44 protein-coding genes (2 of these 44 cut by a window edge) are annotated in these 57,671 nt (G+C 49.9%); 28 read left to right on the plus strand and 16 right to left on the minus strand.

Features of this window, described 5'->3' with window-relative positions:
• The 5 genes from treZ to H6F90_RS15920 all read left to right on the plus strand — a co-directional run.
• A protein-coding gene (treZ, locus tag H6F90_RS15900) for a malto-oligosyltrehalose trehalohydrolase (RefSeq protein WP_190553370.1) crosses the window boundary here: on the plus strand, window positions 1-7 show its final stretch. The gene continues 1,811 nt to the left of window position 1, outside the view; 7 of the gene's 1,818 nt are visible here — the last part of the coding sequence; the start codon falls outside the window, past its left edge; it ends in the stop codon at window positions 5-7.
• A 94-nt stretch (window positions 8-101) separates the two neighbouring features.
• On the plus strand, window positions 102-2,891 hold the full coding sequence (treY, locus tag H6F90_RS15905; protein ID WP_190553371.1) for a malto-oligosyltrehalose synthase: 2,790 nt from the start codon (window positions 102-104) through the stop codon (window positions 2,889-2,891).
• Between the two features lie 465 nt (window positions 2,892-3,356).
• Window positions 3,357-4,100, plus strand: a complete 744-nt coding sequence (locus H6F90_RS15910) for a heme oxygenase (biliverdin-producing) (RefSeq protein ID WP_190553372.1) — start codon at window positions 3,357-3,359, stop codon at window positions 4,098-4,100.
• Between the two features lie 258 nt (window positions 4,101-4,358).
• Window positions 4,359-5,429, plus strand: a complete 1,071-nt coding sequence (gene cobW, locus H6F90_RS15915; RefSeq protein WP_190440948.1) for a cobalamin biosynthesis protein CobW — start codon at window positions 4,359-4,361, stop codon at window positions 5,427-5,429.
• 72 nt (window positions 5,430-5,501) lie between these two features.
• Complete coding sequence (locus tag H6F90_RS15920) at window positions 5,502-6,674, plus strand: hypothetical protein (RefSeq protein ID WP_370588027.1); 1,173 nt, start codon at window positions 5,502-5,504, stop codon at window positions 6,672-6,674.
• A gap of 45 nt (window positions 6,675-6,719) precedes the next feature.
• Here H6F90_RS15920 and H6F90_RS15925 read toward each other — a convergent pair whose 3' ends face one another.
• The gene (locus H6F90_RS15925; protein ID WP_190553373.1) at window positions 6,720-7,061 is read right to left on the minus strand and encodes a Mo-dependent nitrogenase C-terminal domain-containing protein; all 342 of its coding nucleotides are present in this window, start codon (window positions 7,059-7,061) and stop codon (window positions 6,720-6,722) included.
• Window positions 7,062-7,391: 330 nt separating this feature from the next.
• Here H6F90_RS15925 and H6F90_RS15930 point away from each other — a divergent pair, with 330 nt between their 5' ends.
• Window positions 7,392-7,916, plus strand: a complete 525-nt coding sequence (locus H6F90_RS15930) for a hypothetical protein (RefSeq protein ID WP_190553374.1) — start codon at window positions 7,392-7,394, stop codon at window positions 7,914-7,916.
• Window positions 7,917-8,137: 221 nt separating this feature from the next.
• Here the strand turns inward: H6F90_RS15930 and mfd are convergent, their stop codons facing one another.
• The gene (gene mfd / locus H6F90_RS15935) at window positions 8,138-11,674 is read right to left on the minus strand and encodes a transcription-repair coupling factor (RefSeq protein WP_190553375.1); all 3,537 of its coding nucleotides are present in this window, start codon (window positions 11,672-11,674) and stop codon (window positions 8,138-8,140) included.
• 216 nt (window positions 11,675-11,890) lie between these two features.
• Between mfd and H6F90_RS15940 the strand changes: the two genes are divergently transcribed.
• Together H6F90_RS15940 and H6F90_RS15945 are read left to right on the plus strand one after the other, a co-directional pair.
• Complete coding sequence (locus H6F90_RS15940) at window positions 11,891-13,021, plus strand: glycine zipper domain-containing protein (protein ID WP_242024498.1); 1,131 nt, start codon at window positions 11,891-11,893, stop codon at window positions 13,019-13,021.
• 355 nt (window positions 13,022-13,376) lie between these two features.
• Window positions 13,377-14,729: a hemolysin family protein gene (locus H6F90_RS15945; RefSeq protein WP_190553376.1), complete on the plus strand. Its 1,353-nt coding sequence runs from the start codon at window positions 13,377-13,379 to the stop codon at window positions 14,727-14,729.
• A gap of 6 nt (window positions 14,730-14,735) precedes the next feature.
• On the opposite strand, the gene H6F90_RS15950 is transcribed toward H6F90_RS15945, so the two are convergent.
• Complete coding sequence (locus H6F90_RS15950) at window positions 14,736-15,509, minus strand: HAD family hydrolase (RefSeq protein ID WP_190553377.1); 774 nt, start codon at window positions 15,507-15,509, stop codon at window positions 14,736-14,738.
• A 46-nt stretch (window positions 15,510-15,555) separates the two neighbouring features.
• Here H6F90_RS15950 and H6F90_RS15955 point away from each other — a divergent pair, with 46 nt between their 5' ends.
• A complete protein-coding gene (locus H6F90_RS15955; protein ID WP_190553378.1) occupies window positions 15,556-17,223 on the plus strand; it encodes a D-Ala-D-Ala carboxypeptidase family metallohydrolase in 1,668 nt (555 codons plus the stop codon).
• A gap of 98 nt (window positions 17,224-17,321) precedes the next feature.
• Window positions 17,322-18,140: a hypothetical protein gene (locus H6F90_RS15960; protein ID WP_190553379.1), complete on the plus strand. Its 819-nt coding sequence runs from the start codon at window positions 17,322-17,324 to the stop codon at window positions 18,138-18,140.
• A 286-nt stretch (window positions 18,141-18,426) separates the two neighbouring features.
• Here the strand turns inward: H6F90_RS15960 and H6F90_RS15965 are convergent, their stop codons facing one another.
• Window positions 18,427-18,972, minus strand: coding sequence for a hypothetical protein (locus tag H6F90_RS15965; RefSeq protein WP_199295960.1), 546 nt, complete (start codon window positions 18,970-18,972; stop codon window positions 18,427-18,429).
• Between the two features lie 26 nt (window positions 18,973-18,998).
• Window positions 18,999-19,733: a phycocyanobilin:ferredoxin oxidoreductase gene (locus H6F90_RS15970; RefSeq protein ID WP_190553380.1), complete on the minus strand. Its 735-nt coding sequence runs from the start codon at window positions 19,731-19,733 to the stop codon at window positions 18,999-19,001.
• A gap of 112 nt (window positions 19,734-19,845) precedes the next feature.
• On the opposite strand from H6F90_RS15970, the gene H6F90_RS15975 reads away from it, so the two are divergent.
• Window positions 19,846-21,021 (plus strand): serine/threonine-protein kinase, encoded by a 1,176-nt coding sequence (locus H6F90_RS15975; protein WP_190553381.1) that lies wholly within the window; start codon window positions 19,846-19,848, stop codon window positions 21,019-21,021.
• Window positions 21,022-21,112: 91 nt separating this feature from the next.
• Window positions 21,113-21,289 carry a twin-arginine translocase TatA/TatE family subunit gene (tatA, locus tag H6F90_RS15980; RefSeq protein WP_190440918.1) on the plus strand — a complete coding sequence of 59 codons (177 nt, stop codon included), beginning with the start codon at window positions 21,113-21,115 and terminating at the stop codon, window positions 21,287-21,289.
• A 106-nt stretch (window positions 21,290-21,395) separates the two neighbouring features.
• On the opposite strand, the gene cphA is transcribed toward tatA, so the two are convergent.
• Both cphA and H6F90_RS15990 read right to left on the minus strand, forming a co-directional pair.
• Entirely contained in the window at window positions 21,396-24,152 is a 2,757-nt protein-coding gene (gene cphA / locus H6F90_RS15985; protein ID WP_190553382.1) for a cyanophycin synthetase, read from the minus strand.
• A 593-nt stretch (window positions 24,153-24,745) separates the two neighbouring features.
• Window positions 24,746-25,597 (minus strand): cyanophycinase, encoded by an 852-nt coding sequence (locus H6F90_RS15990; RefSeq protein WP_190441210.1) that lies wholly within the window; start codon window positions 25,595-25,597, stop codon window positions 24,746-24,748.
• 316 nt (window positions 25,598-25,913) lie between these two features.
• Here H6F90_RS15990 and trmD point away from each other — a divergent pair, with 316 nt between their 5' ends.
• The 3 genes from trmD (at window position 25,914) to H6F90_RS16005 (ending at window position 28,923) form a co-directional block, all read left to right on the plus strand.
• Window positions 25,914-26,609: a tRNA (guanosine(37)-N1)-methyltransferase TrmD gene (gene trmD, locus H6F90_RS15995; RefSeq protein WP_190553383.1), complete on the plus strand. Its 696-nt coding sequence runs from the start codon at window positions 25,914-25,916 to the stop codon at window positions 26,607-26,609.
• Window positions 26,610-26,768: 159 nt separating this feature from the next.
• Entirely contained in the window at window positions 26,769-28,073 is a 1,305-nt protein-coding gene (locus tag H6F90_RS16000) for a branched-chain amino acid ABC transporter permease (RefSeq protein ID WP_190553384.1), read from the plus strand.
• Window positions 28,063-28,923 (plus strand): ABC transporter ATP-binding protein, encoded by an 861-nt coding sequence (locus H6F90_RS16005; RefSeq protein WP_370588028.1) that lies wholly within the window; start codon window positions 28,063-28,065, stop codon window positions 28,921-28,923. The genes H6F90_RS16000 and H6F90_RS16005 overlap by 11 nt, the downstream gene beginning before the upstream one ends.
• A 149-nt stretch (window positions 28,924-29,072) precedes the next feature.
• On the opposite strand, the gene H6F90_RS16010 is transcribed toward H6F90_RS16005, so the two are convergent.
• Window positions 29,073-29,417 (minus strand): hypothetical protein, encoded by a 345-nt coding sequence (locus H6F90_RS16010; protein WP_190553385.1) that lies wholly within the window; start codon window positions 29,415-29,417, stop codon window positions 29,073-29,075.
• Window positions 29,418-29,568: 151 nt separating this feature from the next.
• A complete protein-coding gene (locus H6F90_RS16015) occupies window positions 29,569-31,440 on the minus strand; it encodes a tetratricopeptide repeat protein (protein WP_190553386.1) in 1,872 nt (623 codons plus the stop codon).
• Window positions 31,441-31,756: 316 nt separating this feature from the next.
• Here H6F90_RS16015 and H6F90_RS16020 point away from each other — a divergent pair, with 316 nt between their 5' ends.
• From H6F90_RS16020 to H6F90_RS16040, 5 genes are all read left to right on the plus strand, one after another.
• Window positions 31,757-33,406: an FkbM family methyltransferase gene (locus H6F90_RS16020; protein ID WP_190553387.1), complete on the plus strand. Its 1,650-nt coding sequence runs from the start codon at window positions 31,757-31,759 to the stop codon at window positions 33,404-33,406.
• Between the two features lie 20 nt (window positions 33,407-33,426).
• Window positions 33,427-33,978: a gluconokinase gene (locus H6F90_RS16025; protein ID WP_242024499.1), complete on the plus strand. Its 552-nt coding sequence runs from the start codon at window positions 33,427-33,429 to the stop codon at window positions 33,976-33,978.
• A gap of 132 nt (window positions 33,979-34,110) precedes the next feature.
• Complete coding sequence (locus H6F90_RS16030) at window positions 34,111-35,529, plus strand: serine/threonine-protein kinase (protein ID WP_190553388.1); 1,419 nt, start codon at window positions 34,111-34,113, stop codon at window positions 35,527-35,529.
• Window positions 35,530-36,054: 525 nt separating this feature from the next.
• Window positions 36,055-36,495, plus strand: a complete 441-nt coding sequence (locus H6F90_RS16035) for a GNAT family N-acetyltransferase (protein WP_190553389.1) — start codon at window positions 36,055-36,057, stop codon at window positions 36,493-36,495.
• Between the two features lie 516 nt (window positions 36,496-37,011).
• Window positions 37,012-37,302 carry a hypothetical protein gene (locus H6F90_RS16040; RefSeq protein ID WP_190553390.1) on the plus strand — a complete coding sequence of 97 codons (291 nt, stop codon included), beginning with the start codon at window positions 37,012-37,014 and terminating at the stop codon, window positions 37,300-37,302.
• Window positions 37,303-37,462: 160 nt separating this feature from the next.
• Here H6F90_RS16040 and H6F90_RS16045 read toward each other — a convergent pair whose 3' ends face one another.
• The 4 genes from H6F90_RS16045 to glpX form a co-directional block, all read right to left on the minus strand.
• The gene (locus tag H6F90_RS16045; RefSeq protein ID WP_190553391.1) at window positions 37,463-42,997 is read right to left on the minus strand and encodes a tetratricopeptide repeat protein; all 5,535 of its coding nucleotides are present in this window, start codon (window positions 42,995-42,997) and stop codon (window positions 37,463-37,465) included.
• A gap of 21 nt (window positions 42,998-43,018) precedes the next feature.
• Window positions 43,019-46,102, minus strand: coding sequence for a UPF0182 family protein (locus H6F90_RS16050; RefSeq protein ID WP_190553392.1), 3,084 nt, complete (start codon window positions 46,100-46,102; stop codon window positions 43,019-43,021).
• A 103-nt stretch (window positions 46,103-46,205) separates the two neighbouring features.
• Entirely contained in the window at window positions 46,206-47,501 is a 1,296-nt protein-coding gene (locus tag H6F90_RS16055; protein WP_190553393.1) for a glutamyl-tRNA reductase, read from the minus strand.
• 340 nt (window positions 47,502-47,841) lie between these two features.
• Entirely contained in the window at window positions 47,842-48,885 is a 1,044-nt protein-coding gene (gene glpX, locus H6F90_RS16060) for a class II fructose-bisphosphatase (RefSeq protein WP_190440897.1), read from the minus strand.
• Between the two features lie 310 nt (window positions 48,886-49,195).
• Between glpX and H6F90_RS16065 the strand changes: the two genes are divergently transcribed.
• The 4 genes from H6F90_RS16065 (at window position 49,196) to H6F90_RS16080 (ending at window position 51,560) form a co-directional block, all read left to right on the plus strand.
• Window positions 49,196-49,447, plus strand: a complete 252-nt coding sequence (locus H6F90_RS16065; RefSeq protein ID WP_190553394.1) for a hypothetical protein — start codon at window positions 49,196-49,198, stop codon at window positions 49,445-49,447.
• 115 nt (window positions 49,448-49,562) lie between these two features.
• Window positions 49,563-49,883, plus strand: a complete 321-nt coding sequence (grxC, locus tag H6F90_RS16070; RefSeq protein ID WP_190553395.1) for a glutaredoxin 3 — start codon at window positions 49,563-49,565, stop codon at window positions 49,881-49,883.
• Window positions 49,884-50,085: 202 nt separating this feature from the next.
• Entirely contained in the window at window positions 50,086-50,610 is a 525-nt protein-coding gene (tadA, locus tag H6F90_RS16075) for a tRNA adenosine(34) deaminase TadA (protein ID WP_255525007.1), read from the plus strand.
• Between the two features lie 113 nt (window positions 50,611-50,723).
• Entirely contained in the window at window positions 50,724-51,560 is an 837-nt protein-coding gene (locus H6F90_RS16080; RefSeq protein WP_242024500.1) for a 1-acyl-sn-glycerol-3-phosphate acyltransferase, read from the plus strand.
• Here H6F90_RS16080 and H6F90_RS16085 read toward each other — a convergent pair.
• Entirely contained in the window at window positions 51,543-53,657 is a 2,115-nt protein-coding gene (locus H6F90_RS16085) for a S8 family serine peptidase (protein ID WP_190553396.1), read from the minus strand. The two genes, H6F90_RS16080 and H6F90_RS16085, sit on opposite strands and share 18 nt — an antisense overlap.
• 342 nt (window positions 53,658-53,999) lie before the next feature.
• Here H6F90_RS16085 and H6F90_RS16090 point away from each other — a divergent pair, with 342 nt between their 5' ends.
• The 3 genes from H6F90_RS16090 to grxD all read left to right on the plus strand — a co-directional run bounded on the left by H6F90_RS16090 (window position 54,000) and on the right by grxD (window position 55,614).
• Window positions 54,000-54,689 (plus strand): hypothetical protein, encoded by a 690-nt coding sequence (locus tag H6F90_RS16090; RefSeq protein WP_242017066.1) that lies wholly within the window; start codon window positions 54,000-54,002, stop codon window positions 54,687-54,689.
• A 192-nt stretch (window positions 54,690-54,881) separates the two neighbouring features.
• Window positions 54,882-55,142, plus strand: a complete 261-nt coding sequence (locus tag H6F90_RS16095; RefSeq protein ID WP_190553397.1) for a BolA family protein — start codon at window positions 54,882-54,884, stop codon at window positions 55,140-55,142.
• A 148-nt stretch (window positions 55,143-55,290) separates the two neighbouring features.
• Window positions 55,291-55,614 carry a Grx4 family monothiol glutaredoxin gene (gene grxD / locus H6F90_RS16100; RefSeq protein ID WP_190553398.1) on the plus strand — a complete coding sequence of 108 codons (324 nt, stop codon included), beginning with the start codon at window positions 55,291-55,293 and terminating at the stop codon, window positions 55,612-55,614.
• Window positions 55,615-55,816: 202 nt separating this feature from the next.
• Here the strand turns inward: grxD and H6F90_RS16105 are convergent, their stop codons facing one another.
• Window positions 55,817-56,059: a DUF6761 family protein gene (locus H6F90_RS16105; protein WP_190553399.1), complete on the minus strand. Its 243-nt coding sequence runs from the start codon at window positions 56,057-56,059 to the stop codon at window positions 55,817-55,819.
• Between the two features lie 390 nt (window positions 56,060-56,449).
• Here H6F90_RS16105 and H6F90_RS16110 point away from each other — a divergent pair, with 390 nt between their 5' ends.
• A complete protein-coding gene (locus tag H6F90_RS16110; protein ID WP_190440877.1) occupies window positions 56,450-57,241 on the plus strand; it encodes a response regulator in 792 nt (263 codons plus the stop codon).
• Between the two features lie 53 nt (window positions 57,242-57,294).
• Here H6F90_RS16110 and H6F90_RS16115 read toward each other — a convergent pair whose 3' ends face one another.
• A protein-coding gene (locus tag H6F90_RS16115; RefSeq protein ID WP_190553400.1) for an ATP-binding cassette domain-containing protein crosses the window boundary here: on the minus strand, window positions 57,295-57,671 show its 3' portion. It continues 373 nt past the right edge of the window; only the last 377 of its 750 coding nucleotides appear in the window; its start codon lies beyond the right edge, outside the window; it ends in the stop codon at window positions 57,295-57,297.

A 57,671-nucleotide genomic window follows, 5' to 3' on the forward strand; every position in this document is an offset into this window, starting at 1 on the left:
CGCTTGATGTAACTGCCTCTCCTGCTTTTGCATTGTTATCCTTCATCCCTCCTCCTTCACTTCTCCCTCATTCCCCCTGACTCAGGAGCCAAAACTTTCCTATGAGGATTCCTCGTGCTACATATCGCATCCAGTTCAACTCCGCCTTCGGTTTTGAGGATGCTCAAAAGATTGCTTCCTACCTCGCTCACTTGGGTATTTCTGACCTGTATGCTTCTCCTATTTTCAAGGCGAGGGCTGGTAGTACTCACGGCTATGATGTGGTTGATCCCAGCCAACTGAATCCAGAGTTAGGACCCCCTGATGCTTTTGAATCTCTGGTGCAGGAATTGCAATCTCATCAGATGGGTTGGTTGCAAGACATTGTGCCCAACCACATGGCCTATGACAGCGAAAACCAGTACCTGATGGACGTGCTGGAAAATGGTCCTAGTTCTGACTATGTCGAGTATTTTGATATCGCTTGGAATGCTCCCTTTGCTAATAGTGAAGATCGGATTCTTGCACCTTTGCTAGGCGATTTTTATGGGCGCTGTTTAGAAAATGGACAGATTCAGCTTGACTATGATGAAACAGGACTGAGTGTTAATTATTACAGCCTGAAACTACCACTTAAATTAGAGTCTTATGCACAATTCCTGACTCAAAATTTAGGGCAGTTAGCTAGAACTTTAGGTAGGCATAATCCTGATTTCGTTAAATTGCTTGGCATTCTTTACTTAGTCAAGAGCGTTCCTTCAGAAGTGACTGGAAAGCAGCGACAAGACCAAATTGCTTTTGTCAAAGGATTACTTTGGGAGTTATACACCAGTAATGAAGAAGTCAAAGCTTTTATTGAACAAAATATTCAGACCTTTAATGGAGAAGCAGGCAATTCAGAGAGCTTTAACCTACTAGATAGTTTGCTGTCTGACCAGTTCTTTCGGCTTTCTTTCTGGAAAGTAGGGGCGGAAGAAATTAATTACCGTCGCTTCTTTACCGTCAATGAATTAATTTCCGTTAAAGTCGAAGAACTGAAGGTTTTTAACAATACTCATAACCTTATTTTTAAGTTAGTAGAATCGGGTAAATTTACTGGATTAAGAATTGACCATATTGATGGTCTCTATAACCCAATCCAGTATTTAGAGCGTCTGCGCGAAAAAACAGGTGATACTTATATCACTGTGGAAAAAATCCTGGAAGCAGGAGAAGATTTACCCAGCAATTGGCCGATTGAGGGTACTTCTGGTTATGACTACTTGAACTATGTTAATGGCATTTTCTGTCGCGTTGATAATGAGCAGCGATTTGATGAGATCTATACGAAACTAACTCGTACTAGAGTGAGCTATGGTGAGTTGGTAAATCAAAATAAACGGCTAATTCTGGAGAAGAATTTAGCTGGGGATATTGAGAACCTAACTTATTTGCTCAAAAACATATCTAGTAAGTATCGCTACGGCAACGATTTTACGATCAATGGTTTGAAGCGGGCGCTGGCGGAAGTGTTGACCATCTTCCCGATTTACCGCACCTACATCACGCAGGAAGGCTTACCTGAGCGCGATCGCGGCTACATCACAGAGGTAATTGATCGCGCTAAAGAACGGGTCCCCCTGCTCCAGAATGAGCTGAACTTCATTGAGAAACTGCTGCTTCTAGAATATGACGACTCTCTCACTCAAGCCGAGAGAGAATACTGGCTCTACTTCGTCATGCGATTGCAGCAGTACACCGGACCTCTGATGGCTAAGGGGGTCGAGGACACTACCCTCTATGTTTACAACCGCTTGCTATCCCTCAATGAAGTCGGCGGTGACCCTAGCCACTTTGGGTTATCTCTTGACGCTTTCCATGAGTTCAATCACAAACGGCAGACCGATTGGCCTTACGCTATGAGCGCCACTGCGACTCATGACACTAAGCGTGGGGAAGATGTCCGGGCTCGGCTCAATGTTCTTTCCGAAATCCCAGATGAGTGGGAGCAGCAAGTCAGCACTTGGAGCCAAATTAATCGCTCTCAGAAGGTGCGTCGGCAGCGTGAAATCATGCCTGATGAGAATGATGAATACTTCTTTTACCAAACTGTGGTTGGGGCGTTTCCTTTTCAGGATGGTGAATTTGAGCAGTTCGTCGGGCGAGTTAAGGATTATGTGATTAAGGGCGTACGGGAGGCGAAGGTACATACGGCTTGGCTCAGACCGGATGCAGCCTACGAGAATGCCTTTGCTCAGTTTGTGGAATCAGTCTTGCAACCTGGTGGAGATAACCCGTTCCTGAAGGAGTTGCGTCCTTTCCAAGAGCGAGTGGCCTACTATGGCATGTTTAACTCTCTATCACAAACGCTACTGAAGTTGGCTTCTCCTGGTATCCCTGACATATACCAAGGCACTGAGTTTTGGGAATTGAGTTTGGTGGACCCTGATAACCGTCGGCCTGTAGATTTTGAGCAGCGTCAGGCTTGTTTAGATGACCTGAAACAGAAGATCGCGAACAATATTCCAGAGCTGATTACTGAACTGCTAGAGACGAAGGAAGATGGCAGAATTAAGCTGTTTTTGACTTTCCAAGGGCTGCAAGCTAGAGCTAAACATAGTAACCTATTTCAGGATGGCGACTATTTGCCACTTCAAGTGACTGGTAAGTTGCAAGACCATATCATTGCTTTTGCGAGAAGGCAGGGAAATGAAACGGCGATCGCGATCGCGCCTCGGTTCCTCACGAATGTGATTCAACCTGGGGAGTATCCTCTAACTCAACAAGTATGGGAGGATACGGCCATTGAGCTGCCTCAAGGTGCTCCTACTTCTTGGCACAATGCGATTACGGCACAATCGCTGCAAGCTGAGGGAAGGATACTGGTTGGGGAGGCTTTACGGCATTTTCCTGTGGCTTTGTTGTTTGGTTAGAACAGAACCAAGAAGCTTGGGGGCACCTGCCCCCAGACCCCCGCTGAGGGATGGTTGCGTCCCCCAGACCCCCTCAAAACGAACTTGAATATAAGTGTTTCGGGTCTATGGATTCTGGCTGCTAATTTTTGGCTTCTATCTCTTCCCTTTTCATCCTTCATCCTTCCTATTTCATCCCTTCTACTTCCCTGCCGTTCTGCCTGAAAGGATATGTAGCAATGGTTCAGGCTGCTTACATTTATTAATAAATGTAAGTAAAACCTGTGATGTAATGGGTTGAATTCGGGTGAATGTTGGCTTGCTGTGGCTTTTGTTGGTTCTGGCTCAATAGAGCTTCAGAATATTTAACACAAATTCTCATCAAATCGTTTTACTGTAACGATTTAGGTGGCTTTTTAGTTTTTCGTAAGGATTGCCATTCCAGCAAGCAACTTTAGTGTTGGGAAGTTTAGCAGGACATTTAGTATGACCAGTACTGTCGCTACCAATTTAGAGGGCAACGGTAATTTAGCAACAAAACTCCGTGAGGGTACTAAAAAAGCCCATACTATGGCCGAGAATGTCGGCTTTGTGAAGTGCTTTTTGAAGGGAGTGGTTGAGAAAAACTCTTACCGGAAGCTAGTCGCTAACCTCTACTTCGTTTATTCTGCGATCGAAGAAGAGATGGATCGGCTCCAGCACCACCCTATTGTTTCGAAATTTTACTTTCCTCAACTGAACCGTAAGGTCAGTCTGGAGACGGATCTTTACTACTACTACGGTCCTAACTGGCGCGAGGAAGTGGCTCCTTCGGCTGCGGCTCAAGCCTATGTGCAGCGAATTCATGAGATTGCGGCTACTGAGCCTGAGTTGCTAGCGGCGCATTCTTACACCCGTTACCTTGGCGACCTCTCGGGTGGTCAGATCCTCAAGGGCATTGCTCAACGTGCCATGAATCTTGAGAGCAATGGTACTGCGTTCTACGAATTCGAAGATATTGCGGACGAGAAGGCGTTCAAAAACACCTACCGTCAAGCGATGAATGAGTTGCCTGTGGATGAGGCGACTGCGGATCGAATTGTTGAGGAAGCCAATGCAGCTTTCGGCATGAACATGAAGTTGTTCAATGAGCTAGAAGGTAATCTGATCAAGGCGATCGGTGTGATGCTGTTCAACACGCTGACTCGTCGTCGCGGTCGTGGCAGCACCGAAATGGCTACTGCTGAATAAGCTGGCTAAGCTAGAAAGTTAGCTAAGTTTAGGGAACGATCCTCTATCTAAAATTTAGTCTCCCTGGTGAGCGAACTTGTAATCCTGGAGGCTTGGTGGTTGTAAAGCAGTCACTGAGCTTGCAGGATTATTAGCTTGAAGGCATCCTGCCTGCAGTGATAACCTGAGCAAGCGGTATTTGGATCAGCGATCGCCCTTTTCGAGCCTCCCTTTTTCGAGTCTCTTTGAACCGTTTTCAAGCCCTTTTTGAGTTTAGGCATGGCTGCAAAAATTCCTGTTACTGTCATTACTGGCTTCCTTGGCAGTGGTAAAACGACCCTGATTCGCCATGTGTTGCAAAACAACCAAGGTCGGCGAATTGCGGTGTTGGTAAATGAGTTTGGCGAGTTGGGCATTGATGGCGATTTGCTACGCTCTTGCCAAGTGTGTCCAGATGAGTCGGGTGAGGAACAGCCAGTGAGTGCGGTCAACGCCCTTAATATTGTGGAGCTGACGAATGGCTGTCTCTGCTGCACGGTGCAGGAAGAGTTTTTGCCGACGATGCTGGAGCTAATCAAACGGCGAGATGAGCTGGATTGTATTTTGATTGAAACCTCTGGTTTAGCGCTGCCTAAGCCACTGATTCAAGCGTTTCGCTGGCCCGAAATCCGCAATGCTGCGACGGTGGATGGTGTGGTGACGGTGGTGGATTGTGAAGCAGTGACTCAGGGAACGCTGGCGAGTGACTTGCAAGCCCTAGAAGCACAGCGGCAAGCTGACCCCAATCTGGATCATGAAACACCGTTGCAAGAGTTGTTTGAAGATCAACTCGCCTGTGCTGATCTGGTGGTGCTGAACAAAACGGATTTAGTCGATGCTGAGGCCCAAACTCAAGCCCTAGAACTGATTCAGCAAGAATTGCCCAGAGCGGTGAAGATTGTGGCGAGCGATCGCGGGCAACTCAGTCCAGATGTGTTACTAGGCTTCCAAGCAGCGGTGGAAGACAACCTGGAGGAGCGCCCCAGTCACCACGACACCGAGGAAGAGCATGACCATGATGACGATATCAGCTCAACTCACGTTGTTCTACACCAAAGCTTTGACCCAGACCAACTACAACGCCAACTAGAAGCTCTGGTGCAAGAGCAAGAAATTTATCGAATTAAGGGATTTGTGGCAGTACCCAACAAGCCAATGCGGTTGGTGCTGCAAGGTGTGGGTAAACGCTTTGAGCGCTTTTACGATCGCCCCTGGCAAGCCGATGAGACTCCAGAGACGCGCCTGGTATTTATTGGTCGTGCGATCGATGCTGCCAAGATTGAGTCGCAATTACTAGCTGCGGCAAACTAAATCAGCAGGAAACCAACCTGAGAGTTAAGCTGTCAGCTAGAAATAGCTAGTATCTCGTTTATTGGTTGCGCTGTGAAATTTGTTTCTATCAATCAACGCTTAAAAAAGCTACCACAGAGTTTTCTAAGCGTTGGCTCTATTTTGGGCATTGTGTTGGTTGCGGCTGTTACCTTGGCTGCAACGCCAAGTTCCTTAACTAGCTTGTTTCGTCCCACCTCAGTGGTGGTCAATTCCAGCTTTATCAGCCCCTTAGTGGAGCTATTTGGCAATGTTGCTGTGGGCAAGCGGGTGTTTGTGGCTGGCAACACCGTTTTAAGGGCCGATCCTGACACGCACATCTGCATTGGCAATGAAACGAATCTTCAAGACAATATCCTCTTCATCGCCCGTCGCCGCACTCCTGCTCCCACTAGTGCCTGTGGCCGCAGATCGAGTAGCGCTGGAAACCAAGTCAGCATTGCTCACCAAGCGAGCATTGAAAATTCCAAAATTGGCAACTTCACCTTCATCGGTTTTAATGCACGACTGCAGAACACCATCCTAGAAGATGGAGCTTTTGTGCTGCATGGGGCTAAGCTAACTAACGTGCGGATTGGCAAAAACCGTCTGGTGCCTATTGGCGCAGTCGTTACCACGCAAGCTCAAGCAGATGCTTTGCCGCTAAAAACAGCAGACAACGCCGAGTTTCAAAGAGAAGTTTTGGAAGTAAACGAAGAGTTTGCGGAGCATTATAGTGAACTCTATCGATCGCAGGGATTCGATGCCGTCACTGGTATTAGCCCCGCCCCCCGAACCTCCTGGAACCCAAAACCCGTGCGACCCACCTTAGGCCAGAACGTCCAAATCGACCAATTTGTGCGGATAGTAGGTGACGTGCGTTTGGGTCGTAATAGTGTGGTGGGCCAGCGTACCTCGATTCGAGCCGACGAAGGTTCACCAATCATCATTGGCGAGAATGCCGCGATCGAGGACCGAGTTACCTTTCACGCCCTCAAAGGCACCAGTATCCGAATTGGCAGAAACTTAAATACAGACGACAACGTTGTCTTCCACGGCCCTCTAGAAGTTGGCGATAACCTGGCGATCGCAGACGACGCAATCTTGTTTCGCTCTCAAGTCGGTAACAACGTCACGATTGGCACGGGAGCCATTGTAGTGGGAGTGACGCTGCGGGATGGGACTCAGGTACCGCCGCAAGCTGTAATCACAGCGCAGCATCAAGCAGATGCGTTGAAAACTAATTAAAACTCCTAGAATTAAGCTGGTCAAAACCCTATTTAGCAATAGGGTCTAAGAATAGGCTTGAATGTCCTCACCACACTCGTCTACTAAGTAGCAGAGGGCACGAAATCGGAGGCCCACCAATTCCTCGTATAGAGGATTGAGTTTGCACAGTGGCGGGATGTGAGCCACCTTGCGGCCAAAGAGAGTAATGTCTCTTTCAAAAGGGCATTGAGCAGGAATTGTCTTAGCGAGAAAATGAGCTAACTCAGGAGTCTTGATTTCGATGCCATCTAGCCACTGCCGTAAAGGCTTGAGAGCATCAAACTGAGCCTTAAACGTAGATGGGCTTTTGGCGGGAGCCACTGCTGCATGGAACAGGTCGAAACTAACTTGATTTGTTGACGCCATAACATGCGTTCCAAGTAAGAGAGAGTTAGGAATGGCGGCGATGCTCTCAGCAATGCTTTGCGCGATTGCTAGTAGCAGATGCCCTTAACATTCCCATACATAACGATACAAATGCTAGCGAATTGTTCCGTAAAGTGGCAAATATAAACGGGTGATTTTTGATAAATCTCTGATGAAATCTACAAATTTGTAGCAAAAACTACCAGATTTTGCACTCAGCAACCTCTTCAATTCAGACGCATATTTTTTAATAGGAAAAACTTTCGTTTTATTGCCCTGAAAAACTAGCCATTCAGTTGAAGTCTATGAACAGCAATCTGACCTTAAATTATGAACGTTCGGTTTTGTAGTCTTGCCTTAGCTGGATTAGTTCTTACAGGTCTACTGGCAGAGCCAGCTAGAGCAGGGCAACCCGTGCTCAACCAAACTCCTCAAACTATCGAGCGCACCTTTGGTCCTTATCAGACTCGCCTCACCACCCCAGACGGCGTGACTTATACCTACTCCGCAACCCAATTGCGCCAACTATTTCCCAAATTTCCTCAAACCGAGTGGTCAATCACCTTCGTCAACAACCGCGCTAAATACATCAACCTGAACGTAGCCGCCAACCCCAACGCCGACGACTTCGCCTACGACCAAGCAGAAGCTGCCAAATTTTTTCAATTCGTTTTCGGCTACCAACCTCCCGCCTGGAAAGAGCTATCAACCCAATTCACAGGCAACACCACCATCTACGACTACGAATACTGCCTAGGAGACGGGATCGCCACCAGCTTCACCCGCATGGGCTACAAGCAATTTTCTGACTTCATACAGCTCTATTACGACCCTCGGTGTGAGAAAGATAAGTGAGGAGCGAGGAGTGAGGAGTGAGGGGTACACAAAAGAAGAAAGGCTGAAAGGAGGGGAGCCAAAACCCAGAAGTTAGAAAGCAGAAATCAGGATTAACGACCAAAGACCCGAAACACCCACACTCAACTTCGTTTGGAGGGAGCCTGAGGGACGCAACCGTCCCTCAGCGGGGGGTCGGGGGGCGCTTGCCCTCAATCTCTTGGTTCAACCAAGCCCAAAAACTAAACTAAAGCAGGCTCCGGTAAAGCCCCCTGCATCCGCCCCAACCAATCAATCAAATTCGCCAACTGCTGCTCCACACCCAACACTCCCAAACCTCGCACCGTCACTTTACCCGGCGTATAGACAAACCGAGATTGCAGATGATCTGGCAAGTTTGCCTTCAGCAAATTCCAGGCAGGCTCCTCCATCGGCGTTTCTAGCACCACATGTTGATTGCCCTCAGGCTTGATGCGAGAGAAACCTAGCTTCTTAGCAGTCTGCTTCAGCTCTACAATCCGAATTAATTGCAGAGCTGCGGGTGGGATCGTGCCATAGCGATCGCTCCATTCTGCTGCTGTTTGCGTCAACTCCGCCTTGGTACTGGCTGAAGCGATCGCGCGATAGGCACTCATCTTCTGATCGAGATCGGGAATATAATCAGCCGGAATAAAGGCAGTCACACTGAGATCGATCTGCGTATCGTCCACCTTGGGAATTTCCTGGCCGCGAATCTCCCGAATCGATTCCTCCAGCATCTCCATATAGAGGTCGAACCCGATCGCATCCATTTGTCCCGATTGTTCTGCCCCCAACAGGTTGCCCACACCCCGAATTTCCATATCCCGCATGGCGAGTTGATAGCCAGAACCGAGCTGGGTAAACTCCTGAATCGCTCGTAAACGCTGGCGTGCAGTATCAGAAAGCTGACTTTGCTTGGGATAGAGCAACCAGGCATGGGCTTGAATCCCCGCTCGACCGACGCGACCCCGCAACTGATACAGCTGCGACAAGCCGAAGCGCTGAGCGTCCTCAATCAGGATTGTGTTCACGCGCGGAATATCCAAACCCGATTCAATAATCGTGGTGCAGAGGAGAATATCGGCATCGCCATTGCTGAAGGTGAGCATGGTGGATTCCAGTTCTGCCTCTGGCATTTGGCCGTGGGCGATCGCAAGCCTCGCTCCTGGCACCATCTCCCGGATTTTGGCTGAAGTTTCCTCAATCCCCTCCACCCTGGGCACCACATAAAAGATCTGACCGCCGCGATCGAGTTCTTGTCGAATCGCCGATCGCACCGTTTCGGAGTCAAAAGGAGACAAGTGAGTTTTGATCGGACGACGAGAAGGCGGTGGTGTGGTAATCAGGCTCATTTCTCGCACTCCAGACAGCGCCATATAGAGCGTCCGGGGAATCGGAGTAGCGCTGAGTGTCAGCACATCCACTTGGGTTCTGAGGCTCTTGATTTTCTCCTTTTGGTTCACCCCAAACCGCTGTTCTTCATCCACTACCAACAAGCCCAAATCTCGGAAAGCAACGCCTTTACCCAAAAGTTGATGGGTGCCCACCACGATATCTAGCTCTCCGGTGGTTAAGCGTTGCTGAATTTGGCGGCGTTCCTCAGCAGTGCGGAAGCGATTCAGTAGACCCACTTGGATGGGGTAGGGGGCAAAGCGTTCCTTCAGCGTGTGGTAGTGCTGCTGCGTCAGAATCGTGGTGGGAGCCAGTAGCGCGACTTGTTTACCTGCTGTGACTGCCTTGAAGATGGCCCGGATTGCCACTTCGGTTTTGCCGAAGCCGACATCTCCACAAACCAAGCGATCCATTGGACGGGAATTTTCCATATCCCGTTTGACATCCTGCGTCGCCTTCAGTTGGTCTGGGGTGGGTTGGTAGGGGAAAGAGTCTTCCATTTCCTGCTGCCAAGGCATGTCTGTGGGGTAGGTATAGCCTTGCTGTTGCGATCGCTGAGCGTACAGTTGTAGCAGATCCACCGCCAACTTCTTGATTGACTTGCGAACTTTGCTCTTGGTTTTCTCCCAAGCCTTGCTGGACATCTTGTTCAGCTCTGGCACCGCATCCCCAGCCCCTCGGAACCGAGACAAGGACCCGACTTGGTCTGCGGCCACCCGCAACAAACCATCGGCATACTGCAACACCAGGTACTCACGGGTTTCGTGGTTGATCGTCAAGCTCTCTAATTTGAGAAACTTGCCAACCCCATGACTTTTGTGGACGACAAAATCTCCTGGTTGCAGCTTATTTGGGTCAACTTGCTTAGATGCAGCTCGTCGTCGCTTCCGCACATAGCTGGGGGTTGTCAGGGTGTGTTGACCAAAAAACTCTCGGTCTGTGACCACCACCAAGCGAAAGGTCGGTAAAACAAACCCTTCGATCTCCGCTAGGCCCGAATACTTGACTGCTACAGGCACCCGCTGAATCTGAAGCTTCTCGATCGCGGGATAATCTCTTGAATTTGGCACAAACTGCGCCGGACAATCGTGCTCCTGCAACAGCGACACCGATCGCGAAGGCTGCGCCGACACCAACCACACCGAGAAACCGCGATCGCGCTCTCCTCGAATCGTCTCCGCCAACTTACCAAACTGATGCGGAGTGGCATTAACTGGACGACTAGCGAGGTTGAGAGACGGAGCAGCACCTACAACTTCTTCTACCAGTTCTGAGAGATAGAGGCGATCGAAACATTCGACTTCGGCGAGTGAGTCTTGAAAGGAGCGATGGATCTTAGGCAGAAGAGAACTCTCCCCTTCATCCTTTCCCTTACCTCCTTCATCCCTCCACTGCTCCTCCACATGCTCAAACCAGCGATCGCCATGAGCTTGACACTGCTCCGGTTCATCTAGGGCGATCAAAGTATTTTCGGGTAAGTAGTCAAGCAAAGAAGCTGGCTGATCAAAGGCTAATCCCAGAAATCGGCGTAGACCTGCTAAAGGTTGGTCTTGCTCAAATTTCTCTTGTTCAGCGGGGTTGAGATAGGTTTTTAGCGCTGTGGCCTTCTCGTCTGTAAAAGCGGCTCTGACAATCGGGCTAAAACTGGTGGGCGTAAGGACAAGATGATTGATCGAGTCGAGCGATCGCTGAGTGGCAGGATCAAACTCTCGCATTTTGTCCAGCTCATCGCCAAACCATTCCAGACGGATTGGGAGTTCAGCAGCGACGGGAAACACATCAACAATGTCTCCTCGGCGGCTCCATTGGCCTTCTGTTTCTACCAGGGAAACGCGCTCGTAGCCTAAACGGGTCAGTTCACTGCTAAAAGCATTGAGATCAACTTCGGCTCCTCGTTGCAATCTCAGGCAATAGGGACGGAAGGCATCGATAGGGGGTAAGTGGGGCTGTAAAGCTCTCTCTGTGGCGATGATCGCGGTTCGGCTCGTCTCCGCACCTTGACCGTTCCCATTGCTGGTAGCTGCTTGGCTACCTACCAAATCCGCTAAGACTTGCAACTGGCCCCAAGCCATTTCTGACTCCAGGTCAAAGGGTTCGTAGGGAGATCCTTCGGAGGTGGGATAGAAATGAACCGTTTGCCAGCCCATTGCTTCTAGTTGGGCAGTCCAGCGGCCTGCTTCTTCTAGGGTGGCAGTCACTACTAACAAGTTGCGGGGGCCAGCTTGAGCCAGAGCCGACGCTACTAAGCCCTTGGGGATGCGAGACACACCGTTGAGCTTTAGAAGTTGTTGCTGTTTCAGCTTGGCTAATAGCTCGTTAGTGAGGGGCGATCGCCCAAGGGCACGAATAATTGAGGAGAAAGCCATAGATTCTGGAACCGGAGCAGCGAGCAGCCAAGAGTGTTTACCTATCTTTATATTGTAGAAGCCTGAGCAAAAGCCGTTGCTTTTCGAGGGCGGAATACCTCTATCAGGGGACATCCGAGCTGCTGGATCTCCCCCTCCTGGAGAGGTCAGCTCCTTTTTTAATCGATAAGCTTAGAGGAAATAAGGAAAGTTTATAGAATCGCCAGGGAGTTTTTTATGACTAGTATCAACAACTCACCATTCATGAGTAATGACGACAATCTAGCGCCGATCGACGTGGAAATCGTAGAGACGACCGCTGAGATTCAGCCCCAAGAGTCTGCTTCTGATAAAGGTCAAGCGACTAATCACATCGTTGCCGAAGCTATTGGCGCGGCTAGTGGTGGTATTGCTGGAGCCACAATTGGTAAAATGGTCGGTGGACGCCTAGGTGCAGCCGTCGGTGCTGTAGGTGGCGCGATCGCAGGTGCAGCAATTGGTAACCAGGCCGCAGAAGGCATTGACCAAAAGCTCGATAGTGCAGTCCACACCATGAAGGACGCCGTTGATGGTGTAACTCACCAAGTAGAAGGTGTAGTTGAAACCGTCAAAGAAAAAGTCAACGAGACTGACCTAAAGGGTGCTGTTAATTCTGCCAAACAGAAAATTGAGGAAGCTGATGTTCATGGCATCACGGACTCTGTGAAGCAGAAAATCAGCGAAGCGAATGTTCGCGGTGTCACTGACTCTGTTCAGCACAAAATTGAGGAAGCTGACGTTCAGGGTGTGAGTGCTTCCGTCAAACAGAAAATTGATGAAGCCAACGTGCGTGGCGTGACTGACTCCGTACAGCACAAGATCGAAGAAGCCGACGTGCGTGGCGTCAGTAACTCTGTCAAGAGCAAAATCGATGAAGCCAACGTGCGTGGCGTGACTGACTCCGTACAGCACAAGATCGAAGAAGCTGACGTGCGTGGCGTTAGCAACTCTGTCAAGAGCAAGGTCGATGAAGCGAATGTTCGTGGGATCAGCGACTCTGTCAAGAGCAAAGTTGACGACGTGAACGTGCGTGGCATGGCTGACTCTGTGAAGGATTCTGTTAAAGGCACCGCAGACAAGGCTAAAGACGCGATCGCAGATAAAGCTAAGCCCGTCTTAGGTAGCCAACCCTCGACTAGCTCAACTTCATCCACATCGGTTAACCGAGATCTCTACAGAGATCCTCTACTGGGTGTAGATCCCCTGCTTGATGTAAACACCACGCCTGTGATCACACCTCCGCCTGCAACAAATCCTAAGTTGATCACCGATCGCTCTATTGATTCTCTGACTACTGACGAAGAAACCAAGAAGCGTTACCAGTCCTAAGCAACCCATCTCTGGAATGTAGGGTCTAATCTGATTTCCTGAGATACTTAGTTAACGTGCCACAACGCTAGAAACAACTGCCTCCGCTCCCCATCAGAAGGGGGTCGGAGGCTTTAATTATGGACGGTAGTTGTAGAAGACTAAGCCAAAGCAGCTAAGCTAGGCGGCATCTGCTTGTATGGTTGAGAGGTGAGGCGATCGCAACAATATTTGCTTCAATCGTGTTGGCTGATACTTGTTAAGCTTGGGCAAAAACTGCACCTTAGAGTCTTGGAATGTTTAGAACCTTTGATTCTGAATATTAAGATACTTAAGACATTAGGCGCGATTCGCCACAATCACAGGCAACTCAGGAATGTCCTCTTTTCTTTTTGATTTCCTCATCCTTATCTTGCTGACCTTTGCCAACGGAGTCTTCGTGCTCTCGGAGATGGCGATCGTCTCGGTGCGCAAAGTGCGACTCCAGCAGATGGCCAATGAGGGGAATGCCAAAGCTCGCACAGCCCTCGACCTAGCAAGTGCTCCAAACCAATTCTTAGCAACCGTCCAGATTGGGATCACGCTGATTGTCATTCTGTCTGGTGCTGTGGGGGAATCCACGCTGGCTAAAAGAATTGGGCCGCTCTTCGCCTTGATCCCCGCCTTAGCTCCATACCGAGAGGCGATCGCTTCGGGTATAGCAATTGTCATCGTCACCTATTTAACCCTGATTATTGGGGAATTGGTGCCTAAGCAACTGGCGCTAAACAACCCAGAAAGAGTGGCTTCCTCCGTGGCTGGCCCCATGCGGATGTTGGCAATGTTCGCCGCGCCAGTGGTCCATCTCCTGAGCGCCTCGACAGATATGGTGATGCGATTGCTCAGCATTCGACCCTCCGATGAGCCAATGGTGACTGAAGAGGAAATCAAAGTCTTACTGCAACAAGGAACTGAAGCGGGCACCTTTGAAGAAGTTGAGCAAGACATGGTGGAGCGGGTGTTTCGCTTGGGCGATCGCCGCGCTAATGGCTTGATGACACCCCGCCCCGATATTGTCTGGCTTGACCTAGAAGACTCCTCAGAAGAAAACCGTCAGAAAATCACGGAAGGAGTGCATTCCCGGTTTCCGGTGTGTCAGGGTGGTATCGATAGCGTCTTGGGGGTCTTGCATGTCAATGACTTGCTAGTACGGAGTCTAGTTGGAGAACCAATCGATTTAGCTACTAACTTACGCCAACCGCTGTTTATTCCAGAGAGTACTCGCGCCCTTTCAGTTCTAGAGTTGTTCAAGAAATCCAGTACTCATATCGCGTTTGTCGTGGATGAGTATGGAGTGATTCAAGGACTCGTGACCCTCAATGACATCCTAGAGGCGATCGTCGGTGACATTCCTTCAGTTGAGGACTTAGAGGAACCCTACGCCGTCCAGCGTGAGGATGGCTCTTGGCTGCTAGACGGAATGCTATCAGTGGATGAGTTCAAAGACATTCTAGAAATTAATAAAATTCCTGGAGAAGAAAAAGGTAACTATCATACGCTAGGTGGTTTTGTAGTCATGCATCTAGGCCACATTCCCACCGCCGCAGACCACTTTGACTGGCAAGGGCTACGCTTTGAAGTGATGGATATGGATGGAAACCGCGTCGATAAAGTCTTGGTAATGCCTGTTGCCTCCGAGGAGGGTACTAGCTCTAGTGATGAGCCTTCTCAACCTAAAAGCTCTAATTAAAAATTTTTAATGCCCACATAGCCAATCAGCGAGCTGACAAAATCCTCCACCTTCTGGTTCTGGTGTGATGTAAGTCGGTTGATGCACGAGTTGATCCGCATAGTGTTTAACATTAGCGACCCCCACGGATAGGGGAAACTGGTCAGCATCAAACAAGCTTTCATCATTGGGACTATCGCCCACTGTGACGACCTGCTGAGCCGTGTGCTCAGGAAAGTACTGACCTAGAACTTGGTGTAACCCGGTCGCTTTGTCCTGCTCAATTGGCTTGATGTGACCTTGGACATTGCTGTAGGTGAAACCCCAGCCTTGATCTTGGCAGTAGGCATTAATGGCTTGAATGTCCGGTAAGCTCAGCTTCTGAATATCAAATGTCCAATCTGTGACGCGAAAACGATTGTCGGCAGATTCTTGTAGTTGCGGAAAATCGGCTTGTAGGCGCTGAAAAGTTTGGGCCAGCTTTTGGCGATGCAAGGCCAAATCAGGAATCGTCACCAACGCGATTGGAGTCTCAGTTTGGCTAGCGTAAAACATACCACCGTTTTCCGCGATCGCTCCCCAAATGGGCAAATAATTGACCAAGCCACCCACCCAACCTGCCGATCGCCCAGTGACAATCAAAACTTGGATTTCCGCCGCAGCTAACTGCTCCAAAGCTTGTAGTAAGGTGGGCGTAAATTTGCCATTCTGCGTCAGTGTGCCGTCCATGTCGGTGGCCACTAGGCAAACATTCTTAAGGGAATTAGCGACTAAAGCCTGAGACAGTAGCGTTAAAGGCATTTTGGTTAGTAACTGTAATGATTAGGTCAATTAAGTGCTGTAGCTTATGGCAAAACTGACACCAGACCAGCGCAACTACCTTTACTTATTAGAGGCAGAACGAGCCGGAATTCATAAACCCATCCTGGCAGCACTTTATCAGGTTCAAGGTAAGCCAACGCTGGAAGATGGCGAAACTGGGCTAGGGATTGCACCTGCCAACCGGATTCCCCTCGGGCAAGTCAATACTTTTGCGGCTCAAGTGCAATATGCCGCTAACACAATTCGCAGCATCACCGATAGCTTGGTAGCCCAAGGCTGGAAAGCCACTGACCTATGGAGTAAGGAAGCAGGGCGATACGGTAACAGATTTATTCAAGCTGTAGCAGCAGGTTATACACCGCCAGCCAATAATGAAGCCTCCGCCCGCCTAGAATCCTCAAACCCTCAAGCTCTGCTGCAAGCTTACCTGGACGATTTAGCCATTGACTTCAAAGCCGAAGGGTTGCCACAAAACCTGGCTTACCTAGACAGTGCACTACTGACTTTAGTCGATCGCCTACCTAGTTATTACAGAAGCTTGCCTTACCAAAGAGATGCTTTTCTAGAAGCCCTACGGATTTGGCGCAAACTCGATTCCCGTGAGGCTGCGATCGCCTCTCTCAACCTGAAAACGCCCGTTGATGCTGACCCTGAATCCGTAGACGAGTCTTACCTAGACAAAGCGCTGATTCAGTTTATGCAAAGCATTTCCCGTAACTATTCAGGCTACCCTCATCAGCGCGAAGCTTTAGTTCGCCTGACTCAACTATGGCGACAACTTGATTCCCGGGAAGCCGCGATCGCCTCTCTAGAAAAAGACACCTCCCCAGAGCCAGGATTAAAAATCCTTGATCCTGCTCTAGTTGCTTTTGCCCAGCGTTTGCCACAGTACTACCAAGGTAAAGGAGAGCAACGAAATGCTCTAACAGAAGCTTTTCGGCTGTGGCGGGGTCTTGATTCCCGCACCACGGCTCTGGCTGCATTAGGCATTAACCCAAACACATTGTCTGCTAGCACTACCAATAAAACTGCTCTCACCGATGCAGCGACTCAGCTCGATCGCGAACTGCTCGAATTCATTGAGCGGATTCCCGGTGAGTATCAAGAAACTGAAGAGCAACGAGAAGCATTAATTCGTTTGGTGCAGCTTTGGCGCGGGTTAACTACTCGTGACCAAACCATTCGATCGCTGTTTGAAGATGTGAGGCGGATGCAGCAAGCGCGTCGAGATGCTCCAGAAGCCCCCCCCAAACCGAAACCGTTGATCTTGCCCAAGCGTCCTGTCCGCTGGACTCCTGGCAATATTCAGCTCTATGCCTCCATCATTCCCAATGGGACTTTTAGCTGGGCTGAGGCCACTCACGGCGGCACTCGCATGCCCCCTGACCAAACCACAGTCGATGCGATTGTCCGCATTGCTCGTCTAGCGCAACAAGCCCGGGAGCGGATTGGTCGTCCTTTCCAGGTCACTAGTTGGTACCGCCCCCCAGAAATCAATGCTAGAGTCGGTGGTGTGTCTAACAGCCGCCATATTGTTGGGGACGCGATCGACTTTTATTGCGACGGGCTTACAGGCGATCAGCTCTACTGGTTCCTAGATTCCTGGTGGCCAGGGGGGCTAGGCCGATACGCTAGCTTCCCCTATCTCAGCCACATTGATGCTCGCAGCTACCGAGCCCGTTGGCTCCGCTAGTATTTTTAGATACCTGTATTTTCGCTGCGGCTTGTGATGCAACAGCCCCGCTTCGGGGCACTCTGAAAATAGAAGTCACCGTTGGGCCTGGATTTACTATGTCAACCCCTCTTTTTCTCATAGAACCTTGGTTGGCTCAAGCTCCTGTCAAGACTGCGAAACCTGTCAAAACCGTTAAAACCAAAGTGGCTGTGCCTCCCCCTCAGCCTGTGCAGCCTGATGATAGTGCTATGCAGCCGTGGATGATGACCACTGGCGGGTTGTTTCTCCTATTGGTTGGGTTAGGAGTTTATTCTCACTTGCAAGCCAGTAAGTTGCAAAAGCAGGTGCGATTTGCCGACTTGAAGAATAAGGAGATGCAGAAGAAGCTGAAGATGGCTCTGGAAACCATCGGCAAGATGGAAAAGAACCCCGACCTAATTCACTCCAGAGAATTTAACCTAGACTACCTGCGCATGCGGATGGCTGAAGAGGTCTTCCACTTTGCCATCGTCAATCAAATTAAAATTAAAGTTAAAGAAAAAATTTCCCTAGCTCTACGACCCAGCCAAGCCCAGCAGGGTGCTGTAGGAATTGCCAGTGCAGGTCGGGCTGTAGATGAAGTGTTTGATGTGGAATACGAACCGGGCGACCTGCCAAAGGGCACGAAGCGGGTGTTGTTCCGGATTCAAATCAAGCTGACGAAACTGCCGACTCAGCCCACCTCGGTCACAATTAGCCAAATTATTGACTGCTTAGAAACCTACCTCAGCCCTGCCCATGAGGAGAACGACACCTGGCAACCTACCATTCAGGGTCGCATTGCTCAAATTCATTGGGATCAGAAAGCGAAGCCTACGCCGATGTTGGTGCTAGAGCAAACGACTGATGGCACGAACGTTACTTTCCGGACTAACCGCACTTTAGCGCATCGCTAAAAGTCATAGAAAGTTATAGCAGTGGCGATCGCGCTCTAGAAGCCCCACTATCTTGATCATCGATCAAGCTTCATCAGCTAACCCAGCTAATATTTTTTAATTGCTGCATATAGGTGGGTTTTATATTTGCTATACCAGACTCCATAAATCCTTAAAGTCATCTTTGATAGGTGACTTTAAGGATTTCAAAATATATTAATTCGTTAGCTAGAAGTTAACTAGACGCTTTTCATCCTGCAAAGCATGATGTGCTTTGCAACAATGTAAGAGATTGATAGCAAAGTCATCAATCATCTTCATCTGGGCCTTTCCAAGCTTCAATTACTTCATCAATTGATTGGCCGAGAATCCTTGCCAAAGGTCCCAGTTGGCGTTGTTCTATGTCTTTGCCGACCCAAATATTCTTCAGTTCTCCGTAGGAGAGCCGATAAGAGTCACAAAAGCGAGCGAACTCATCATCGTTCAAATCAAGTTCAGCTTGGCGATGCTTGAGGAGGGTCGCAATGAGTGCTGTTCCTTGCTTAGGTGGCTCGGTTTTATTTAAGTACTTCTGCACCAAGCCGTCAATCTGGCTGTTGTGTCCCCCGGAGCGGCTAACCAAGTCATAGCAGGCCAAATACAAGGCCTGGCGCAACTTGCGGTCTTGGTTCATGGCTGCGGCAATTTGAGCCGCATAGTCAGGCTTGCAAAGCCCAACTACGGCTCCCTCATAGGTGATAGGTACATAGGCGTCCCTGGCATCAAATTGCCAGGCGGTAGGCTGATTGCCCTGTAGCACGATGGCATCTCCTTTTAGCGATCGCAACCCACGCTTATTGCTGTGTTTCGCCAAGCGCTCTCGGAGGTTGCCAGAGTTGCTTAGGCGCAGTCAAACAAGACAGTGGTCATGTAATAGTCTGCCCAATCTACGCCAAAAGCTTTTTCAAGGACGCGGCGGGTTTTGTCGTTTTGTTGCTGTTTGGTGCAGTAGTACCGTTGAGCCTGAAGAATTTCGGTTTCTTGCTCTGGAGTTACTGGAGTAGCCGCGATCGCCTGTTGGCAGTGAACTGTTAAAAAACCTTCGACTCGGCTGAGAAATTGTTGTTCTTCTTCAGCGCTGCCAGGGCGAATAAACAGACAAAAATTCGAGAAAATATCTCCCCAGTCTGGCAAAGCCCGAGCTTGGGAAAACTCAGGATTGGGTAGGGCTGACAAGGCGGTGCGATATGCCTCCGAAAGAGTTCGGTCGGCGTTGAGTGGGGATAAATCTGCGATCGCGGCGCTAATCTGTCCTCGACCCCCTACCAAGTCGGTGCCGAACATAGGCAGAGCGTAATTGGTGCGAGGAAACATGACGCAATGCAAAATATCAAGATTGCTCCCAACCCGTGCCAATTCTAAGTGCAACTTCCGGAATTGAGGAGTTTGGTAGCAGCGATTTTCAATCACCAGCTTTTCCCCTTCTAGTCGCCCTTCGACATACCCCAACTCAGACGGGAAAGGATAAGGAGATAAATCCAAATGGCGCTGCCAAACAGACTCGATCGCGTCTGCGAGTTGACGGATTAAAGGATGTTGTTGTTCGCGGAGGGAGGGGGTTGAGGTCGCTGACATGGTAAAAACTGGAAGTTGTTAAAGAATGCTGCCGTAGGTTCAGAATATCAGCTTGCTTTGGGCACGAATTCAAAGCTATAAGAATTTCTAAGGGCAATAACGGCGGAAGAAAATGCCAAATCCAGTTTTAGGCGATCGCTACGAGATCCAAAAGCAACTGGGTAAGAACTCAGGGCGACGAACCCTCCTCGCTCGTGACTTGCAAACTCAGGGCTTTGTGGTGATCAAGCTGCTGTCCTTTGATAATGAAACTGAATGGGACGATTTGAAGTTATTTGAGCGCGAAGCCGACACGCTCAAGAACCTGTCCCATCCGGCGATTCCGCAATACCTTAATTCCTTTGAGCTGAACCTCCGCAATGGTAAAGGCTTTGCTTTGATCCAAACCTATGTGAATGGGAAATCTTTGGAAACCTTGCTTCAAGGTGGCAAAACCTTGACTGAAGCCCAAGCAAAGCAAGTTGCCAAAGCACTGCTAGAAATTTTGGTTTACCTCCACGGTCAGCAACCCCCCGTAATCCACCGAGACATCAAGCCGAAAAATATTTTGCTCACCGATACCTCTGGCGATCGCCCGATTCAAGTCTATTTAGTAGATTTTGGCTCAGTCAGGGCTGCAACGCCGGAGGAGAATACCAACTTTACAGTGGTCGGCACCTATGGCTATATGCCGCCAGAACAGTTCAGTGGCAGGGCGATCGCGGCATCTGACCTTTACAGTTTGGGGGCAACCTTGATCACTTTGGTCACAGGCACTCACCCTTCTAGCTTGCCTCGGCGTGGTTCCCGAATTGATTTTGGTCAAGTGGCTGATTTGAGTCCAGCCTTTGCCGATTGGCTCAGTTGGATGACCGAATCCAGCTTAGAGCGGCGGCTCACTTCGGCTCAGGCTGCTTTACAAGCCCTCGAACAAGACCAAACTCGCAATGCAGCGGTGGCAGTGGTGGCTAAACCCCCTGACAGCAAAGTAATGCTGAACAAAGATGCTAATGCTTTGGAAATCATTATGCCAGCCTTATTAGGCCAAGTTCGCTTGCGGATCGATGCCCAAGAAATCTCACTAGCTCAAAAGCGGTTGGGGCTATCCAAGGGGCGGCCTCAAGTGGGGCGTAGACAAGAGATTCGCAGCGTGACCTACACAAAATCTGGTGATGCGCCCAGGCTGGCGATCGCAGTCGGCTCTCAGCAATATGAACTAGGCGAGCCGCAATCTCTCACAGCGGCAGAATTAGATTGGCTAGCCTATGAACTCAGCACTTGGCTCAAGATTCCGCTCACCAAATCCTAATCCATCTAAATCGAGGAGTTCTGCAAAACCGGACGTTCCTCCCGTCTATAGTTAATGAGTGAAGCATGGTTGACAGGAGAGGGAGAGGGCTATGTTTGGTTTAGGATGGCCGGAAGTAGCGATTATTGCGATCGCGGCAATTGTGATTTTTGGTCCCAAGAAAATTCCTGAGCTAGGGAGTGCCCTAGGCAAAACGCTGCGGGGGTTTAAGGAAGAAGTCCAAAAACCTGATGCTGAGAATGATGTTACAGATTTAGATCAAGAATAACCAGCCCGAGCCAAACCCTAATTTTTAGAGCAAAAACAAACACATCTAGACAGCTCACAGACAACTGTCTAGATGTGTTTAACCTCTCTCCGGGGAAACTGAAACTCTAAAAAGTGTAGGCAGACTGAGACTCTGTTTGAGCTGTGCCTGAGTTGGACTGGCCCACCTCAACTGAAGCGACGTTCACAGTTTGACCATTGGTCAACGTACTGGCTCCATTCTGATCTGCCGTCTGGGTGGCTGTGGTATGGCCCACCGGGTTTCGGGCCTCAATCAACTGAATAGCGCGAGTCACGCTCTCTGGCAGAATGACAACCAAGCTCCCTGGTGTAGCTCGATCGAGGGCAGAGTTGATGGCTTTGGTTTCATCCAGAATGATTTCGTGAGGGCATCTTTGGTTGGCTGCTTCCAGCCCTCGGCAAATCCATTCCGCCGCTTCGCCTCTGGCTCGCCCTCTAGTATCGTCATCTTCCTTGACGATCACGCGATTGAACATATCCGCTGCCAGTCTACCCAGAGTGACAAAATCCTCATTGCGGCGATCGCCTGGTCCTCCGACTACACCAATCCGCTCTCCCGTCCAATTCTTCACAAAGCCTCCTAGTGCTTCGTAACTGGCAGGATTGTGGGCATAGTCCACCAAGGCATGGTAGTGACCGAGGTCAAACAAATTCATTCGTCCTGGTGTTTGGTCAGCTGAAGCTTGGAAGCTCATTAAGGCAGCACGAATGTCTTCGATCCTGACCCCATGTGCAAACGCCGCTAAACTTGCAGCGAGAGCATTGGCAATCATGAAGGGCGCACGTCCCCCCATTGTCAGCGGCACATGGATGGCTTGCTCGATGCGGAGCGTCCAGTCACCCTTAAGAATCGATAGATAGCCATTTTCATAGATGGCGGCTAGACCTCCTTGCTGAGCATGAGCCCGGACAATTTCGTTGTCAGGATTCATGGCAAAGTAAGCTACTTGGGCTGTGACATTACGAGCCATGCCTGCAACGAGAGGATCATCAGCATTCAGCACCGCGTAGCCGTTGGGCATGGCGGATTCTGCCACCACGCTTTTCACCCGCGCCATGTCGTCTAGCGTGTTAATGTCTCCTAGCCCCATGTGGTCAGCCGCAACATTGAGCACCACGCCAATATCGCAGGCATCGAAGCCCAAGCCAGAGCGCAAGATGCCGCCACGCGCGGACTCTAGAACTGCTACTTCCACAGTGGGATCTCGCAGAATTAGTTGGGCGCTTTGAGGCCCAGTGGTATCTCCCTTTTCCACCAAATAATCATCGATATAGATGCCATCAGTGGTGGTGTAGCCCACGACGCGCTGGGTTTGCTTAAAGATGTGAGCAATCAAACGGGTCGTGGTAGTTTTGCCGTTGGTGCCCGTAACCCCAATGATGGGAATGCGGCTAGGAGCCCCAGGTGAAAACAGCATATTAATCACCGACTCTGCCACATTCCGAGGAATACCTTGGCTGGGCGCAACGTGCATCCGGAAGCCAGGAGCAGCGTTGACTTCAACAATTACACCGCCGGTTTCGCGCAGCGGTCGCGAAATATCGGAGGTAACAATGTCGATGCCAGCAATATCCAGGTTAATGATTTTGGCAACTCGTTGGGCCAGCCAAATGTTTTCTGGGTGGACATCATCGGTGCGATCGATCGCGATCCCCCCAGTACTGAGGTTGGCTGTGGCCCGCAGATAGCAAACTTCTCCCAGAGGCAGTACGGTTTGCAGGGTATAGCCTTGCTGATCTAGCAGCTTCCAACTCGTGCGATCGACCGTGATCTTGGTCAGAACATTGTCATGACCTTCTCCCCGTTGGGGGTCTTGATTAGTCCACTCAATCAATTGTTCGATGGTGGAGCGGCCATCACCCACCACATGGGCGGGGACGCGCTCAGCCACGGCCACGAGTTTACCGTTTACTACCAATACACGATGGTCGCGCCCTGTGTAATATCGCTCCACGATCAGCGATCGCGACACTTCCTTGGCCGCATCGTAGGCTTCTTCGGCCATCTTCCAGGAGTCGATGTTGAGCGTAATGCCACGCCCATGATTGCCATTGAGCGGCTTGATGACAATCGGAAAGCCACCGACTTGCTCTACGGCTTCTTCCAGCTCGTCCATGTAATTAATTACAATACCCCGTGGCACAGGTACACCGGATTCGTGAAGAATCTGCTTGGTACTTTCCTTATCGCAAGCCAGCTCTACGCCTAAAATGCCAGTGTGATTGCTTAAGGTTGCTTGAATCCGTTTTTGATGCGCCCCATACCCCAGTTGAATCATGGAGCGAGCCGGAATTGGCAACCAAGGAATGCCTCTCGCTTCTGCTTCGCGCACCAAAGACTCGGTGCTGGGACCCAACGAAGCATCGGCCCAGTAAGCTCGCAAGTCTTGCAAGTCTTGTTCTAGCTCAACTTTAGGATAGCTCCCCGTTTCTACAATGCTTTGGCACAGGCGCACTGCTGCTCTAGCGGCATAACGACCTGCCTGCTCATCTAAGTACTCGATCACCACTTGGTAAGTGCCAGAGGTAGCCGTTTCCCGGGTGCGGCCAAAACCAACTTCCATACCCGATAGCACTTGTAGCTCCAGAGCCACATGCTCCACGATATGCCCCATCATGGTGCCTTCGCGGACTCGGCTCAGGAATCCCCCCCGGCATCCTGGCGAGCAAAAGTGATCGTCTAAGCTGGGCAATGCTGTCACCAACCCCTCATAAAACCCAGGAATTTGGTGGGAAGGCTTTTCTGCCAAGTCCTCCAAATCTAAACGCATCACGACCAGCTTATGACGACGAATGCTCCAGTAGTTAGGGCCGCGTAGTGTCTGGATCTTGAGTATTTTCATAACGCTATCCGAGGGTATTCGGGGGTGGGGAGGACGCAGATGCAATAACGAGTTGAGGTGACTTTAAGGAAGCAACTATCCAGTTTCTCGCTTCAATAAACCTCAAATTGTTTACCAAGAACAGTTTGGTGCTCGATAAACTACAATCTCTGCCAGTATGAATTACAACAAATTAAAACAAGTCAAAGTTCAGCAGATTTAGAGTCAAACTTAAAAAACAGCGTAGCAGCGATCGCCTGAACTACTTGGCTCTTTTTGAGGTAGAGGATCGAGGAACTGCCGCTGTATTACCAGGGTGGCTGGTATTTACCCAATAAAATCAGCATACCAATACAAAAAACAATCGACATAGCAAAACCAGTCAAAGCTTAGCTCTTGACCTGATAGCTGTTCTTTGCAGTTTCAAGCTTTAAGAACCTGCAAAACTGTTCATATTGAGCAGTTTTAGTTAAAAAAGTTTGAGAGTTGCTGGCTAGCATGAAGTCAATACTAAGGTAACTGATGGGGAGCCGAGACTACCTTCGGGTATGACAAATTCAGGCTGAATGCTTTTCAAAATCAGCATTAAGCCAGAGGTTCGCAGGAATCTGATTTTATGGTTCGCGAGACATGATCCGACGTTGGTAGAGCTGGTAGCGATCGCCATAGCTGAGGATATGCACCCGCAAGTTATGAATACTCAGTGGCTCTGTCGCATCTGCATCGGGTTGGTTCGTATAGTTCAGATCAACAGGGTCAATGACAGTCACAGAACCTTTGCCCAGGACATGTAGCAAGCCATCGCCCTCAAATAGGGCACAAGTATCCTCGTCGATGCCGATGCCCAGCTTATCCGGGTAAGCCGCGATCGCACTCATCAGTCGGGCCATGCGATTGCGATTATGGAAATGCTGATCCACGATAATTTCTGGGATGATGGCCAACCCAGTAGCCATGTCTACCAGCGAGCGGTTGGGATGCTCACCACTACCACCGCCAGCAATCATGTGATGCCCCATGACCGCTGCCCCAGCACTAGTCCCTGCCAGCGTGATCTCACCTTTCACGGCCCGTCGCCGCACTTCTGCCATCAATTCTGTGTCTGCCAACAGCGCACAGAGCCGCAACTGATCACCCCCAGTCATGAACACGCCTGTACAGCTTTCTAGAAAAGCACGCCACAGGGAGTCCTCACATTGCTCTCGTTCGCGGATATCTAGGACTTCAATCGCCTTAGCACCCATGTCTTCAAAAATGGTGCGGTACCGTTCGCCAATCGTGGCGGGTTCTCGCGAGGCGCAGGGAATGATGGCAATCCGAGCATCTGTACCGCCCGACCGATGAAAAAAGGAAGTCAAGATTTCCTTGCCGTGAACTTTATCTTCCGCTCCCCCAATAATCATCACAGCGGTTTTCGTGGACTGAGGCATCTGTTGTTTGAGGGTTTGAGATTCTAGCTGCGGCACGACGCTACTCCTGGACATAAAATGAACCAGACGCTCCAGTAACCGATTGATTGAAATAGGGATGCCGCTTCTGTTCATCCAGTGCCATGCAGTTTTAACCCTGGAGCTTAACTAATATAGGCATAATGTCAGATTATTTAAACATAATTTAAGAAATTCAGAAATCACTGCCTAATTTCTTCTGACGGCTCTTAAGGTGGCATGAGAACTAACCACTAGCGATCGCCAAATGCCTCTCTCGATCAGAAGTATGCGCCAGTTTCAGGGTATAGTCAGCAGTCTTGGCAAGATTTGCATTCTCAAAAGTTAGGGTTTTGTGAGATTCGACATTGTTACTTTGTTTCCTGACTTCTTTACGTCACCGCTGAGTTCGGGCTTGTTGGGCAAGGCTTTAGCGAAAGAAATTGCTACGGTGCATCTCACAAATCCGCGTGATTTTGCGACTGACAAGCATCGACGTGTGGATGATGAACCCTACGGGGGTGGGGTTGGCATGTTGATGAAGCCAGAGCCAATTTTTGCGGCGGTGGAGTCCCTGCCTGTTTTACCAAGGCGAGAGGTGATCTTAATGACGCCCCAAGGTCAAACGATGAATCAGGCGATGTTTCAGGAGTTGGGAACGAATTATGACCAACTGGTGGTGATTTGTGGCCATTACGAAGGAGTAGATGAGCGAGTCTTGCACCTCGTGACTCGTGAGGTGTCGTTAGGGGATTTTGTGCTGACCTGTGGTGAAATTCCAGCGCTGACGCTGCTGAATGGTACGGTGCGTTTGCTACCTGGAACGGTGGGTAAAGAGGAATCCCTCAAGGCGGAAAGCTTTGAAGCGGGTCTACTCGATTATCCGCACTACACTCGACCCGCCGTGTTTCGCGAGTGGGAAGTGCCAGCCATTTTGCGCTCTGGAAACCATGCTGAAATCGATCGCTGGCGACAAGAACAGCAAATTCAACGCACTCGCGATCGCCGCCCCGATTTGTATGAGAAGTGGTTGAAGGATCAGGAGGTGTAAGTTGCCCTTGATACTTGTCTGCTCTCGGACTGCGGTACAATCCGATTGCCTAGCTTCCCCCTGGTTGCTGTAACTTTTTAGGGCGCTAGGGCGATCGCTCGACTCAGACTCCACCGATTCCACGATTTCTGTTCCCCTATTGCTGCTGTCAACTTTGGCATGGAAGGCTACATTGTCCAGTTAATTATTTTCACTGCAACCTATGCTCTCTTTGGCTTGGGCTTGAATTTGCAGTGGGGTTTTACAGGTCTGATCAACTTTGGCCATGTTGCCTTTATGACGGTCGGAGCCTATACCACCGTTTTACTGACGCTAACTGGGATACCCCTACCCATTGCGGTCTTAGCTGGTGCGGCTCTGGCTGCCTTGCTAGGCTTGTTGATCGGCTTTTCTACCCTCCGCTTACGAGAAGACTACCTAGCCATCGTCACGATCGGCGTGTCTGAAGTGGTGCGACTCGTAGCCCTGAATGAAGAGTGGCTGACTCGGGGCGCGCGGGGTGTGTATGGCTATCCCCTGCCGCTGGACAAATTCAACCCGAATGCCTTCACGAGAGGCGGCATGATTGCCCTGCTGACGGTGGTGGTGGGTTTGGCCTACTGGAAGCTTTGGCAGTGGGTGCAGCAACGCCTCAAGACAGTGTCTCGTCCCGCCGCGATTAGAAATGCGTTGGTTTGGGGTGGCTATACAGGCTCACTTGTCTTGCTCCTAGGAGGAGTCGGAGTTGTGATGCAACAACTCAAACTAAGCCGTGCCCTTTCGCCAGAGTTGTTAGGCTTGGGCCTGTTGATCGCTTTGGTTGGGGTAGGCTGGGTTTACATCGCGATCGCTAAAACCCTAGTGGCTCGCTTGTCAGAATGGGCCGCAGGTTTGGCTTTGTTTAGCGTCTCCTTGTGCTCGATTTTAGGCTTGTGGATGTATAGCATTGGCGCAAACGCCCTCTACAACTACTCCTACAAGGCAGGGCTGATGTTGTTGCTGGTGGTGGTGCTGGCGATTTTGTTTAGCTTGTTAGAGTGGCTGGTGCGATCGCCTTGGGGCCGCGTGTTGAAGGCGATTCGAGAAGATGAGGAAGTCGCCAAAGCGCTAGGTAAAAATGTGTTTTGGTACAAGTTGCAATCCCTAATGCTAGGGGGCGCGATCGCCGGAATTGCCGGAGCCTTTTATGCTTGGCAACTCACCTTCATTAACCCTGACGGCTTTATTCCCCTGATTACCTTCCAAGCTTGGACGATTGTCGTTTTGGGTGGCGCTGGGAATAACGTCGGCACCTTGCTGGGTGGGACAATTTTCTGGGCCTACAACACGTTGACGCGGTTTGTCCTGAAAGACATTGTGCCGCTAGATGATGCACGATTAGGCGCATTCCGCGTCATGATCATTGGCTTGATCTTGATTGTCGTGATGATGTGGCGACCCCAAGGCATTCTAGGTAAGAAGGAGGAATTAACCCTTGGTCGATGATCCCAAGTCTCCCGATGTTTTGCCGGAAGCAGTGCCGCAGCAAGGCTTAGAAGAAATCTTGACCGAGGTGGAAGACCGGAGACCCTCACTTCAGGTTCCCCTTTTAGCAGCAAGTGGCCTCTCCAAGAGCTTTGGCGGCATCAAAGCCGTGGATAATGCCGCGATCGAGGTGGCTCAGGGTAGTATTACTGGGCTGATTGGCCCCAACGGTGCGGGTAAAACAACGTTGTTTAACTTGCTGTCTAATTTCATCCGACCGGATCAGGGGCGGGTGATTTTTGATGGTGAACCGATCCAGCAACTGCAACCCCACCAAATTGCTCAGCAAGGCATGATTCGTACTTTCCAGGTAGCGCGGGTGTTGTCCCGGCTGTCGGTGTTGGAAAATATGCTGCTGGCGGCTCAACATCAGACGGGAGAAAATTTCTGGAGCGCTTGCTTGCAGTTTCGCCAGGTGGCTAAGGAAGAAAAGCAGTTGAAAGAGCGAGCCTACGCCATTTTAGAGTCGGTAGGCTTGACGCATATGACCCATGAGTATGCAGGAGCGCTTTCCGGCGGTCAGCGCAAATTACTAGAAATGGCGCGTGCTTTGATGGTACAGCCCAAACTGATTTTGCTGGACGAACCTGCGGCTGGCGTGAATCCTACCCTAATCAACCAAATCTGCGAACACATTACCACCTGGAATCGTGAAGGGCTGACGTTCTTGATTATTGAGCACAACATGGACGTGATTATGTCGCTGTGCGATCGTGTCTGGGTTTTGGCAGAAGGCCGCAATTTGGCAGTGGGCAGTCCTAGTGAAATCCAAACCAACTCGGAAGTATTGGAGGCTTATTTGGGGCAGTGAGGTCAACAGGTACTCATCCCGAAGGTGCCTTAAAAACACGAAGAGGTGAGTTTTGACACCCACCTCCAACGCTCAAATTTTCTGCAAACTAGTTGTGATGCACCCTTTGAGAGAAGCCTTGTAGCAATTTGCGGCTTGATTGCTTGAGCCTAGTCGTGCTTTTTCTTTTTGCGGTTTTTGCCTTCTACGGGCTCTACTGGCAGTTGCATGACGCTTCCGGTTTGCGTTTGGACTGTCTGTCCTGGAACTACCTGACCAGGAGCCGCAGCAGGAACCGCTAAAGGCGATGCCTGAGTTGTAGCTGGCGCAGGCGATACTTGAGCGGCTGGAGCGGGGCTTTCTGCGGCAGTTGGAGGAGCTAGATACCGATTGACTATCAGGGGAATGGCAGTCGTACCAGCCAGCGAGACAGCACCAATAATGCCCTGAGTTAGGGTTACTTTAAATCCTTGTCCTTTGGGGGGTTCTGAGGGTGATCCAGAATTTGCAGTCATAGAGAGGCAGGGGTATGGCTGTACAATCAACTTCACTCATTTATCGAAAGAATCAGCCTGAGCTACAACCGTATTTTTACCGAGCGGATAAAATCTTTGACAAAGATTCAAGCGTCCATAAGCTGTCGGTAAACACGGTTCTGAAAGGAAACTACGGCTTGCTTGGCGCGTCACACCAGCGATGCCACATTTGCCGATACAGGCTTTCGAGGGTTTGAGTAAAACCGCGCCCATTTGTTAGAGGCGATCGCGACATCAGATAGCGCAAATTGGATCGGAGAAAGCGTAAGCGATCGCGGTCTTCGGCTAAACGTTTGGCCAATGCTACATACTCGCCTGAAGACACAGCAATCAAATCGGTCAGCCCTAGATTGGCTAACAAGCTCATCCCCACCCTAGCTGCATGACTTTTGCCAGCCAGAGTAATCACCGGAATCCCCATCCATAAAGCTTCGCAGGTAGTTGTAGTGCCGTTGTAGGGAAAACTGTCCAGGCCAATGTCGATTTGGTGATAAAGGGCCAAGTGCTCGGCAAAAGAGGAGACGTGCCCCAGTAGGTGGACGCGATCGCTAGTCACGCCATGTTGAGCGAACAAATCATGAAAGCGCTGACGAGTAGCCGCATCAGTCAAAGCTTTGTATTTCAAAACCATCTGAGATTGGGGTACGGCCTTGAGGATATTGGCCCAAGTTGCAATCACTTCTGGTGTCACCTTGGCCAAGTTATTAAACGAGCCAAAGGTCACGTATCCCTTCGTCAGCGCGGGTAATGCTTCTACAGTTGGAGCGTTTTGTGCTGCTTGGTAGCAGAGAAAGCCACGGGGTAGACGCACTAAGCTCTCGGTGTGACGAGTATCAGCCACTCCTACGGGATCGGCCCAAGTATCGGTGAGGCGGTAATCGATCGCTGACAAGCCTGTGGTGTTGGGATAACCCAAATAAGTTACTTGGATCGGTGCAGGTTTATGAGCGAACACCAAAATGCGGTTGCCAGCCGTATGTCCCGCTAAATCCACCAAAATATCAATCTGGTCTTGGCGGACCAACTGGGCTACTTGCTCATCACTAAGGCTAATAATGTCGCGCCACCCATCGGCAAAGCGGCGAAATTGTTCGGTCAAGCCATCAGCGGCCAGTAGATTAGCGTAACAAAACACCTCATAGTTAGCACGGTCGTGAGCCGCGAGTACAGAGCCGATGAAAAATCCCACCGGATGGGCGTTAAAGTCTGGGGAGACATAACCAATCCGCAAACGGCGATCGCGAGTTCGATCATTTAAGTGTGGCGTCGCCGCTTGAGTCAGCGGCTCGGCATACTGTTCGGCCCAGCGTTTGTGCTCAGCAAAAATTGTCTCCGGGTCGTGGGTGCTGTCGTAGTGCAGCGAGAACAGCAGATTACTCTTCGCTTCCATCAAACCGGGTTTCATCGCGATCGCCTGCCGATAAGCCGCGATCGCCTCCGTCATCCGTCCTTGGTCTTTGAGCACGTTGCCCAAGTTGTTGTAGGTTTCGGCCAAGTCAGGGCGTAGCACTACTGCTCGCTGGTAGTGGGTGCTGGCTTCTGCCAACTGACCTTGGCGTTTGTACATATTGCCGAGGTTGTTGTGGGCCTCAGCCGAATCGGGCTTGAGAGTTAGAGCTTTCTGGTAAGAGGCGATCGCGGCTTCCGCTTGGCCCAAATCTTGGTAAACATTACCTAAGTTGGTATGAATGTCAGGGGCAGTAGGTTGCAGGGCTAGCGCTTGCTGGTAGTAAGTAATCGCTTGATCGAGTTGGCGACGGTTGAAGCAGGCCAGAGCCAGTTGGCAATATTGAGTTGCTGCTTGATGCCAATATTGAGTTGCCGCTTGAATCTGCCCCTGCTGTTGAGCAATCAGCCCTAACTGAGACAGAGCCTCAACTTGGTCCTCAACTTGGTTGGGTTGCTGCTGCAAAATTTGCCGATAGATTTGCTCAGCTTCAGACCACCGCTTGGCCTGAAAATGTTGGAGTGCGATCGCCGAAGCTTCAGAAATATTCACCATACCGCCCAATGCCTTGTTCCACTGAATCTTGCCTGCAAAACTGTCTCATCTCAAGTCTGTAACTTTAACGCTACACCGACTCCAGCATTCCCTACCCGCCCCCGTATCTCAAAGCTCAATCTCAAAACTCGGTCCCAGATTGCCTCACAAAAGCTGAGTTGCGCTTTCAGATAGACATTATGTTGGGAATGATCAAGAGAAATAGAGGCTAGCTGTAGTTGAGTTAAACGAATGGCTTGAGCCTCTGCCACTCGCTAAAGTGAGTTGCCCCACTTTGCTAATCCCCTAGAATTTTGCCCGATCGAGGATCTTGAGCATGTCAACGCCACTGAAAACGATCTCCTTGCTTTGCCCCACGCGAGGACGACCTGATAAAGCCCTCCGTCTCGTCTTAAGTGTGCTGAAAACCGCGCACCATCCGGAAAGAGTCGAGGTTTTATTTTATGTAGATACCGATGACTCCACCAAGCTGGACTACGTGGAGCAACTGAAAGCTCATAAAACAGAACTCAACCGCTTAAAACAGTGCTTCTTGATGGTCAACGAGCCAATTGGGGTTTCTAAAGCCTGGAATGCCTTGGCGGCTGCTTCCCAAGGCGATCTGCTAGTCATGGCCGCTGATGACCAAATTTATAACGACGCGGGGTGGGATACGCGGCTCGACCAAGAAACCGCAAAATTCCCAGATGAGATTTTTTGCATGTGGTTCAACGAAGGTCATTGGGGCGAGAAGCTATGCACCTTCCCCATTGTCAGCCGCAAATGGTGTTTAACGTTGGGCTACTTCATTACAGGCATTTTTGAGTGTTTGTATGATGACCTGTGGATTATGGATATTGCCAAGCAAGTCGGGCGCTTGCACTACATTCCCGATGTGTTGACGGAGCATTTGCATTGGGGCTATGGCAAGGCTGAAATTGATTCCACTTACGAATTCAAGCAGGTGGACTCCCAAGGAAACCTTAAGCCTGCGGTGCGACGAGACATGGATTTGTTTGGCAGAACAGCTCCTTATCGAGAAGCCGATGCTCGCAGAATTGCCGCAGTCATGCATGGTCCTGTGACTCTGCAACCTGGCTTGTCTCCGATTGGTCGGCCTACGATCTTCAACGATGTCAATGGCGCGATCGCCCCTACCAGTCAACCTGCCGTTTCGCCCACTAAAACCCAAGTGGTGAACTTAACGATTACTAGTAACCAAGAAACCAAACAGTTAAAGCTGTACTTGGATGCGGAGAAATATACCCAGCAACTCATGCTGTCGCGTTTTAGCGCTGGCAAGCTGTATGAAACAGAAGTTTCTGATTTTTTGATTCAAACGCTGCGTCCCGGCGATCGCTTTATTGATATTGGGGCACATGTGGGCTATTTCTCTCTTTTAGCAGCTACTTTGGTTGGTGGTTCGGGTAGTGTGCTGGCTTTTGAAATGGAGTCGGCGAATTACAAAAAGATTTTAGAAAACATTGAACTAAATCACCTTTCAAATCTCAAGGTTTTTAATGTTGCTTTAGGAGCTGAAACAAAAGAAGCCCAGTTTTTTGTCAATTTAGATAATGATGGTGGTCATGCTTTGTGGAATGTGGGAGCGCACCAATTTAATCAAAAAAGTCGAATGAGTCAAGCAACAAAGAAGGTTAATGTTACCACGTTAGACGAAGCCTTGGCTGACCAAAATTCTATCCCGCCTAAGATGATTAAAATTGACACCGAAGGCGCAGAGCTGCAAGTTTTGAAGGGTAGTATAAACATCCTGAAAACTCATCAAGTTCCTTACATTATTTCTGAAGTTAACCGTTTCGGTTTACAGCAAATGGGAACCAACGAAACTGAACTGCGAGAATGGATGCGATCGCTCGGATATGACGCTTATTTAATGCAAGCCAGTTCACCCAATTTAGTTAAGCTAGAACCCAACCAATATTGCGACACCACTAAGGTATTTAACCTGTTATTTACTCGTGTCTAACTTCAGGTTGTGAGGCAGAAATGAACGACTGTCCATTGGTCTGGATCATGATGGGGGCAGCTGGATCAGGGAAGACGGTAGTAGGGCGATTGCTATCCGAGCGCCTAGAATGTGATTTCCTCGAAGGCGATCGCCGCCATCCCCAGACCAACATCCTCAAAATGCTCTCCCACCAACCTTTGCACGACGCAGACCGCCGCCAATGGCTCTTAGAAATTGAGGATGATATTCAACGCGCTGGCGATCGCAACCGTGAGACAGTCATTACTTGCTCTGCCCTAAAACTCTCCTACCGCAAACAGCTAGCCGCTTTAGGGCGTGTCCAACTGGTTTACCTTGAAGTACCGCATATAGAACTAGAGCGCCGTCTCACTCAAAGACAAAATCACTATATGCAGTCTGTCATGCTGCAAGGCCAAATCGCTGCCTTTGACCTCATTAGCCCCGAAGAAAATGTCATCACGGTAGATGGACTTTTACCTCCTATTGAGGCAGTCAATTCATTGCTCAGTCAGGCAATGCAACGATTCCCCAGCTTAAAACAACCTTGGTGGCAACGAAGCGCGGAATAAGCTTCTCTTGATTGACCACTCTTCACTAGCCTCAGGACAAAATGTAACGAGTTGTTGCAAAAAGCGAAACAGTTGGCGAATGAACAGACAAACATTTAGCTGAATTCTTCGCCCTGCTACGTTCCTAAAGCAATGGATCAACTCGTTAACCAAGTTTTGTGCGATCGCTACCGCATTCAATCTCTGCTAGGCCATCAAACTAATCGCAGAACATTTCTAGCAAAGGATTTGCAAACATGGTTACCTGTTGTCGTCAAAGTACTGCTCTTTGGCCCTAACTTTACTTGGCAAGATCTAAAACTTTTTGAACGAGAGGCGGAAGTCCTCAAATCCCTGAATCATTCAGCTATCCCTAAATATCTTGACTACTTTGACGTCGAAACTGAATTAAGCAAGGGTTTTGCGCTGGTTCAAACTTACATTGAGGCGAAGCCTTTACAGGATTGGGTACAGTCTGGACGAACTTTTAGCGAGGCAGAACTCAAAGCGATCGCGAAAGAACTTCTGGGAATTTTAGACTACCTCCATAGCCGCCAGCCTGCGGTTGTGCATCGAGATATTAAACCCAGCAATATTTTGTTAGGCGATCGTAGCGGTCATAGTCCTGGACAGATTTACCTGATTGACTTTGGTTCTGTCCAAACAGCAGTTCGAGATGGAACCAAAACAATTGTTGGTACCTATGGTTACATGCCGCTAGAACAATTCGGAGGACAAACAACGCTTGCTTCTGATCTATATGCTTTAGGAGCAACGTTGATTTATCTAGCAACAGGTCAACACCCGGACCAACTACCACAGCGAAAGATGCAAATTCACTTTGAGGATAGAAGCAACCTCAGCTTGCCTCTAAGGAATTGGCTCAAGTGGATGACAGAACCTAACGTAGAGTTACGCCTTAAATCTGCAAAGCAGGCGCTGGAAACCTTAGAAATATCTGCTCTACTGAGACATCCCTCGTCGACAGGTACTGAGAAACCTGCTGGTAGCAAAGTCGAAGTTATAAATACCGATCAAATATTAGAAATTTTAATTCCACCACGGTGGTTTCACTGGGGGCTATTACCGATGATCGGATTTGCAATCCCCTGGAACTCTTTTCTGGTGTTGTGGTACAGTACCTCGCTGGCAACCTGGAGTAGTGGCGGCTGGTTCTCAGCTTTATTTTGCATCGGCCACTTGGGTATTGGTCTTTGGCTAACTTGGAATATTCTCTTTTCTTTATTAGGGCAAGTCAGGCTTCGCATCAATCAATCAGAAATCCTCTTGGTTTGTGAGTTTCTCGGATTAAGATGCACACCACCTCTTACCTACGCCCGGCAAAAAATTATGAAGATTGAAGTTGCACATCTTTTTTACAACACAGATCTCGAAGGAGATAGTGCGACAGTCTTTCCTCAGATCACTATTTGGGCTGGAACAAGGAAATTTCAATTGGGGGATCGAGGCAGTCTAACGAACCCAGAGATTGACTGGTTGGCTCAGGAGTTGAGCAATTGGCTAGATATACCGATTACTCAACTTAACGCAGCAGATTCAGCAAAAAAATAAACATTAGAGATTTTGTGATACCTCAAATTGATAAATCAGCTTTGGAATTCTATTTTTACTAAGTTCGGCAGAGCCTTGGAATGACTAAACATATTAATTTCTTGGGGTATAGCTTGTGGGTGCGAGACCGTGCTGAACAAATATTTGCCAAGATGCCATCTTTCAAATTGGTACACTTTTATACAGCATTAATATATTCCGACGCGGCTATTTGTGGCGAGGTAGAACGATCGCCATATTATCAGTAGTATTTCTAGCTATTGAAATGTTTACTTCTGCTTACAATATACGTTTTTTAGCTCCTGGCAGAAGCATCCTCAATATGTTAGTTGCAGTTTGCCTATACAGCGCTGAAAAGCCTCATTTCAACCGTGCCATGAGAGATGGTATGAGGCAGGCAAGATGGTGGTTGCCATTAGCCTGGATTTTAGCTGTTGTTTTGATATTGCTACTATTATAGTTTGTCTTATAGTAGTTTTTGTACAAGTGATAGGTACACGCCACGGTAAGTGCTAAGGATAAAAGATGGAAGTTATTTTGGCTCGCTTGGAACATCTTGAGGAAGTATCGAGATTGTTTGATAAATATCGCGTTTTTTATCAGCAACCCTCAGACATGGAAGCAGCTAAGAAGTTTCTTCAAGAGCGATTGCAGAAAAATGATTCTACTATCTTCTTAGCTAGTGATAGAGGGAATATGCTTGGGTTCACCCAGCTTTATCCTAGTTTCTCTTCAGTATCGATGAAACGGGTTTGGATTTTGAATGATTTGTTTGTAGAGGAAGCCTACCGGGGAAAAGGAGTTGCACAGTTGTTGATGAATGCGGCAGAGGAGTTTGCACGAGAAACAGGAGCTGTCCGAATTGTTTTAGCAACGCAAATATCTAACATTGCAGCGCGATCGCTTTACGTATCACGTGGATACATCAAGGATGAAGATTTCTATCACTATGCATTACGTTTATAGGAAGGGCACAACAACGCCATGTACACCGATCGTCATAAACAGATTTTGAATAAGGTTTAGTTTGATTATAAAAACCTCAGCAATGCTGTGCTTCATCTAGAAAGAGGGCTAGGTGACAAGGTTGCATGTACTAAGACTACAATACTTATTCAATATAAGTTAGGCTAAATTTGTTCAACTGAATCATAGAAATTAATCAAAATTTTAGCCTAAGAATAGTTATATTTTTAAGTGCTTTTCAACTTGATTTATCAGGTTGTAAATGATTTATGAAACTGCATATATTTGTGATAAAACTGTTCTGTCTAGGACAGGGTAAATATCTAGGCTTGATTAATTTCTCGGGTTTTATTGAATTTAATATAGACAATAAATGAATGGTTTAAGAGAAGTGTGATTTTTAGAAGGTTAAAACAAGCGCTTTAAAATTTTACTCTTACTTTAAATTCTGTATATTCTAAAATGAACCTGGTTTGAGCCTTACTTTGGGAGATGGCCATAATGAACACCTTTCCTATGAATGTTCCGATTTCTGTGCAAACAGGGGATGTGAGTATTAGCGGTAACCTCGCTACATATCAAACACCATATGGAAGTATTAAATTTGATACAAGTAAGAATCCAGTGAAGATCTTGGATGGAGAGCTGCGCCAGGGTTTGATGCAGAGTATAGACGGTGAGTGGTTTCTAGAAACTAATTCTGGTGGAATCAACCTCTTATTTGTAAGATTGTTTCATCAAACCTATCTAATGAAATTACCTCCAGGACATCAGTTTATTCCGAAAGATGCTAGTCATCATAAGTAAGTCTTTAAGCTCGAATTATAAGAAAATCTAAAGCTTACACGACGACGTTGGTCTCTAGTTAGAAAGTTTGGTGATGACATACTTCAACAATTGTAGAGGAATGATGAATACGGTCCATCATCTGGACAGTTCGGCAAGAATTGAAGACAAGTCTGAAAAGCTATAAATTGAGTCCAGTGAGACAGCGTTGCACTTGTTTTTCCCAAGTCCAATCTTGCATGAAGTGAGCGGCGGCTTGGCCCTTGGCTTGGGCGGTTTGGTAGTCGGTGTAGACCTGTTCTAAAGCTTCGATGATTTCTTCTACGTTTGATTCGCCCCAGCCTTCTACACCTTGGAAAATGGGAATTGATTTAGCAGGTTTTTGGTGAGTCAAGGCATAGCAGCGATCGCTTCCAATCAAATCTAAGTGGCCCGTATTGGCTGAGAGAATCGTGGGTAGCCCACAAGCCATACTTTCCATTGCTACCAAGTTGGTGCCGCCTTCGGCGCGATTGGGAAATAGTGCAACATGAGCTTCGCGGATAATTTGCCCGACCATATGATTGGGAATAGGACCAACATCAATACAGGCATCGGCGGGAATTCCATTGGCAACAAGCCATTCCACTACTCGCAAGCGACCATCAGCATGAATAGCTGGCATACCTTGGACGTGACCTGACTGCTCCAGCCCCAACATGAACTGTGGCCAGAAATTATGCCAAGCTGTGAGGAGTAATGCCTCTGGGTGGCGATCGCGAAACGCCCTGAAAGCTGCAATTACAATATCTTGGCCTTTGCGGTACTCCAGCTTGCCGCCGGAAAAAATCACGAAGCGATCGCGGAACAAATTGGCTTTGGGAGCAGGATGGAAAATCGCTGGGTCAATGCCTTGAGGGGCGGTGTAGACGTTCTCCAGGCCGTAGCTTTGCAATACTTGGGCGTTCCAAGTTGAGCCTGCCACGATCGCATCATAGGTTTTAGCCTTGGCAATGGCTTCTGGTTTTAGGGCCGTATCTTCAAAAAACACCACGCCGAAATTACGCTGACCGAAGACTCGCGGCAACAGTTTAGAGTCAAAATCTTTGCCCAAGGCGTAGAAGATGGGGATATCTAAGCCGACTTGTTGGTTGGGGTAGTTAGCCAGCAGGTTTTGTAGATTTTGCTGTTGGGCGATCGCAGGACGCAACAGCACTTGGTGTAGCGGATTGAGCAGTTCTGAGGTGACTGAGGCGGGTGTTAGCAACATCGGGGCGAAGTGGGGATGCTGCTGCAACTGGAGCGTGAAGTTGATGCCGTAAACTCCCCATCCTGTCATTAAGCTCAGTTGCCAGCCGATACCAATGGGTCTCACTGGCTTAGTGTTTGCGGTGGGAGGTGGGGGAGTGACGTTAGTAGAATCGTCGGGTGGAGTAGCTGCTGCGAATTCAGGAGAAGGCTGGGGCATGGCAGGAAGAGAATGGGTTGATGGCGATGGTGTCTCGACTAATGTTTGCAATGCCTCCTGGACACGGTTGATCACAGCGGCCCAGCCACCCGGTTGTTGCTGGCGAAACAGCCGCATGGTGGGATACCAAGGGCTATCTTCTCGCTCTAGCAGCCAACGCCAATCGGGGGCAAAGGTGAGCAGCACCCACACAGGTTTGCCCATTGCGCCTGCCAAGTGAGCCACAGAAGTATCCACGGTAATCACTAAATCGAGTTGAGCGATCGCGGCGGCTGTATCAGCAAAGTCTTGCAACTGCGAACTTAAATTCTCTACGGTTGCACCGTCACTGGTAAGTTGGGCAAGTTCGGCAACTGAGGCATCTTTCTGCAAGCTGTAGAAGCTGACTCCTGGTATCGCCAGCAACGGTTGAAAGTAGTGGGGTGAGCAAGAGCGATGATGGTTGTTTTGATTCGTGCGGCTGCCCGACCATACGATGCCAACTTTCAGATGGCCAGTAGGTGCGCTGAGCTTTACGGCGGATTGTGTCGGAGGGAAAATGTAGGGAACTGAGGCAGGGATGGTGTCTACCGTGGTACCAAACAAGCGCGGCAAGCTCAGCAGTGGCGTGTGCAGATCAAAGGCGGGCAGGGGAGTTTCTTGGGCCACGAGTTGATCGATGCCAGCCACCCCAGCCAATAGGCGCAGCAGTGGGGCTTGGCATTCTACAATCACCCGTCCGCCGCGCTCAGCGACCAAAGCCGCATAGCGAATGAATTGAATCGTATCGCCAAAGCCTTGCTCGGCATGGAGCAAAATAGTTTGCCCTTGCAAGTCTGAGCCATCCCATAGTGGCTGAGTAAAAGGACGAGGCCGTCGGTGAGGTCGTCGCCAGCGCCATTCGTACTCGGCCAATCCCTGCTGAAAATCTCCGCCGATCAGCCAAGCCAAAGCGCGATTCCAATGAGTCTCAATATCGTCAGGATTGCTAGCTAGAGCCTGGTTGTAGGCTGCGATCGCCTGAGCGACTTGACCTTGCTGACGATAAATTAAACCCAGACTGGCATAAGCGTTCGTGAAGTTGGGGTTGAACGCTAAAGCTTTTTGGCAATGGACAATCGCCTCAGCAAACTGGCCTTGTTCTCGGAGCGTGGCGCTGAGGTTGGCATGGGCTTCAGCAAAGTTAGGCGCGATCGTCAACACCCGCTTGTAGTAGGCGATCGCTTGGTCAAATTGGCGTTTTTGGTGCGCGATCACTCCGAGCAAATGGAGGGCATCCAGGTGGTTGGGGTCTTGCTGCAACACCTGAAAGTAAATGGTGCTGGCTGCCTCTAGTTGATTAGTTTGGTGCCTTTGGAGGGCAGTAGCGATCGCCGCCTCCAAATCACTCAGAGGTGTAGGCAGGCAACTGGCTAATAATTTTTGCAGTGCTTGACTGACTCGCTCAATGACTTCAGGCCAATTTCCCGCAGTGGTTTGCCGAAATAGCCGCATTGTCGGGTACCAAGGGCTGTCTTCGCGGTCAGTGAGCCAGCGCCAGTCGGGGGATGTGTCGAGCAGCAACCAAACTGGCTTGCCTAAGGCTCCCGCTAAATGAGCCACGGAGGTATCAATGGCAATCACTAAGTCGAGTTGGGCGATCGCGGCGGCTGTATCGCCAAAATCTTGTAACTGGGGGCTTAAATCTTGAATTGCAGTGGAAGGTAATTGCGCTAAATCAGCAATTTGCGGGCCTTTTTGCAAACTATAGAACGCGACTCCAGGCAGCTCTAGCAGAGGCAAAAACTGCTGGAGGGGGCAAGATCGTTGCTGATTGTGAGGGTGGCTAGGATTGCCTGACCAAACCAAGCCAACTTTGAGTTGCGTGGCTGGTGGGGCAACTAAAGTCAGGCTGGAGGTTGGAGGCTGCAAGTAGGGCACCTGGGCAGGAATGTTTTCCAGGCTGGTGTCTAAAATTCGCGGCAAGCTTAATAGTGGCGCATGGACATCAAACTTGGGGATGGCCTGACCCTCGACGATAAATTGCTGAATCTGGGGGAGGGGCTGAATCAGCGTGGATAACGCTTGCTGACAAGCCACAAGGATGCGGCCTCCCTTCTGCGCTACTAAGCCTACATAGCGAATGAATTGAATTGTGTCGCCAAACCCCTGCTCTGTATGAATCAGCAGGGTTTTTCCTGACAAGTCAGAGCCATCCCAAATTGGTTGCTTGAATGGTTGCGGCTTCATGTCTAGTCGTCGCCACCGCCACTCATATTCCTCAAAACCTTGCCTCAAGTCACCGAGCCGCAATAGCGCGATCGCTCTGCTAAAGCGGGCATCGACATTCTCAGGATTAACAGCCAGCGCTTGCTTGTAGCAAGCCATTGCCTCGACATAGCGACCTTGGGCCTCCCAGATTGTGCCCAAGTTGTTGTAGGTCATGGCGTAGTTGGGATTCAGCGCGATCGCCTGCTGGTAGTGCGCGATTGCGGCATCAACTTGGCCTTGTTCTTTCAGCGCGGCCCCCAAATTGTGGTGCAACTCAGCGGCTCCAGGATTCAGGGCGATCGCTTGTCGGTAATGAAAAATTGCCGCCTCAATTTGTCCAGTTTGGCTGAGCGCTACGCCCAAGTTACTATGCGCTTCCGGAAAGTTAGGTTTAAGGGCTAAGGCTTTTTGGTAGTAGGCGATCGCGTCAGAGTTACGTTTCTCAGTGGCAGCTAATGCCCCCCGCAACTGCCAAACCTCGGCTTGGTTGGGTTGCGCTTGCAAAATTTGCTGATAAAGTTGCTCTGCTTTCACCAAACGACCTGATTGATAGTGCTGGATAGCAGTTTTTAGGAGTGCTGCCCAATCTTGCTCTGGTAGAGCATTGGCTGACCTCTCCCCGCCTGCGGCACCCCTCTCCTGTAGGAGAGGGGCTGGGAATGAGGTTTGGCTTTTGTCTAGTAAATATTTTTGCGGTTGAGCGATCGCCTCCCGCAGTGCTGCCACCACTCGCGTCAACACACCTGCCCAATCACCAAATTGAGCTTGCCGAAACAACCGCATGGTGGGATACCAAGGCGTGTCTTCTCGCTCCAGCATCCAGCGCCAATCGGGAGCAAATGAAAGCAATACCCAGACAGGTTTACCTAAAGCTCCAGCCAAATGAGCAACTGCCGTGTCTACCGTGACGACTAAATCCAGTTGGGCGATCGCGGCGGCTGTATCACCAAAATCTTGTAACTGGGGGCTTAAATCTTGGAGGCGATCGCTTAGTGCACCCAGTTGAGCCAGTTCTTCTGGTTGGGCTGCTTTTTGCAAGCTGTAAAGCGTTACGCCAGGGATATCTAGCAAAGGGCGGAAGTCACCCGCTGTACAGGAGCGATTGCGGTTATTGCGATTTTCTGGATTGCCCGACCAGACGAACCCTACTTTTAACTGGGTGTTTGGAGGGGTGACCAAGGTGATCGAGCTAGAGCTAGGAACCTGAAGATAGGGCACCTGAGCAGGAACGGTTTCTAGGGTGGTGCCGTGGAGCCAAGGTAAGCTCATCAAAGGTCTTTGCACCTCAAAGGCGGGTAAGGCTTCACCTTGAGCGACAACGGCTTGCACTCCGGGCACCGTTTGGACTAAGCGAACTAAGGGAGCTTGGCACTCTACCACCACTTGCCCGCCGTGCTCTGCAACCCAGGTGGCGTAGCGAATAAATTGCATGGTGTCGCCAAACCCTTGCTCGGCATATAGCAGAATCCACCGTCCTGCTAGGTTTGAGCCATCCCAGAGGGGTTGAGGAAATGGGCGCAGTTGTTTGCCTTCCCGTCGCCAGCGCCATTCATATTCAGCAAAGCCTTGGCCTAAATTTCCACCCAGCAACAAAGCCAGAGACCGATTCCAATGAGGCGAGACAAATTCTGGCTTCAGCACGATTGACTGGTCATAAGCCGCGATCGCCTTAGCTACTTTGCCTTGATGTCGCAGGGCATGACCCAAGTTGTTGTAGGCTTCTGGGTAGCGGGGGTTGAGAGCGATCGCTTGCTGGTAGCTAGCCACAGCCGCCGCATATTCACCATTAGCAACCAAAGCCAATCCTAGATTGTTGTAAGCATCAGCAACCTCAGGCTTGAGGGCGATCGCTTGGCGATAATGGGCAATCGACTCCTCAATGTAACCAGCTTGGTAAGCAATTAGCCCTAGGCCATGCAAGGCAGGGAAATAATTAGCCTCTTGCTGCAAAATTAAGCGGTAAAGCTGCTCGGCTTGATGCAACTGCCCAGCTTCATGATGCTGAACGGCGCTAACAAACGCTTCACGGATGGTTGCCATGTGGCTAAATCCTAATACGGTTCAGGGCGTTGAGGGGACAGGCGATGGAGTCGGAGGTGTGGGAGCCGCTACGGGACGCACCACTGGGGCAGTGGGTGCTTTAGCTTCAAACACGGCTGCTAGAGCTTGGTCAAACGTTTCTGCCATGACGATACGGTTTTCGTAAGCCACAATGACTCGGACTAAAGTAGGCAAGCTGTTTTGCTCAGCTTCCAGATATAGAGGCTCAACATACAACAACGACTGCTCGATCGGAATCACTAACAGATTGCCCTGAATCGCCCGCGAACCTTGCCGATTCCATAAGGAAATTTGCTGAGAAATAATCGGGTCTTGATTAATCCGCGCTTCAATTTGCTCTGGCCCGTAGACCAATTGCTGTTTAGGAAACTCGTAGAGCAACAGCTTGCCATAGTTTTCTCCGTCCGATCGCGCTGCCAACCAAGCAATCAAATTATTGCGCTGTCGCGGCGTAAAGGGCAGCAACAAAATAAATTCTTCTGTATCGCTCCCGGGCAGGCTAGTAATCAGGTAATAGGGTTCTACCAACTGCGGTTTACTGCCATATATTTCTACCGGAACCTGCCATTGGTCTTCCCGGTTATAAAATACCTGCGGATCGGTCATGTGATAGGTCAGCAGCCGCTCTGATTGCACATTGAAAAAATCGACCGGATAGCGGACGTGGCTGCGAAGGGCGGCGGGCATATCACTGATCGGTTTGAATAATCCTGGAAAGATTCTGGCCCAAGTTTGAATAATCGGATCTGTGAGATCAGCGACATAAAAATCAACCGAGCCATTGTAAGCATCGACCACCACCTTGACCGAGTTGCGAATGTAGTTAAACGGATGGTTGCCAGGGTCTGAGTAAGGATAGCGATCGCTCGTCGTATAGGCATCGACCATCCAATAAAGATAATTTTGGTCGGCTGAATCATCATCGCCAGCAGTAGCCTCTGGGTTGGTGTCAGCCGTAATTAGATAAGGCTCACTGTCATAACGCAGAAAAGGGGCGATCGCCCGAATCCGCTGGTTAATGTTGCGACGGAACAGCACCTTGGTTTGGGGCGTAAAGTTGCGAGTTAAGACCATCTGCCAATCATTTAAGTACTTGGCAAATAGCAACCGTCGCCATTGAGAATTTAGGAAGACACCACCGCGCCCCCCGTAGGTGTTGTAAACGTTGTCGTTTCCACTGGGATAGTCCAACTCCTTGACTCGCGTCCCAGTCATGACATAGGTATTAGCAATCTCCCCGTAGTAGAGCCGAGGTTGGCCAATAGGAATACTGGCTCTAATTCCAGCGCTGGAAGTCGTCAAAGAGCTAGCATTATCATCGGCTGGGTTGACCCCAATATCTTTAACGAAATAATCTGGCAAACCTCCTGGCCCCACCCGATTCACTGGGCTAAGCGTAAATCCATAGCCGTGGGTGTAGACCAAGTGCTCATTCACCCAAGTTTTAGCTTGTTGCGGCACCGCACTGTAATCTAACTCCCGCGCCGAAATTAGAACCTGCTGCTTTTCGGTAGTGAGGGGTGTTCGCTGAAAGCGTTCCTGCAGGGTGGAGTTAGGAGTGAGGAGAGAAGAAGCAATATCATCCCTTCTTTCGGAACGCTTCGCGAACGTTCTTCCGCCTTCATCCTTCAAAAGCGTGTAGCGATCGACATCCGCATCTGGAAACCGATAATACAACCGGATTTGTTGTAGCTGCCGATTAGTTTGTAGGAGCGGACGTGTGTCCCAGAGCCGAATGTTGCGGAGGGTAAGTTGGTTGTTTTGCAGGTCAGTGCGGGTCAGTTCTCCAGTGGGGGAAAAGGTTTGAGCATCAATGGCTTGCAGGTCAAATGCTTGACGGGTTAGGGCAATGCTGCGCTCGATATAAGGACGTTCCCGGGCTAGCTCGTTAGGCTGTACGGCAAAACGATGCACTGCCTCTGGGAAGGCGATGCCCGCGATCGCCACAACCGCGACGTACAAACCCAACCCATACAGCCAAGGAGCGGGTTGGCTAGCTCGCTTCGAGCCGACCATCGTTCGCCAAAGCAGAAAAACCGCGATCGCCAAGGCCAAAAAGCTCAAGCCAGTGTTAATCGGCAACTGCACCGTTACATCCGTGTAGCTAGCGCCATAAACCACGCCTCTAGAGGAGTACAGCAACTCGTAACGACTGAGCCAGTGACTAAAAGCGATCGCGAGCATCAGGCTAGTGCTCAAGCCCTGTAAGTGGCGAACTTGCGGAGCCGAGAATCCCGGAAAGTTGCCCTCACTCAAGCTTTCTCCTGATAGGAGATACCACAGCGTTACTGACACTAAGGCATACAGCGTTAAGCCTGTCAGCCAAAAGGCTAGGAGTTGCTGGACTGGCAGAGTGAAGACATAAAAACTAATATCGCGACCAAAAAGCGGATCAGTACTGTTAAATGACGTGGGATAGAAGTACTGCAAAACCTGTGCCCAGTGGCCATCCAGTGTGAGCCCAAACCCCACTGCTAAAACCACTGCGATCGCTCGCAACCAAAACCGAGGGGCAATTGTTAGCCCCAGCACAAGCCCACCCAACACTGCCGCCTGCGACAGATGACTCGGCAATTGCACCAAGATTTGCCATATGATTTCTGGTTCTAAGCGCTGGGGGGACGGTAGTGATGCATTGGAAAAGCTAGAAAAAGCCTTGCCCAGCCAGCTAGGGGGATGCCAATAGCGTCCCGCCACCTGAGCGTAGTAAAGCAGCATCACGCCCACCAACAGATTTAACCCCACCGCCAGCGGCAGCAACTTAGTCACCCCTAAGCCTCGAGGCCGAGCCACCCGATTTCCCAACAAAATGTCCTTGGGGCTGAGATCTTGCTCTTGCGGCTTCTGGTATTGCAAGCGTTGGGCGATCGCAAAATTACCAAACCAAAACCCGATCGTTACCAAGCAGGCGATCGTCCAGAGACAGGCTTTAGTCCAGACCCGCAGCAAAAACACGGGTGAATAGCCCAATTCCTGAAACCAAAGCACCTCTCCCCCCAGCCGAGCTAGCAAATCAAATGCCAACCACAATCCAACCAGGAAGACAACAACCTGAGAAACTGTGCGGAACCAGCTCTTACCCATCAGCCTTCACCCCAAAAAAATAACCCCACTTCTGGAGGGGGTCTGGGGGACGCAGCCGTCCCTCAGCGGGGGTTTGGGGGCGAGTGCCCCCAAGGTTCGGATGCTAAATTGCCTCACCCGATCGCGCCTCTGGATTGAGGTTAAACAACATTTCTAGCGACTGCATCGCTCGCCGCCGCGCCTCAATATCCTGCTGCGCCCGGAGTTGCACCATCGGGTCATGCAAAATCTTGTTTACAATCCCTCTAGTCAACGCCTCAATAATTTCCTGGTGCTTCTCCGCAAACTCGCTGCCTAAGCGAGACAACGCCTTTTCCAGTTCTTGCTCGCGAATGGTTTCAATTTTTTCCCGCAAGCAGCTAATGGTCGTGACGGTTTCTAGCGATCGCCACCAAACATCAAAGGCGTCTAGCTCATCTTCTAGCAGGGCTTCTGCCTCCATTGCCATCTGCCGACGGCTTTCTTGATTTTGCGCCACCACAGCTTTTAAGTCATCGACGTTGAACACCTGGACACATTCCAAGTCATTGACATCTGCATCGACGTTCCGGGGCACGGAAATGTCGATCAGCATCAAAGGTTGAGTTGGCTCCAAGCAGTTTTCTAGCTTGGCGCGATCCAAAATCGGTTGAGTCGAAGCGGTACTGGTAAATACCAAATCTGAACAGGTCAGCACTTCCGACAACTCAGACAGCAAGCAGAGCTTGAGTTGCGCCTCTGTAAACTGGCTGGCTAGTTCCTCTGCCCGCTCCAAAGAACGATTGAGAATACAAATTTGCACTGCTCCCTTGGAGATTAAGTGCTGCACCAACAACCGCGCCATTTTGCCTGCCCCAATAATGGCAACTCGACAAGCAGCGAGGTTGGGCACCTTAATTTGGGCTAGCTCCACCGCAGCCGAGCTAATTGAAACAGCCCCCGTACCAATGCTGGTTTCTGTGCGAACGCGCTTACCCGCCGAGATCGCTTGCTTAAACAGTTGATTGAGAATGCGGCCTACGCCTTTGTATTGCTGGCCCAGCTTGTGAGTGTGCTTTACTTGGGCCAAAATTTGCCCTTCGCCCAAAACCAAGCTATCCAGACCCGCAGCCACCCGCATCAAGTGCATGACTGCGTCTTGGTGTAATAACACAAACAGGTGAGGTCGTAGCGCCGGAATGGGTAACTTGCTGTGCTCAGACAAGAATTGCGTCACTTCCCGCACGCCGTGCTCCGACTCGGTAGTGACAATGTAAATTTCGAGGCGATTACAGGTACTGAGGATGGCAGCTTCCTCAATGTGGCTGTAGCTCTGCAAGTGAGCGATCGCCGCCTCATGTTGATGTTCTGGAATACTAAGCTTTTCGCGCACTTCAACGGGGGCTGTCTTGTGGCTCAGGCCCACAACGGCAATATTCATCTTCCCTCCCTAAGAGTTGTCGTCTTCCAAGCCAGACGGAGCGATTGATGTAAAAACGTTTTTGATAACCAGCAGGCGTCTAGCAGGCTCAATCAATGGATCTTTAGAAATCTAAATTAAAACTAAAGGAGTACCTAAAGTAGGCAAGTTAGGAAAAGTTCATCTAGCTGGAGACCCAAAGTGATAGGCATGAAAAAGCGATCTACGTCAGCGATCGCTTCTACCTTTAGTGTGGCACTTCTCTGGGGTTAATGCTGTTTCAGGCTTAAAGTTCAGCAGGGGCATAGCATTGCCATACCCCTGTCTGAAATCCTGCCGTTAGCAATTGAGAAACTGCAAATTAACGCAATTGCAGGGATTTGCTTTGTCCATCAAGCAGGTGAATGGTATCTACAAAGCGAGCCGTTTTGGACTGGTTGGAAATGACCAGAGATTGAGTCCGAGCGCCACCGCTAAAGAAGCGCACGCCTTCCATCAAAGTGCCAGGGGTGATACCGCAAGCGGCGAACAGGACGGTTTCACCAGACGCTAGCTCATCGTCGTTGTAGATGCGATCGGGGTCGTCCACGCCCATTTCTTTCAAACGAGCGATGTTGGCTTCCCGGTTCCAGTTGCTGCTTTCGGGAGTGTTGACATCTGCGGGGTCGTAGATTAGTTGGCCTTGGAAGTGGCCACCCAGGCAACGCATTGCAGCAGCGGAGATCACACCTTCAGGAGCGGCGCCAACGCCCATCAGAGCGTGGATGTTGGTGCCAGCGAAAGCACAACAAATGGCGGCAGACACGTCACCGTCGCTGATCAGGCGAACTCTAGCTCCAGCTTGGCGGATTTCTTGGATCAATTCCTTGTGACGAGGACGATCCATGACGACAACCACTAGTTCTTCCACAGAGCGGTTTAAGCACTCGGATAGAATCTTGAGGTTTTCGGTCGCAGACTTGCGAATGTCCACTTTGCCCTTGGCTGCCGCCGGAGCTGCCAACTTCTTCATGTAGAAGTCGGGCGCTGCGAACAAACCACCTTTTTCAGAAATAGCCAACACGGCCATAGAGCCGTTTTGACCATAGGCGACGAGGTTGGTGCCTTCGCAGGGGTCAACCGCAATGTCAATTTCGAGCAGCTCGTCTGGGTTGCAGTATTCTTTAGCATCCTCGCGGGTGCAAATTCCCACTTCTTCCCCGATGTAGAGCATGGGGGCGTCGTCGCGCTCCCCTTCCCCGATCACGATACGGCCTCGCATGTAAATTTTGTTCATTCGCTCCCGCATTGCTTCTACAGCAACTTGGTCAGCGATGTTCTTTTCGCCCTTGCCCATCCAGCGAGCAGAGGCGATCGCAGCCTGCTCTACTACTTCGATAATCTCAAGACCGAGCGTGTTTTCCACGAGGTGTTTCCTCCAAACGGCTGATTTTGCGTCGTTTTAACTGGCAATTTCAGTTCTCAATCCTACCAAAGTGCGGGTATACCCTTGACAGAAAGATTTTGGGTTGAGCGGCAAGAGTGGCAGTTTGGGTGTGTCAGAACTTAAGGAATTCGTCACAAATTGCTCCCAGCAACCCAGATTGAGCAAAGCTACAGTGGAGACAGGCGCTTGGCTCCAAGCGTGATTCAGCTATTTTTGAAGCGGTGGGCTAGAGCTGGCTTTATCTCTATCTGGCGATCGCTGGGAAGTTTTTTGAGTTCGGAGCATCACGATGAATCAAATGGCTTGGTTCCTGGTGGCTTGGATTGGTGGCAGTTTAGCGATTTTAGGTAGTCTGATGACGCTCGGGAGTCTGTTGTTGTGGCTGGTGCCTCGGTCTGGGAGTAAGCCGCAAAAAATGGATAGAGAGCGATCGCCAGGGATACCAGACTGGCAGAATCGTGTGAAGTTAACGGCGGTTTCTCTGGGGCTGGCGATCGCAGGTTTTACCCTTTTGGTAGTTTTTCCGTTGCCACGCCACTAAAACTTTAGGGGAGTTAGATGCGGAGTAATGCATGGCTGTGCGGCTCTGGGTGCGGAATAGTATGCTTAGAGTTAACAGCTCATTTCAGCTAGCAGCTTTATTAGTCTGAGAAAACATGCTCGAATTTCTCAATCGGTTTTTTGGTCGTCACCCTGAGCAAGTTAAGGCTCATGTGGAGATTTATACTTGGCAAACTTGTCCTTACTGCATTCGGGCGAAGGTGCTGTTGCAGTGGAAAGGGGTGAAGTTTACTGAGTACAAGATTGATGGCGATGGAGCGGCTAGGGTCAAGATGGGGGAGCGGGCGAATGGTCGCCGGACGGTGCCGCAGATTTTTATCAATAATGAGCATGTGGGCGGCTGTGATGATCTGTATGCCTTGGATCGTCAGGGACAATTAGACCCGCTTTTGATGCAGTCTGCTGTTGAAGTTTGATAGCTGAAGTTTGTTGGTTGAAATCCGAACCTTGGGGGCACTCGCCCCCAAACCCCCGCTGAGGGACGGTTGCGTCCCCCAGCCCCCCTCCAAACGAGTTGATCTTTAGGCGTTTCGAGCCTTTTGTTTTTATTCCCTCAATCTCCTAGCTTCTGACTTCTGACTTCCTTCCCTTTCATCCTTCATCCCTCCTCATTCATCCTTGCAACTCCCCCCTCCTGTTCTTTCTCACCCCAAATACCTAGTGCACCATCGCTGGATGGCTCGATCGCTGGAGCTAGCTGAAGCGGCGGGTGCGGCAGGGGAAGTGCCTGTGGGAGCGGTGATTGTGGGGCCAGATGGAGAGTTGATCGCTGAGGGAGAAAATCGGCGGGAGCGCGATCGCGACCCAACGGCTCATGCGGAGGTTTTGGCTTTGCGGGCGGCGGGGCAGGTGTTACAAAATTGGCGTTTGAATGAATGCACGCTTTATGTGACGCTTGAGCCTTGCCCGATGTGTGCGGGAGCAATTGTGCAGGCGCGGTTAGGGTTGTTGGTGTACGGGGCGGACGACCCGAAAACTGGTGCGGTGCGAACGGTAATGAATTTACCAGATAGTGCTTGTTCGTTTCACCCACTGAAGGTTTTAGGTGGGATTTTGGAAATGCCTTGTAGGAGGCAGTTACAGGGTTGGTTTGCTGAGCGGCGGCGATCGCGGCACCTACCTAACTCGGCTTCTACCTCATGACAGCGGCGGAAGTGTCCTTGTGGCAGAAGACAACTCAAATAAAAGCCTTTACGTTAGGTTCAAGCAGGCATTATCCGGCTTGGTTCTTGCGTTTCTCGTCTCCCGCTGTCACTATGATCTCGTTCGACTCCATGATTTCGCTTAACTCTTTTGGCCGTGACTCTAGCGATACTCCTCCAGCACCAAAACAGGACATGGAGATAACCACTCACGCAAGTTCCTCTCTACCCAGGAAACCTGCAACGGGTATTTCTCGCTTTTCTCCCTGGCTCATGCCTTGGGTCTATCCGCTGGGTCGTCATGTGGTTTTGCCTGCTTACTTTGGGCGGATTGAGGTTAGCGGTCAGGAGAATTTGCCGACGGATGGGCCAGTGATTCTAGCGCCGACTCATCGTTCACGTTGGGATGCATTGCTAGTGCCTTATGCGGCGGGTCGCGACATTACGGGGCACGATTTAAGATTCATGGTGTCGGCGGATGAGGTAAAGGGACTGCAAGGGTGGTTTATCCGGCGCTTAGGTGGGTTTCCGATTGACCCAAAGCGTCCGGCGATCGCTAGCTTGCGGCATGGGGTGGAGTTGCTGGAAAATCGCGAGTCTTTGGTGATTTTCCCGGAGGGTGGCATTTTCCGCGATCGCCAGGTGCATTCTCTGAAGCCCGGATTGGCCCGCTTAGCTCTACAAGCGGAAGCAAATCAACCAGGGCTAGGAGTCAAAATCGTACCAATTAGTTTGCATTACAGCCAGGCTGTGCCCGGATGGCGTTCTCAGGTAGCAATTCGCATTGGCGAGCCGCTGAAAGCTGCCAATTATGATTTAGAACAACCTAAAGTGAGTGCTAAGCGCTTGACAGCTGACCTAGAGTCATCGCTGCAAGAGCTAACCAGCAATTTGTTGGCGGCTCATCCTTGGCCCGCGATCGCTCAGCCAGAATCAAATACCGAGAGTTAACTGCCAGTTTTTGAGTGTGCCTGTATCCATTGCCGCGCGATCGATAACCCACAGTTGCCAGCGTCCGGCGGCAGACTGATTCAGCAATTTACGCAGTAGGGGTGTATTTTGCAGAGAATAGCTGGTTTGTAACTGCGTCCGGCGACCCAGCGTGCGGCCTTGCAACAACACTGTTTGGCCTTTAGGTGCAATCACGCTAATTTCCAAATCACCCAAGAAACTGTGCTCTAGATTGACGGTGACTTGAATATCCCGTACTAGGCTGGCATCGTTGATTTGAATCGCGCTTTTGATGCCATTGAAATCGTTATCTGGGATTGCCAGGCTGCTATCGTTGCGCCCTTGGACTTGCTGAGAGCTACTTAAAGGTGCAGCCATTTGCCGCTGAGCCGCTTGAACCGCTTTAAATGCGTTAACCTTACCAAAACCGAACCATTCCGAACGGCCATTTGCTTCGTAGGTGCCTTTGCGAAACCCAAATTGCGGATCGGGGTCAGGGTCAACAATTTTGTCTGCGGTTTGTTGCAGAATTTGACGTACTTCCTGCGCCGTAAGATCAGGGTTGGCCGAGAGAACCAGAGCCGCCACGCCTGCCACGGTGGGGCAAGCGCTGGAAGTACCACCAAAATCTCCGGTAAAGTCTCCGGGGTCATAGCCTGCGGCTCCGAGTTGATCAGCTGTGAAAACGCTTTGTCCTGGTAGAAACACCCGAACTTCTGGAGGTGTGCTGACAAACCCGGTTTCTTGCAACCACATTCCGGGCGGAGCGTTATTGCTCGGTGCACAAACTGAGATATTGGTGCCCCAGTTACTATAGGCAGCTTTCTTATTCAAGCTGGTAGAGGCTGAAACCGCTATCACATCGGGATGAACGGCAAATCCAGTCAGCCAGGTCGTGGGTCCGCGTAGCACGTTGTTGGGCCAGCCTTGTTCGTTGATCGCGCCATTGACCGGACGATTGGCGTTGCCAGAAGCAAAGACAATTACACAACCTTTGCCATTGCGGCCATCTTTAGCAGCTCTAGTGAGGGCAGCGCTCTGCCGCAGGGACAACGGAAAGTAAACAGCACTTGGCCCCCAGCTGCAAGAAATTACCGCTGCACCATTGACTACAGCCCAGTCAAAGATTTGTTCGATCGTTTCATCGTCTAAAAAGCCTGTGGTGCGGATGGGCATTAAGGCGCATCCAGGAGCCACCCCCACAATGCCACTACCCGTTTCCTCTGCTACAGCTACGCCTGCACAAGCAGTGCCGTGGCTAGCTTCTGTATCGTCCGGGAGCGGTAGAAAGTCTTGGTCTCTCAAATCTCTAGGGGCTACAATCTTGCCTTGACCCTGAAAGTCAGGATGGTCTAGATCAAAGGAATCATCTACTACTGCCACCACAATCGAACGGCTCCCTCTAGTGATGTCCCAAGCCTTTTCAGCCGAAATATGGGAACCTGCGGCCAAGTCAGGGCCGCCATTGTGGTTGAGGTACCACTGTTTTGGATATAGGGGGTCGCTGGGGCGGTAGTGCGCTTGGGTTCTGACAACAATATTTGGTTCAGCCATCAATACCTCCGATCGCCGAGTTAGTTGATTGGCGATCTTGACTGGATTGGCTGCGGCTTTAGCAGTGACTTGAAACACAAACGTATTGGGGATTCCCACAACAGGCTGCACTTCTTGCAAACCTAGTTCTGTGGCGATCGCGTTCCTAGTTGCTAGATCAACCTGAGCCGCAAATTGAATTGTGAGTTTATCTGTCAGGTAAATCAGCGAACCAGGGTTATTTTTAACTCGGTACACATGGCTGGCAAAGTCCACGCCACTGCTCGATCGCACCGTTTGCATCACCTGGTCCCGCTGGCCTGGGTCAACAATAAATTCAGCTGACTGAGCAGGGGGCACGTTCCGATGTAGCTCGGCGGGAATCTGCTGCGCTAATTGCTGCACCGCCTCTGGCGACGAGGGATGAACCGTGAAGCGATCGCTCACCTTCTCTAGCAGCAACTCTTCGCCCCCGCGCTGCAAAATAATCCCTGTACTACTCTCAGGCACTCCCGAACCTGGAGTTGAGTTAGAAGCACTGGGTAGGTTTGCATCATGGGTCATGAGACTGGCTCCTTGAGCTGCACTTGCTAACCAAAATTAGGGCACAGATTCAGCCATATCTCCTTACTTCAAAGGGGTGATTTCATCTTTCCCCAAAACCGTACCTCTGCTGGGCTAGGGAACTCAAGCCCAAAAATCCTAGTCTCCTTTACTCAAACTTGGGAGTATTTTTTCCAATCCACTGGGCGCCAAATTAATGCTGACTCCAGCAATTGCGAGTCAGTAAAAGTTAGGTGCGTACTCAACAGTGGTACTTCTGCTGAGCTGTACTGAAACCTTTACAGGCGCTCATTTAGCTTGGCAGAGGCTTTGGTAGTTACTTAAACCTACTGAGGACTGCCAATGGTAAGATACCCGAAGTTTGAATCTGTCCTGTTTGTTGCAAATTCGCAAAGTTACTCCATGATCTCCTCTGGCTCTGTTCGCTTCCTTCGCTTGACAGGCTTAGTTTCTCTGCAACTTGCCGTAGCTTTCACGCTGCTACGTCCGCTGGCTGCTCAGGCTCAGGTTCCTTCTCTCCCCCCGTCGGGTGGCCAGGCTCAACCGCTTGACCCCAATGACCCCAATAATATACGTCCCTTAAGCCAATCTTCTGGCGTGCTGAGCCTACCGGGTGGCCAGCGTTTAATGGATGAAGCTAGCAATGCTGTTTCAGCTCAAAACTATTCTCTGGCGACTCAGAAACTGCAAGAAGCGCGCCAAGTTTACAACCAGCTTTCCAATTTCTATCAAGACTTAGCTTCGAGCTTCTCTGGTATTGACAACCGTGTAGCTGATAGCCAACGCCGTAAAGCTCTAGATGCAGCTCAGCTAAGGGATCAAGCTACTTACCAATTGGCTTTAGTGCATCGCGCTCAAAATCAACCCGAATTGGCAGTGCCTCTCTTAGTACAGATCATTCGCAGTCAACAGCCAACTCGCGACTTGGGCAAAAAAGCTTACCAGCAACTGTTTGAACTTGGGTTTGTGGATGCCCAGTTCCCGCGTGCTGGAGGCGAGCAACAGTCTTCTACGCCTGCGGCTCCTCGTTAACGACAGCGATTCAATTACTGAAGAATTTCTAACTCAGCAGACTGATAAACTGAGGCTTTCCTAAATCAATCTAGCTCAGCATCTACCACATGCTTGGCACCTAACTAGCCAGGATTGCTCTAACTTGCTTAAGGGTCAAGTATCCAGCTAAAGCTAGACTAGATCAGTCTGAGAACATGCAGAGGAGTATGAATGATTAGCCGAGATCAAGTTGAAACGATGATCAGAGCAGCCTTGCCCGACGCGCAGGTTCAAATCCAAGACCTGACAGGTGGTGGTGACCATTACCAGGCCACGATCATTTCATCTCAGTTTGAAGGAAAAGGCTTGGTGCAGCAGCATCAGTTAGTCTACAGCGCTCTCCGGGAGGCAATGTCTACGGAAGCCATTCACGCGTTGTCTCTGAAAACATTCACCCCTCAAACTTGGGCTACTTCGGGTCAATCTCTTTGACTAGTGGCTCAAGAACGTTTTAGCAAACTTGCTACAGCCAGCTCGCCAATGCATCTCTAATAACTCTGGTTAGGGTTGGCAGTCGTCCTAGAAAACCAACCAGTACACTAGTTATAGAGGACATCGCAAAGATTGTTTAGGAACAGCTATGACTCCAGAATTGCAAGAACAGATCAGCGCTTTGCTCAAACAGCACAAAATTGTGGTGTTTATGAAGGGCTCAAAGCTAATGCCTCAATGTGGTTTCTCTAACAACGTAGTTCAGATTCTGAACTCAATGGGCGTACCCTATGAAACCGTTGATATTTTAGAAAATCACGAAGTTCGTCAAGGCATTAAGGAATACTCTAACTGGCCCACAATTCCTCAGGTCTATATCAACGGGGAGTTTGTTGGTGGCTCGGATATTCTGATTGAACTTTACCAAAAAGGCGAACTTCAGCAGATGGTAGAAGTCGCTCTGGCTTCCTAAAACTTTCGTGATTGAATCAGCCACTCACTGAGGGTAAGCCAAAATATTATTAGGGCAGCTTTTAATCTGCCCTTTTTTGTGCAATCTTTTCAGTCAATTAAAATTAAATTCGCCCTTCTATATACCTACTTTCCCTACAGCTCGACTGAACCCACCATCTAGTTACGGACTAATGGTTTAGAACTTGGTTTAGAACAACGGCTTAGTAGTAGTCTGTCTGAGACTGTAGGCTTTCAAAGTTAGAGGAGTCGTAGAGGTAACGAGTAATTTCTTCTTCTAGACGATGAATTTGATAGGGTTCGATTGTATTTGCGTGTCGAAGCGCTGCTAAATAGCCATCCACATAAAGGCGTAAGTCATCGAAACGATACCCCCGATTCCAAAGCTCGCCTAAAGCATCGGAGAGTTTTTGATAGTAGCGGATAGTCAGAGTGTCTTGAAGCATAATCTTTAGGTTAAGTCCTTAGTTGGCGGGAATAGTATGGACGTTTATTTAGACCGATTTGGCTAGGGCGATCGCGGGGCTTTCGCTTGGGAGTTGGCCTAATTGACTCAGTACTACAAGCGCTGTTGGTAATGCTTCACCACCTTCAACGGGTAAACCCTAGTGAGTGTTAAGAATTCTATGAGTGGAAGTGAGCTGAGCAGCTAGGGATGTTGATACTCTTATTCTACCCTTAACCTGTAGATGTCCTATGGGCCAGAAGTCATAGCCTCAGGGACAGATACAATGATTTGTTGGTTCCGCACAAGGACGTGAGTAGCAGGGGTTACAAACCCATGACAAATGCTCTGTTAAGTTGGAGGACAATCACTCGAAGGAAACTGCGCCTCTGTGGGAGCTGTCTGCGTTCAAATAGTGGAAGGAAATCCGCACCTGCGATCGCTGCTCGGTTGGCATCTGCAGCAGGCAGGGTACTGGGTTTATCAATCAGCCGATATTCACCAAGCGAGAGAGGTGTTTCAAAGCCGCCAACCAACCCTCGTTGTGCTTGACTCCGACCTATCTGGTGGAGATGGATTGGAGTTCTGTCGCTGGTTACAGCAACAACAGCAGTCAATGATTTTGATGTTGTCGGCTCGTAATACAGAAGCAGATATTGTGGAAGGCCTGAAAGCGGGGGCCGACGATTATCTGACTAAGCCCTTCGGTATGCAAGAGTTTCAGGCTAGAGTTGAAGCCCTCACTCGACGTACCAGAGCAGTGGTAGCGCCACTCCAGTTAGAGTATGGGGATCTCACCATTGATTTGGTGCAGCGCCGAGCTCGTTTTCAAGATGAATTCATTGACCTGACACCACAAGAGTTCAGTTTGCTGTATATCCTAGCTCAGGCGGGAGGTGCTCCATTGAGCCGCTCGGAACTGCTGCGTCGGGCTTGGCCTGATGAAATTGACAACCCTAGAACAGTGGATACACATGTTCTATCTTTGCGGAAAAAAATTGAAACCGATCCCCGCCAACCCAGTTTGATTCAAACCGTTCGAAATGTGGGCTATCGATTCAATCTGGAAGTTCTGACGCCTAACTCTGCGGCATTAGCAGAGCGCTCTCATGCGAGACAGGGAGCTATCCCTGCTGACCCAACTGCTTTCCGCATGGCTACTAGCGATGGTCGCCATTTCTAAGCGGGAATTTTGGAGTGGTCAATTCGTGGTTTTGACAGAGCGTTAGGTCGAGGCTACATCCATTCTTGAGCAGTTTCAGTTTCTACCTGAATCAAGGTATTGCGTAAGTCAATCCAGTCTATGGCTGGGCAATGTGAGTCTTTCAGAAGTTGACCTTGCTGTAAATAGAGGACTCTGGTACAAAACTCCTGAGCTAGATCAAGTTGATGGTTCACCATTAAGAGAGTGGTTTGCCCACTTTCTGCTAAATCGGTTAGAACTTTAAGCACATGTGCGGCTCGCCCTGCATCTAGAGCTGAGGTGGGTTCGTCTAGAAGCAAAATCTTGGGCTGAAGCATTAGCGCTCGTGCGATCGCGACCAATTGCCGCTGACCCACTGAGAGTTGCAACTCAGTACGGTCTAGCCACTCGGAGGGAATGTGTAATTGTT

Source organism: Trichocoleus sp. FACHB-591 (assembly GCF_014695845.1).
GTDB lineage: Bacteria > Cyanobacteriota > Cyanobacteriia > FACHB-46 > FACHB-46 > Trichocoleus.

Excerpts from the sequence above, each read along its gene's own strand:
- H6F90_RS16015 (WP_190553386.1), bottom strand. The coding sequence starts at position 31,440 with ATGGTGAATATTTCTGAAGCTTCGGCGATCGCACTCCAACATTTTCAG.
- H6F90_RS15930 (WP_190553374.1), top strand. The coding sequence starts at position 7,392 with ATGAACGTTCGGTTTTGTAGTCTTGCCTTAGCTGGATTAGTTCTTACA.
- H6F90_RS15950 (WP_190553377.1), bottom strand. The coding sequence starts at position 15,509 with ATGCCTTTAACGCTACTGTCTCAGGCTTTAGTCGCTAATTCCCTTAAG.
- cobW (WP_190440948.1), top strand. The coding sequence starts at position 4,359 with ATGGCTGCAAAAATTCCTGTTACTGTCATTACTGGCTTCCTTGGCAGT.
- cphA (WP_190553382.1), bottom strand. The coding sequence starts at position 24,152 with ATGAAAATACTCAAGATCCAGACACTACGCGGCCCTAACTACTGGAGC.
- mfd (WP_190553375.1), bottom strand. The coding sequence starts at position 11,674 with ATGGCTTTCTCCTCAATTATTCGTGCCCTTGGGCGATCGCCCCTCACT.
- grxC (WP_190553395.1), top strand. The coding sequence starts at position 49,563 with ATGCTCGAATTTCTCAATCGGTTTTTTGGTCGTCACCCTGAGCAAGTT.
- H6F90_RS16105 (WP_190553399.1), bottom strand. The coding sequence starts at position 56,059 with ATGCTTCAAGACACTCTGACTATCCGCTACTATCAAAAACTCTCCGAT.
- H6F90_RS16040 (WP_190553390.1), top strand. The coding sequence starts at position 37,012 with ATGAATGTTCCGATTTCTGTGCAAACAGGGGATGTGAGTATTAGCGGT.
- H6F90_RS16020 (WP_190553387.1), top strand. The coding sequence starts at position 31,757 with ATGTCAACGCCACTGAAAACGATCTCCTTGCTTTGCCCCACGCGAGGA.
- H6F90_RS16080 (WP_242024500.1), top strand. The coding sequence starts at position 50,724 with ATGATCTCGTTCGACTCCATGATTTCGCTTAACTCTTTTGGCCGTGAC.
- H6F90_RS16025 (WP_242024499.1), top strand. The coding sequence starts at position 33,427 with ATGAACGACTGTCCATTGGTCTGGATCATGATGGGGGCAGCTGGATCA.
- grxD (WP_190553398.1), top strand. The coding sequence starts at position 55,291 with ATGACTCCAGAATTGCAAGAACAGATCAGCGCTTTGCTCAAACAGCAC.
- H6F90_RS16090 (WP_242017066.1), top strand. The coding sequence starts at position 54,000 with ATGGTAAGATACCCGAAGTTTGAATCTGTCCTGTTTGTTGCAAATTCG.
- H6F90_RS15970 (WP_190553380.1), bottom strand. The coding sequence starts at position 19,733 with ATGTCAGCGACCTCAACCCCCTCCCTCCGCGAACAACAACATCCTTTA.
- H6F90_RS15955 (WP_190553378.1), top strand. The coding sequence starts at position 15,556 with ATGGCAAAACTGACACCAGACCAGCGCAACTACCTTTACTTATTAGAG.
- H6F90_RS15925 (WP_190553373.1), bottom strand. The coding sequence starts at position 7,061 with ATGGCGTCAACAAATCAAGTTAGTTTCGACCTGTTCCATGCAGCAGTG.
- H6F90_RS15940 (WP_242024498.1), top strand. The coding sequence starts at position 11,891 with ATGACTAGTATCAACAACTCACCATTCATGAGTAATGACGACAATCTA.
- H6F90_RS15945 (WP_190553376.1), top strand. The coding sequence starts at position 13,377 with ATGTCCTCTTTTCTTTTTGATTTCCTCATCCTTATCTTGCTGACCTTT.
- tatA (WP_190440918.1), top strand. The coding sequence starts at position 21,113 with ATGTTTGGTTTAGGATGGCCGGAAGTAGCGATTATTGCGATCGCGGCA.
- H6F90_RS16000 (WP_190553384.1), top strand. The coding sequence starts at position 26,769 with ATGGAAGGCTACATTGTCCAGTTAATTATTTTCACTGCAACCTATGCT.
- H6F90_RS16030 (WP_190553388.1), top strand. The coding sequence starts at position 34,111 with ATGGATCAACTCGTTAACCAAGTTTTGTGCGATCGCTACCGCATTCAA.
- H6F90_RS16010 (WP_190553385.1), bottom strand. The coding sequence starts at position 29,417 with ATGACTGCAAATTCTGGATCACCCTCAGAACCCCCCAAAGGACAAGGA.
- H6F90_RS15960 (WP_190553379.1), top strand. The coding sequence starts at position 17,322 with ATGTCAACCCCTCTTTTTCTCATAGAACCTTGGTTGGCTCAAGCTCCT.
- H6F90_RS16065 (WP_190553394.1), top strand. The coding sequence starts at position 49,196 with ATGAATCAAATGGCTTGGTTCCTGGTGGCTTGGATTGGTGGCAGTTTA.
- H6F90_RS15910 (WP_190553372.1), top strand. The coding sequence starts at position 3,357 with ATGACCAGTACTGTCGCTACCAATTTAGAGGGCAACGGTAATTTAGCA.
- H6F90_RS16035 (WP_190553389.1), top strand. The coding sequence starts at position 36,055 with ATGGAAGTTATTTTGGCTCGCTTGGAACATCTTGAGGAAGTATCGAGA.
- H6F90_RS16050 (WP_190553392.1), bottom strand. The coding sequence starts at position 46,102 with ATGGGTAAGAGCTGGTTCCGCACAGTTTCTCAGGTTGTTGTCTTCCTG.
- H6F90_RS16045 (WP_190553391.1), bottom strand. The coding sequence starts at position 42,997 with ATGGCAACCATCCGTGAAGCGTTTGTTAGCGCCGTTCAGCATCATGAA.
- H6F90_RS16085 (WP_190553396.1), bottom strand. The coding sequence starts at position 53,657 with ATGACCCATGATGCAAACCTACCCAGTGCTTCTAACTCAACTCCAGGT.
- H6F90_RS16095 (WP_190553397.1), top strand. The coding sequence starts at position 54,882 with ATGATTAGCCGAGATCAAGTTGAAACGATGATCAGAGCAGCCTTGCCC.
- H6F90_RS16055 (WP_190553393.1), bottom strand. The coding sequence starts at position 47,501 with ATGAATATTGCCGTTGTGGGCCTGAGCCACAAGACAGCCCCCGTTGAA.
- treY (WP_190553371.1), top strand. The coding sequence starts at position 102 with ATGAGGATTCCTCGTGCTACATATCGCATCCAGTTCAACTCCGCCTTC.
- H6F90_RS15975 (WP_190553381.1), top strand. The coding sequence starts at position 19,846 with ATGCCAAATCCAGTTTTAGGCGATCGCTACGAGATCCAAAAGCAACTG.